This is a genomic window from Pseudomonas sp. UYEF17, from assembly GCF_040546125.1.
Lineage (GTDB): Bacteria > Pseudomonadota > Gammaproteobacteria > Pseudomonadales > Pseudomonadaceae > Aquipseudomonas > Aquipseudomonas putida_Z.
This window is the reverse complement of record NZ_JBEPNE010000029.1, coordinates 1-43732: the sequence shown is the minus strand read 5'-3', so window position 1 is coordinate 43732 and position 43732 is coordinate 1. Positions and strand designations below refer to the sequence as shown.

Sequence of the window (43732 nt, the reverse complement as noted above, 5' to 3'; positions counted from 1 at the left end):
CATGGCACCTGCGGCATTCAGCTTGTCATTCACCGCTCTCACTCCAGATTTTAATCCCTCATCAAGACACAAGCGGCCTTGTGTCGCGAAAGGGCCGCAACGCGGCCCCAGGATTGATGCGCAACAGTTGAAATTGCTGGGGCTGCTTTGCAGCCCTTTCGCGACACAAGGCCGCTCCCACAGGTACAGCGACAAACTCGAGAGCAACGCTGTACCTGTGGGAGCTGGCTTGCCGGCGATGAGGCCGGGCAGGCAAGAATTACTGATTGCTGACTGGCCAAAAAAAGGGCCCGCAAGGGCCCCGTAGAGGTAAGTGGCTAGCGCGTTCAGGCGCTCTCGATCTTGCGTGGCGCCATGAAGTACATCCACACAAGCGCCAGGAAGTACATCGCCGGGATCATGGTGAACAACACGGCATAGTTGTTATTGGTAGCGGTCAGCACGCTACCGACGATCTGCGTCATGAACATCCCGCCAATCGCAGCGCACATGCTGCCGAAACCGAACACGGTACTCACCAGGTGCTTGGGCGTGTAGTCCATCACCAGGCTCCAGATATTCGCCGTCCATGCCTGGTGTGCGCCCACCGCCAGCGAGATGGCCGCCACCGCGACCCACAGGCCACTGGCGTTGGCGGCAAAGATGACGCTGACCATCGTGCAGGCGAAGATCAGCATCGACACCAGCCGCGCCGTGGTAGCGCGCACGCCACGGCCGATCAGCCAGGAAGACAGGATGCCGCCGCCGATGCTGCCGAAGTCTGCCGTCAGCCAGATGATGATCAGCGGGATACCCATCTGGGTCACGTTGATGCCCAGGCTGTATTGCTGGTTGAGGAACGGTGGCAGCCAGTACAGGTAGAACCAGAACACCGGTGCGGTAATCGCGTAGGCCACCGCGAAGGCCCAGGTGCCACGCAGGCGCAGGATGCGGCTGAACGGCACGCGGGTTGGCTCGGGCTCGTCATCCTGCTGGATGTACTCCACCTCGCTCTGGCGCACGCGCGGGTGATCTTCAGGGTTGTAGTACTTCAGCACCCACAGCACCACCCACACCAGGCCCAGGCTGCCCATGGCGATGAATGCGGCCTGCCAGCCCCACACGGCCAGAATCAGCGGCAGCAGGGCCGGCGTGACCATGGCGCCGACGTTGGTGCCGGCGTTGAACAGGCCGGTGGCGATGGCCCGCTCGCCAGCCGGGAACCACAGGCGTACGGTCTTCACGCAGGCCGGGTAGTTGGCGGCCTCGGTCAGGCCGAGGATGAAGCGGCAGACCATGAAACCAGCGGCAGAGGTGGCCAGGCCGTGAGCGCCGGTAGCCAGGCTCCACAGCAGCACGGCGAAGAAGAACGCGCGTTTTACCCCGACCTTGTCGATCAGCCGGCCCTGCAGCAGGAAGCCGACCGCATAACCGACCTGGAACCAGAAGTTGATGTTGGCGTAGTCCATCGCCGTCCAGCTCATTTCCTTGGCCAGGACGGGCTGCATGATGCCGAGCGCAGCACGGTCGATGTAGTTCAGGGTGGTGGCGAAGAACACCAGGGCGAGCATGCCCCAACGGGTCTTGCCGACGCCGAAGGCGCCGCGAAGCTTGTCGCCGATCGAACCCTGGGGCATCCGGGGGGCGGCGGGGGTGATCTTGGAGTGGTTCATAAACTGCTCGATTCTTGAAATTGTATTCAGCTGCGGTGCTACGAGTACGTGACCGATTCCCAGGCAGGGGGACACGCAAGGCCGGTGCATGGTGAGCAGTGAAGGCAGCAGCGTCAATTCAAGGGAAGGGCTAGTGTTCGGTTACCGAACGGTTGCGTTGGGCCTGCGGGCGAGGCAAGGGGCAACGCATATTCAGGGTAGACGGCGTTGCCCTTCGTTGCTCGCTACCGCAGGCCGGTGAGGTGCTGGAGGGAAGGGTGGTGTTGCGCGCTGGGCATGAACTGTCTCTGGAGCAACCAGAATCATACAGTTGCCCAGCGTTCGACCTCCGCGCGGCAGCATTGCTGAATCCACATTGGAAGGGTTTTGTGCAGGTTGCTTTTCGCTTCTACCATCTCGCCGATGTACACGTTCATGTAGTTCTTGTTTTTGCGAACTGTGCACGTCCTGCCTTTGCAGCATTTGTTTGGCTTTCAGTGCATTTTGTAAGTCATGTCCTACGCGAAAGTTACATTGAAATAAACACCGAGTGTATTCATGCATTTTTTGTCGGCGGGATCGATGTCCCAAGGAGCAAAGAGCACCTGAATAATGTATCGAGTTGAAAGAACATGTAGGACGTTTCCTAGTTCTCGATGAGGGGTGGCGAAAGATAACGATGTGCGTCATTGTTGATGGGCACGCACGGAAAGGGCGCTCAGCTTAATGCATGTGTGCAGCCGGTTCCAACCTCCGGCAATGTGGGTCTACGTTACGGGGCGAGTATTGCTCGGTACTCTTGTTTCAGGAGGGATCATGGCGTCAAACAGTTTTCAGAATGAAGTGCCTAAGGCGAGGGTCAATATCAAGCTCGACTTGCATACAGGCGGTGCTCAACGCAAGGTGGAGCTTCCGCTCAAACTCATGTTGATGGGCGACTACAGCAATGGCAAGGAGCAGCGTCCACTATCAGAGCGGCCGAAGGTAAATATCAACAAGAATAATTTTGACAGTGTGTTGGCTGATCTCTCTCCGAGTATCAAGCTTATTGTTGAAGATACGCTGTCGGGCGAGGGTGGTGAGACGCCTGTCGAGCTGAGTATTCAGCGCATGAAGGACTTCGAGCCAGAACAAGTTGCACGGCAGATACCGCAACTGCGCGCTTTGCTGGCGATGCGAAATCTACTGCGTGAGTTGAAGGCCAATCTTTTGGATAACGCAACGTTCCGCGCTGAATTGGAGCGGATACTCAAAGACGAGGCTCTGAGTGACGAGTTGCGTAAGGAACTGGCGGCCCTTGCACCTCAACACGAGCGCTAGAAAACCATCTTCTCGACTTACAGGAAACTAACCAATGCCCGAAGAGCTATCTTCTGCGCAATCGCGTGGCGCCACCGTGCCGGTGGAAGAAAATCAAAGTGTCTACCACGCGCTATTTGAAAGAATTGACCTCGAGCCGCTTGACCGCATGGGAGGCATTGAGGCATTCCAAAGTGTGGATGCTTTGTCAGAAGCAACGGCTAATGAGCGTGTTACTGCGTCGGTGAGCGTTTTCCTGGACAGGCTCAAGCAAGTCTCCCCGAAGGTGGAGCGGCTGGACAGGGCGTTGCTGGATGAACACATTGCCTCGATTGACGCCCAGATCAGCAGTCAGTTGGACGCGGTAATGCATCATCCGGATTTTCAGCGGGTCGAGTCGATCTGGCGCGGCGCCAAATCGTTGATTGACCAGACGGATTTTCGTCAGAACGTCCGAATCGAACTGCTGGATATCAGTAAGGAGCATCTGGCGCAGGACTTTGAAGACGCACCGGAGATCTCTCAAAGCGGTATGTATCTGCATACCTATACCCAGGAGTACGACACGCCTGGCGGTGAGCCCATCGCGGCGGCGGTTTCGAATTACGAGTTTGGGCGAGGGCCGCAAGATATAGCGCTGTTGCGGAATATTTCGAAGGTGGCTGCCGCAGCCCATATGCCCTTCTTGTGCTCAGTGGGTCCTGCATTCTTCGGGAAGAACACCATGGAGGAAGTGGCTGCTATCAAGGATATCGGCAACTACATGGATCGTGCGGAGTACATCAAATGGCACGCTTTTGCTCAGAGCGATGACGCTCGTTACGTGGGCGCAACGACGCCCTGTACCCTGGGTCGTCTACCTTACGGGCCCGACACCAACCCGGTTCGGTTGTTTAATTATGTAGAGCGAGTCAAGGGGCCGGACCATAGCAAGTATTTGTGGGTAAGCTCGACATTCGCGTTCGCGGCGAACATGGTTAAAAGCTTTATCGCCAATGGCTGGTGTGTGCAAATTCGAGGCCCGCAGTCGGGAGGAGCTGTTACTAACCTGCCGATCCATTTGTACGACATGGGGACAGGTAGTCAAGTCAAAATTCCTTCGGAAGTGATGATTCCAGAAACTCGCGAATTTGAGTTCGCCAATTTGGGCTTGATTCCGCTCTCCTACTATAAGAATCGTGACTACGCTTGCTTCTTCTCGGCCAACTCGGCCCACAAGCCTGCTATTTATGATACAGCAGAGGCAACGGCGAATAGTCGCATCAACGCGCGGTTGCCCTATGTGTTCCTGCTTTCTCGCATTGCGCACTATTTGAAGCTGATCCAGCGGGAGAATATCGGTACAACCAAAGACCGTCGCCTGTTGGAGTTGGAGCTCAATAGGTGGATAAGCGGCCTGGTCACCGAAATGACCGATCCAGGAGATGACCTGCAGGCCTCTCATCCATTGAGGGAAGCAAAAGTGGTTGTCGAAGACATTGACGACAATCCAGGCTTCTTCAGGGTCAAATTGTTTGCTGTGCCTCATTTCCAGGTTGAGGGTATGGACATCAACTTGTCATTGGTTTCGCAGATGCCAAAAGCGAAATCTTAAGTGCGGTCACAGGAGTACATGACGTGAAAATCGACCGGCCTTTGTGGGCGCACGGCGTGGTGTTATCTGCTCAGCAGTTTCAGCAGCAGGCCCGCTTCGAGTCCTGGACTAATCAAAGTATCGCCTCTCGGGTCTTGGTCCATCCCTGGGGTATCCAGCATGTAGCGTTTGATGCGGATGCACTGCAGTTGGGCAAACTTGTGGCCACCCGGCTTCAGTTGTGCCTGCCCGATAGTACTTTGATTGACACAGATCGGTTGGATCGACTTCCTGGTGCTCTTGAGCTGTCTCGGGTATTGCCCGGTGATATCCAGACTGCCACGGTCGTGCTCGCTTTGCCGCTGGAACAGGCCAATGGTAACAACTGCCTGTTCGAAGACGGCAGAGCTGAGCGCCCCGTCAGGTACCGCCAAGTCTGGCGGGATACCCAAGATCTCTACTCAGACGAAATGCAGTCAATCAGCGTACTCGAACATGCGTTGAGCCTGCGTCTGGATGAAGACGATAACTCAGATTACCTCACGTGCCCGGTGGCTCGCTTGGTACGCGCCGGCGCAGATGGGTGGGAGATTGATGATAGCTACATCCCGCCGCTGCTGAGCTTTGATGCGCATGCAGGTTTATTGCTTCAACTCGACAACTTGCTGACTCAGCTGTCAGCCAAACGTGAGCGGTTGATGGGGATGCGCCGAGAGAGCAACCAGCGCATGGCAGACTTTGCTGTGGCAGATGTCACGTTGTTCTGGTTGCTCCATTCGTTGAATACCTATCAGCCTGTGTTGGCTGACCTTAAAGCTCATCCTGCGCGGCACCCCGAGCAGGTATATCAGCAGTTGGTGAAGCTCGCGGGTGGTCTACTCACCTTCTCGTTGGACCATGGCATCGAGGATATCCCTGCCTACCAGCATGAAGACCTGGAGGCCGTTTTCCCTCCGTTGATGCGCACCCTTTCCACGTTGCTGGAGGCAAGCCTGCCGTCGCGCGTTCTGGCGCTGGTGCTGGAGGCGCGTAGTGCCAACCGTTGGCAGGTTTCCCTAAGTGATCCACGCCTGCTCGAACCTGAAGGAGCTGATTTCTACCTTTCTGTTCGCTGCCGGCTTCCAGCAGTCCAGGTGCAAAGCCAGTTCCCGCGACTGTGCAAGATTGGTTCCCCCGACGATGTGGACCATCTTGTAAATGCGGCACTCGATGGCGTTCCTCTGAAGCCTCTGGGTCACGTCCCGGCAGCGATACCGCTACGCCTAGAGAATCAGTACTTTGCCCTCGACCTCAGTCATGAAAAGGGCCGTGCCATGTTGGCTGGCGGGGTCTGTGCGCTTTATGTCCCGAGTGTGTTTCAGGAGGTCAAGCTTGAACTATTCGCGGTGCTTCGCTCATGAGTCGTACGGCACAGAAGAGCGCCCCAGCCAAGGTGGATATCGATGCGTTGCTGCAGGACACCTATCTGCTGGTCGTCGAACTGCGACACGGTACCGAGGCGCACAGTAGTCCGGAACTCTGGTCACGTTGCGTTGCTGATGTCGAGCATGTACGCGCCACGCTTCATGAGGATGGTCTGGATGGTCGTAGCATCGACCTGATCAGTCATGCGCAATGTGCGTTGCTGGATGAAACGGTTCTCGCTTGCGCCGAAGGTCGGGCTCATGAGGACTGGGCGATGGAAACGCTGCAGGCAAAGTTTTTCAGCAGCCATCAAGCAGGTGAGTCGCTCTACGAAGATATGCGCACTGTGCTGCGTGAAGCTGCTGCGCACCCTTACGTGTTCACCGTCTTCCAGCGGGTGCTGATGCTTGGCTTCCTGGGGCGCTACCGAGAGGTCAATCACCCGGAGCGGCAGCAGTTGTTGGCTGCAATATCCGCACAGGTGGCGCCTCTCGATACAAGCCAGTCGCTGGTCATCCAGGTAGGCAATGGTCCACGGATACCGATGTGGGGTTGGTTGCAGTCGCCTTTGCTCCACGTCGTGATGGCGGCAGTCCTGTTGGGGGGTGCCTGGTGGTGGCTAGATCACGCGTTAGGTCAGGCAGTGGCCTCACTCTTGCCGGTGCAGGAGTGAGCGTCGTGCCGCAGATACAGAAGCAAGGGCTTTGGCTATGGGCCGGTGCTTTGTCCTTGCTGCTGATTGCCACGTTGCCGTTGGCTATCGAGGGGCAGGCAGTGGCTGTTCTGGTAGTTATTGCCGTGATGGTGATGCATTGGCGCCGCAGCCAGCATGCTGGCGATAAAAGTACAGAGATGCAGCGGGTTAGTGGCGTCACCCTCCCTGTCGCGTCCTACCGTCATCCCGTTGTTCTGGTGGTCGGCGATTGCCTGGCTGAGCTGTTTGACACCTCGCCTACTGAGCCATTGATGCTTCGGGTAACAGCGCAGGGGTGCTATGTACCAGTACCCGACCTTCTGAAGTTGCCCGCAACGGTCGCTGATCTGTTGTTGGAGCGTCCAGAGTGGGACGGGCAGCTTAGTGTGATGTGGGTTGTAAACCCGAGAGCCCATACTGATCGCGCAGTGCTTGCGAACCAGCTACACAGCGTATGCAACCAGATTGCGATGTTGGGAAGGCGAGGCACACCGCTGTCGCTGCTGATTGTGGGCTATTTCCAGAGCGCAACCGGAGCTTCCCCCTGGTTCAGTTGGGAGCCTGATGAGTCGGGTGTGCGAGTGCGAGATTCGGGGGAGTGCCTGGTTCTCTCCGAATGGCAGCGAAGGAACACAGATCAGGGGGAAGAAGCCGCGCGGATGCGAGCGACGGTGCAGTTGAATGCTGCTGTGGGTTGGCTGAATGAAGTGTGCTCGCCGGAAATGAGCGTACGCGTTCCCCGTCAGAGGATGGTAACGGCTGTCGCCGTTGCGGTTGCGCTCATACCTGAGGCAGGGCGATCTCGAGAAGGCAACCTGTGGCGCCGTTGGTTGCAGGAGCATACCGGGCTCTCCTTCATTTGTAGTGGGGCTGATCGTGCAAACGCGCCGTTACCGTTTCCGGACCCTTTGCTCAACTTGCTGCCCGGTAGGGCTCTGAACAGTCCGCGAAGCAGGGCAGTGCTGATTGGGATCTGGTTGTTTGCATTGACGGCCTCCATCGCCCTGATCAGCTCTGCCAGGCAGAACACACTGCTGATACGTCAGGTTACCGACGACTTGCGACGCTATAGCACTGCTTCGCTCAGTACTGAGGCACACAACATATCGCAGCGCGAGGAGGCATTGGTTGTGCTTCGCCAGGATGCGCAGCGTTTGGATTACTACTATCGCCAAGGTGAGCCGTGGTCGCTGGGTATCGGGCTGTATCAGGGCGAAAGACTACGACTGCCACTGTTGGCTGCGATCAACGGCCACCGCATCCCGACGATGCCCCGGGGTGTACCGGACAAGCCTCGCACGATTCGCCTGGACAGCCTGTCGCTCTTCAGCAGCGGCAGCGCGCAGTTGAAACCAGCGTCGACCAAGTTCCTGGTAAATGCGTTGGCGGGCATCAAGGCCCAGCCGGGCTGGTTGATCGTGATTACGGGCCATACGGATGCGACAGGTAGCGACGAACAGAACCTGCGCTTGTCGCGAGCGCGCGCTTCCGCGGTGCACGACTGGATTCGCCACATGGGTGACATCCCCGACAACTGCTTCGCAGTGCAGGGCTTGGGGGCAAGCCAGCCCATCGCGAGCAATGATACGGAACAAGGACGGTCGGCCAATCGCCGAGTTGAAATTCGCCTGGTACCGGAGGTGGGGGCTTGTCAGCCCTCGGCTACGGCCTCGGGTCTGCAACCCCTGTCGCACTCCGCGACGCCCAATACTTGAAATGAGGAACTTCTACATGGCTATTCCTGTTTATCTGTGGCTGAAAGACGATGGTGGTGCTGATATCAAAGGTTCGGTGGACGTGAAGGATCGTGAGGGCAGTATTGAAGTTGTCGGTCAGGACCACGATCTGTATATCCCTACCGATAACAATACTGGAAAGTTAACCGGCACGCGCATTCATACGCCTTTTGTTTTCACTAAGGAGATAGACGCTTCGTCCCCCTATCTCTACAAGGCCGTGACCACCGGGCAGACGCTTAAAGTGGCCGAGTTCAAATGGTACAAAATCAACGATGCCGGGCAGGAAGTTGAGTATTTCAACACAAAGTTGGAAAACGTCAAGGTCGTGAAAGTCGCACCAAAAATGCACGACGTCAAAGACCCAGCGAAAGAAAAACACAACCATCTGGAATTGGTCGAGCTGCGATACGAAAAGATTACTTGGGCATTCAAGGACGGAAACATCATTCATTCGGATTCCTGGAATGAACGACCTAGTGCTGCCGCCGCTGGATGAAATTTGGTTGTCAGCCTTGGTGGGTTGACGGCCTCCAGTGTCTTGGGTTGAGCGTCCGTGCGCGGGCGTTCAGCCAAATACACCTCATATATTCAGGTACGGTCGAATGCGTGGCGACACGTTGACCATTGACGACAAGGATGCCCTGTATGGCACACGATCCTACTCGCTTGCTTCGCCGCCTCAACTCATATTGCGCTCAGGCACTCACGGCGGCGGCATCTCTTTGCCAGGCACGTGGGCATAGTCATGTCACTATTGAACATTGGTTGTTGAAGCTTTTTGAGCAGGGACAAGGTGATCTGGCGGTTATCGCCCGCCGATACGATTGGGATATGGACGCCATATGGCAAGGGTTGCTTGAGCACTTCGATTTGTTGCCGCGCAGCGTAGTCAGCAAACCTCAGTTGAGCGGTGAGGTGCAACAGCTGATTACCAATGCCTGGTTGCTAGCGTCGCTGGATCGCGACTGTGAGCAATTGCGATCCCTTCACTTGCTGGGGGCGTTATTTGAAACGCCAAACTTGCTCAGGTGTTCAGCCGCTTGGCCTCTATCGAGCATCGGCCCAACGCAATTAAGGCAAATGGAAGCGCTGCTTGAATTCGATTCGGAAGAACGTCAACCGGAGCATTCATCACTGTTCAAGCCACAAGTGTCAGGAGAGGCCAAGGCAGCAGTCGCCTTGAGGGATGACGAAGCGTTGGTCGCTGTCTTGGACCAGTTTAGCCATGACGTTACCGCCAAGGCAGCAGCGGGGCAGATTGACCCGGTGTTCGGCCGTGACGATGAAATCCGCCAGGTGGTCGATGTACTGAGCCGTCGGCGCAAGAACAACCCTATTCTGGTGGGCGACCCAGGCGTTGGAAAAACAGCCTTGGTCGAAGGGCTTGCTCTGCGCATCGCCAACGGAGACGTCCCTGACAGTTTGAAACCGGTGAGCATCCGTACGCTGGATTTGGGGTTGCTGCAGGCGGGTGCAGGGGTCAAAGGCGAGTTCGAGCAACGGCTGAAAAACGTCATCGATGCCGTCCAGCGGTCAGAGACACCGGTGCTGTTGTTCATTGACGAAGCACATACCTTGATCGGCGCTGGCAACCAGGCAGGGGGGGCAGATGCCGCGAATCTGTTGAAGCCCGCCTTGGCGCGTGGGGAACTGCGCACCATCGCTGCCACTACCTGGAGTGAATACAAGCAGTACTTCGAGCGCGATGCGGCGCTCGAACGGCGCTTCCAGATGATCAAGGTCGATGAGCCGGATGATGCGACTGCATGCTTGATGCTCCGAGGGCTCAAGGCCCGCTATGCCAGCTACCACGGTGTTCACGTTCAGGACGCCGCAGTGCAGGCAGCCGTCAGCTTGTCCAGGCGGTTTCTGACCGGGCGCCGTTTGCCCGATAAAGCTGTAGATCTGATCGACACTGCCTGTGCGCGTGTTCGCATGAGTTTGGATTGCGAGCCTCATGCTCTGGTCCTTCTGAAGTCTCAGAAGGCGGCGCTGACCGCAGAGCGAACGGCGCTCGAAGAGGATGCCCAGCTTACCGGCGACGCGTGCGAGCCTCGCCTTGCGAAAATCAAGGCCCAACTGGTTCAACTTGAAAGTCAGCAGTCCGCGTTGGAGCTGCAGTACCAGCAAGAGCTCGACCTCACCCACCAGTTGCTCAATGCTCGTCAGGCCGAGCAGGTCGATACAGCCGCCTGCACTCAGCTTCAACAAGACCTCAGCTACGTGCAGGGGAGTCGACCACTGCTGTCGCTCGACGTATGTACCCGCAGTGTGGCCGAAGTGATCGCAGACTGGACGGGCGTGCCTCTCGGCAATTTGCTGAAGGACGAACATGCAAGCTTGTTGAACCTGGAGGACCAGTTGGCCGCGCGTGTTGTCGGGCAAGAGCCAGCCCTGCTTGCACTTGCCCAACGGCTACGTGCCGCTCGAACGGGCCTCACTGACGACAAGGCACCGATGGGCGTCTTCCTGTTGGTGGGCACCAGTGGCATCGGCAAGACGGAGACGGCGCATGCATTGGCCCACAGCCTGTTTGGTGGCGAAAAGTCGTTGATCACGCTCAACATGTCTGAGTACCAGGAGGCGCATACCGTCAGCCAACTCAAGGGCTCGCCGCCTGGCTATGTGGGTTACGGCCAGGGGGGTGTACTCACCGAGGCCGTGCGTCAACGCCCCTATAGCGTCGTGTTGCTGGATGAAGTCGAGAAGGCCCACTGTGATGTGGTCAACCTGTTTTATCAGGTGTTCGACCGCGGCTTCATGCGCGATGGCGAAGGCAGGGAGATCGATTTTCGCAACACCGTCATCCTGATGACTTCCAACCTGGGCAGTGACCTGCTGCAAGGTTGTATCGAGCAGCAGCCAGACGCTTCGGAAGCGACACTGCATGAACTATTGCGCCCGGTATTACGCGAGCATTTCCAGCCTGCGTTGCTGGCGCGTTTCCAGACATTGATCTTCCGGCCACTGGGAGCTGATGCGCTTAAGCGCATTGTTGCGATCAAGCTCGATCAAGTGGCCAGACGCCTGTTACGGCATTACGGCCTGCAATGTGAAATTGAGGACTCGCTTTATGACGCGCTGGTCGCCGCCTGCCTTCTGCCGGATACCGGTGCCCGCAACATCGATAGCTTGCTGAACCAGCAGATTCTGCCGGTGCTCAGCCAGCAGTTGCTGAAGCGTCAGGCCCTTTGCCAGCCGACTCAATCCGTGACGCTTGGGTATTGCGAAGATGCTGGGATCAGCTTGAGCTTTTCGGATGAACACGATCCAGCGCTGCTGGCTGTCGAGAGGGCCTGAGCATGGCATCTCCGATAGTTGGCTCCATCCACAATCATTACCAGCTTGAAGTCGAGGGGCTTGCCGTTGAACTCGACGTGCTTTCGTTCAAAGGCGAGGAGTGGCTGAGCCAGCCGTTCAAGTACACCGTTGCGTTTACCTCCACGGAGCAGGATATCGACGCTGCGCAGATCCTCGGGAAGGATGCCAGCTTCCATCTGGGCGCTTCACGACTGACTGCGCAGCTTCCGATCTCGGAGGGGGGAGCACGCACACTGCATGGCGTCATTACGGGGCTCAAGCGCGTGTCCGGCTCCAGGGATGAAGCCCGCTACGAGGTAACGCTCGAAGCGCGGCTGGCATTGCTCGGGCGTGGCAAGCAGTACCGGATCTACCAACATCAGTCGGTACCGGAAATCGTCGAAAGCATCTTGCGTAGTCGCCACCAGTTCGAAGGGCAGCACTTCTTGTTTGAACTGTTGCGCGAATACCCCAAGCGCGAGCAGGTCATGCAGTACGGTGAGAGCGATCTCGCCTTCATCAGCCGTCTGCTGGCGGAGGTCGGGATCTGGTATCGCTTCACCCACGATGATCGCCTTTCCCTTGATGTGGTCGAGTTTCATGACCATCAACGTCATTACCAGTTCGGCGTAAAGCTGCCGCATCGTCCCCTGTCGGGATTGACCAGTAACGGGCAGGAAGGCGTATGGGCATTGCAGGTTCAGCATCAAGTGGTGGAGCAACATATCAACGTGCGTGCCTACCACCACCGGGATGCGGCTGCCTTTCTGGATGGCGAGGTGGATCACAGCCGGGGGGCAACCACCACTTACGGCGAAGGCTATCACTACGGCGAACCCTATACCGCGCTGGGTGACGCAATTGACCAGGACGAGGAGCTGCTCAGCGAAAGTGGCTACTTTTATGCGCGCCTGAATCATGAACGCTTCCTCAATGATCAGACACGTTGCAACGGCATCAGCAGCAGCGTGACCCTGGCCCCGGGCCAAGTGTTGATGGTCTTCGATGGGGCGCCTCAGGTTTTCGAGCCTGGGGTCGTCATCACGCATCTGACCGTTGAGGCGGCACGCGACCGTAGTTTGGAAGTTGTGTTCGACGCGATTCCTTACTCGGAGTCGATATGCTTTCGACCGACATTGTTGGACAAGCCGCAGATCGCTGGCACGGTGCCGGCGCGGGTCACCAGTACGCAAAAGAACGATCCTTACGGCCATATCGACATGGAGGGGCGCTACCGGGTCAACTTCCTGTTCGACCGGGACACCTGGCGAGCAGGCGAGGAGAGCGTCTGGCTACGACTGGCACGGCCTTACGCGGGTGACACCCATGGCCTGCACCTGCCGTTGATCTGCGGTACTGAAGTGGCGGTGGCGTTCGAGCAAGGCGACCCGGATCGCCCCTACATCGCCCATGCCTTGCACGATAGTGAACATCCCGACCACGTGACGCTGCGCAACTACAAACGCAATGTGCTGCGGACTCCGGCCAACAACAAGTTGCGCATGGATGACACCCGCGGGCAGGAGCACGTCAAGCTCAGTACCGAGCACAGTGGCAAGAGTCAGCTCAATCTGGGTCATGTAGTCGATGCGGAGCGTAATCGCCGGGGAGAGGGGGCAGAGCTGCGAAGTGATGGACATGTCTCCATGCGCGGTGGCAGCGGCATCTTTATCAGCGCCGATGCGCAGCACGGGGCCAAGGGAAGCATGCTCGAAATGGCCGCGGCAGTGGAGCGGCTTGACCAAGCCAAGGAGCAATTGGAAGGGCTGTCGGATGATGCCCAGGCGTGCAAGGCGGATCCTGCGGATGTCCAGGCCCAACTGAACTTGCTTAAGCAAGACTTGGAACAGCTCAAATCCTCGGTACTGCTGCTCAGTGCGCCTCAAGGGATCTCGCTGACCAGTGGCAGTCATCTCCAGCTGGCTGCCGAGAAGAACCTAATGCTCAACGCTGGCGGGAAGGCGGATGTGAGCGTGGTCAAGCGTCTCTTTGTTGGCATAGGGCAGGGACTGAGCCTGTTCGTGCGCAAATTGGGTATCAAGCTTATAGCTAACCAAGGGCCAGTCAGTATCCAGGCGCAGAACGACAGTTTATCTTTAATCGCACGGCATGGTCTGGAGATTTCCAGTACTGAAGATGAGATCCGGATTACTGCGAACAAAAAGATCACGCTCAATGCGGGTGGCAGCTATATAGCGATAGATGCGTGCAGTATTGAATCTGGAACTGAGGGGGACTATGTCATTAAGTCTGCCTATTTTGAACGTATGGATGCAATTTCAAAAGGGGTGGATTCCTTGAGGTTACCTGAATTAGTCGGGCCTCTAAAAGAATTTGACGAGCAGTTCCAGATTTTTGAAGAGAATGGCCGGTCCGCAATGGTTGGTGTTCCGTATAAGGTTACAAGTGAATCTGGAACGGTTTGGCTGGGAAGAACCGACAGCCAGGGCCGTACCGAGCGCATAAAAACTCTCAAGGCGGAAAAGTTATCGTTGGTTTTTGGTCGTGAGCTCGAGGAAAGATCGGAAGCTGACAAGTAATATTATTGAATTAATGAATAAGGTCTCTGCTGAGTGGTGGGTGTGAGTCCGGTTAAGTAGTTTGCTAGTGAAATATTGGGCATGGATAGAATTGGTCTTTAATTGGCTCTGTCAACATTGTGTGCGGGGGTGGTATGCAAGAAATCAAGGGGGCGTTGAGTAGTAACTCAGATGCGGAAAGTCTTGTAAAAATTGTCTCGGCGGCGAGCGGGCTCTCATGGGTTAGCCCAAGTGAGAATGACGTTTTTTATATTTCAGATCAAGCGGAGTTTCCAGAAATTATATTTGAGGTGAGAGTGCAAGATGGCTTGCCTTTGAACTGGTCGTGGGAAATCGAATGGGATGCAAAAGTTAGTGGGCTAAAAGAGCGGGCGAGGAAAATCAATTCCTTGCAGGAATTTAAGAAATCAGGATTTTTTAATAGTAATAGTAAAACTTGGGTCGCGGAGTTGGAGGAGGTCTTAGGAGGGAGGTTGACGGTTGCGGTACTCTCTGCTGGGAAGAGTATTAAGCGATCTGTGATAATTAAGGGGGTGAACCCGTCCAAGGAAGTGGTTGCTGCATACGTGGGCGATTTGGATGATATGGATGGATTTGAGAAGCTCTTGGAACAGGAGACGGGAAGTAAGCACTTCATTAATCTTGATGGGGAGCCAATTGTCGCTTTTGATAAAGGTTATGGTATCACGCAAATGACAAATCCAGCTCCTACCTATGAGCAGGTTTGGAGTTGGAAAGAGAATATTCTAGGCGGGTCGGGCATATATAAGGATAAGGTCGTTGCAGCAAAAAAATATCTAGGACAGCAGGGGCGGACTTACACGGATGATCAATTGCAGCATGAGGTGTTTAGTCGTTGGAATGGTGGGTCCTATCATCAGTGGGATAGTGTTGCAGAGGTCTGGGTCAGAAAGAAAAGTATTCTCTGTGATTCAAATACAGGAAATATTGGCTGGTCTATGGATAAGGAAAAGAATAAGGGGAAAACTGAGAGTGAGCTTCGGGAAAGAGATAAGGATAAGTACAAGGACGGTGGGAAAGGCCAAACCAAGGATCATCCCTGGCAGTACAGTGGGGTGTGTTATGCGGATCACATTTTTGATAAGTAAACTAAGGCTAAGTCTGATTGGTTTTTTTCTCAATGTGTTTTGGGTTGTCGGAGTGTGCGCCAGCGAGGTCCGTTGGGTTGATGCCAAGGATGGGCAGGTGATGGTGAGAGCTCAAAATGGAAACGAATATGTCCTAAGCGTTCCTATGGGAATAAAAGGGGTCTATTTTGATGGGGATCTGCATCGTGTAGGTGAAAAAGAGTATCTATCCATATTCCAAGTGAGTGCCTCGAACCCCCTGCGGCCCGATGGTTTTTGTGGTTCTGGAGATGAGGTCTGGCTTCAGTTATATGAATCTTCGTCTAAGATAAGTAGCCGAATATTAGTAAGCAGTTGCCTGCACTCGATCTCGCTAGCGAGCCAGAATTCAGGTCAAGAGGGACAGGATAATGATTATTCATCAGTGAAATGGGATGAATATGGTTTTTCAATTGAGTGGTTCGGTCGGGTCGATAGCTTCGGTCGAGTCGTTTCGCTTACCAGCTATAGATTGTGCGGCGACTCCTTCTGCGGCTCGGACCTTTTTCAGAAGAAATCCGGAAATTGATGAGGTTCAAGTCATACGCTGTATGGAGAATATATCGTGATTGGGATTGTCAGGATTGGAGACAAAAATACGGCGGGTGGAACTGTTCTTTCAGGCTCGTCATCTATGTTGTTTTATGGTGTCGGAGTTGCGCGTCAGGGAGATCCAGTGAACTGTCCGGTCATCGGCCATGGAAGGACTGTTATCGCTGAGGGACACCCGGCCTTCATAGACAATGGCCTTGCTGTTGCCTTCGATGGGCACCGCTGCGGATGCGGTTGCGCATTGGTCTCATCCCTGCCTTGTTCAGGTGTCACGTGACAGTTGAAATTCAGAAAGTACAGGAGAAGGCGCGACGGCCGAGCTCACCAAGATGGTCGTTTTGGCTAGGAACGTTACTTCTGCTTCTGCTCTTGGGTTTGATGGGCGGCATATTGTTTGTCGGTCAAGCGCCACATGTAGATGCGGGGGGGATTTGGCAGGTAGCCCTAGGAACCCCTCTTCTGGTTTGGGTGATGGCAATTTTCACTAGGTTTATTATTTATGCGAGTTACGCTCGGGTTGCTGATGGGTGGGATGAAGCTAGGACGAAGGACCTGGAGCAGAAATATCAGGTTGGTCGCCGGTCGTTGCAGATATGGGGTGCAAGTATCTATACGGCTTTGAAGCGTCAAGGTGTAAGTTCAGAAGAGCAAGTCAGTAACCTTCTGTCGGGCGTTAGAGCTATTAAAAGCCAGTCGTTTAGGGTTGGAGGGAATGTAATACGCCATAGCTGCATAGACGGGTGTAGCAATGCCGATCCAGAGCAAGTATTGTTACAGGCGTTCGAGCAGGTGTTGACTGATCTCGCACAGATCTTAGATGGGTTGGCTGATGACATCCTACTGAAGGTGCTCGTAGAGGGTGACAGTCAAATAACAGAACGCACTTTACACCGTATATGGCGGAGCGTATGGCGCAAGTCAGGCATTCGTCAGTCTACGGAAATTATCAGCGATGACGGATTAATGGTCGTGGATCAATGGCTTGATCGAGGGGGCGAGGATAACTCCCTGCTCCTGGTTGTTGCTTATCAATTTGCACCGGAGCAACCGAGAGATACAGCTGAAGTAGTGGCGGGCCTGCTGTTGGGCAGCTGCAGTCCGGTACCGTCATTGCATCCAATAGCTTGTCTGCATCGGCCTGAGTTTTTGCGTGACTCTGATTCGGATGTAGATTTATCTGTGCAGCAGGCGCTGGAGTGGGTGCCTATAAGTGCGTGCTCGATTGAGCATGTTTGGCGATCGGGAGTTGATCGATACCACGATAGGTTGGTGACAATGGCGCTAACAAGCTTGAGCGAGGCTGGAGCCGTTAAAAAGGAGTTTCACGATTTAGATTCATTGCTTGGGTCAGCAGGTAGAGCAGCCCCTTGGTTGGCGATTTCACTCGCATCGGAAAGTATTAAATTGGGTGCGGGGGCGCAATTTGTTATTAGTGGTGGCTCTGATGAGTTGTTTTTCTGCCACTGCGCAGTGACACCTGCTTCGCCAAATTCGATTTAGCTTTTTATATATTCTCAATAGTGGTGTGGGTGCTTGCGATAATTGTTGTCATTGCTATGGTTGCGATATTTGCGTTGGTGGCGGTGTTCTGAGGTTGTCTTGGAGGGATAGACTTGTTATCTGATAGAGTGATTGAGCTAGTGTGGTTATTTTTTTTGGTTGTTACTGTGGTGGTATTGTCTGGGGGAGGTCTCCTGGTATTAGGCCGTCGCGTTGGTAGCACAACTTATCGCCGTCACTCTTCTGTAGATAAAACCCAGGCAGGCAGTAGGCCAGAAGTCAAGCGTACGTCACATGGCGTGTCGATAAACAATTTCAACGTAATACGAGATTGCCTTCGTCAGAAATATGGTTGGTCTTGGTCTTTCAAGGTGCGTCTGTTCTTGGTGGTTGGCGAAATTCCTCAAGTCAGTTCTGTTGCGCCAAGGTTAATCGATGAGCATTGGTTGGAAGGACGGTCAGTTGTTCTTCTTTATGGTGGCAGTCTTCTATCCAAACCAGACACAACACTGCTCGATAAATGGCAGCGGCAGTTTCGCTGGCGCGGCATTGATGGTGTCGTTTGGGCGCTGAGCGAGCGCCAGGTCGACGACGCTGCTTCAATGAGTGCGAGCATTCATCACCTGCAGGACGTGAACCGTTATCTAGGCAGGCAACTGCCTGTGCATGTGTGGCAAATCTGTGAAAGCCAATGGGGCCAGTCGGGGCGCGGCATCGAGGCGGTTGGCTGTTTGCTTCCCACTCGGGGAGCCGCAGTTCATTGGGAAGAGCATTTGGGCGCCCTGCAGCGCTCGTTGCGCGAACAAGGTTTGGCGCAAATGCAGAGCAGCATGGCCCATGATTTCTTGCTGCGGCTTGCTCGTAACCTGCAGGTTGATGGTGCTGCACGATGGTATCGCGTGCTTGAGTCCCTTTCAGGAAGGGCCACACGAGGCATCCAAGTTCGTGGCATGTGGTTCAGTTTGCCAGTTCAGAGGCCAGAACCGGCGAAGTCAATTGAACACCATTGGCCTGAAGACCCAGCCTGGTCAGGGATATTCAACGATCGCCCCGCCCGGGCCCGCCGACTGGGTTGGCACCCAGCCAAAGTCGCCTACGTTTCTGCGCTGGGCCTGGCTTCCATCTGGGGCATCGGCTTGTTGTTGTCCTTTGCCAGCAACCGTGCCGAGGTCGCTCAGATAGCGGCGGCGTACAGAGCTTTGCAGCAGCCTGTGGCAGACACCGAAACCAAGCAGGCACTGAGCGAGCTTGTACGCGAGCTCTCTCGCTTGGATTACCGCGGTGAACATGGGGCGCCGTGGTATCAGCGTTTTGGTCTGAACCGCTCGTGCGACCTTGGCGAGGCGGTGTGGCCACTCTACGAGCAGGCCAATAACCGGTTGCTTCGTGACCCGGCAGTGTTTGAGCTGGAAGAACGGCTTAATGCATTGGTCAAGTTGCCTCCAGCAAGCACTCAGCGTGCCGAGCAGGCGCGGGAAACTTACGGTTATCTCAAAGCGTATCTGATGCTGGCGCGGCCGGAAAAGGCGGATCCCGCTTTCTTGAGCGAGACTCTGGGCGAAACTGAGCCGGCATTGTGGACGTTTTTCGGCCAGCATCTGCCCGATCACCCTGACTGGGCGATTAAGCCCGACCTCAGGTTGATCGCCCAAACTCGCCAGGTGCTGCTGCGCGAACTGGGTCAGCGAACCGCGGAAAGCAGCCTGTACCAGCAGGTGCTCGACAACGCGGCGAACCACTACCCAGCGTTGGGTTTGCAAGAGATGGTCGGTGACACGGATGCGAGCGCCCTGTTCTCCACTGCTGAACAGGTCCCCGGTGTGTTCACCCGCCAAGCGTGGGAAGGGCAGGTCCAGGCAGCCATCGAAGACGCGGCGCAGGCGCGGCGCGAAGAGATCGACTGGGTACTCAGCGACAACCCCAACGACATTGCCAAGGAGTTGAGCCCCGACGAACTCAGGGACCGGTTGACCACACGTTACTTCCAGGATTACAGCAGTGCCTGGCTGGGCTTCCTCAATAGCCTGCGTTGGCGTCAGGGCCATGGCCTGAGCGATGTGATTGCACAGTTGACGCTAATGAGCGATGTGCGTCAGTCACCTCTGATCGCCTTGATGAACACGTTGAGTTACCAAGGCCAGGCCGGCGTCCGCGGCCAGGCCCTGGCCGATTCCCTGATCGAATCAGCACAGAAGTTGGTAGGGCAGAAAGCAGCGCCGATAGTCGATCAACTTCCCCAAACACCCAGCGGTCCGCTCGACAGTACCTTTGGCCCGTTGATGGCGTTGCTGGGAAAGGAGACTGAAGGCCGAACGGGTGATGACCGCCTGAGCCTGCAGACCTTCCTCACACGGGTCACTGCCGTGCGCTTGAAGCTTCAGCAAGTGGTCAGTGCACCTGATCCTGAGGCAATGATCCAGACGTTGGCCCAGACCGTATTCCAAGGTAAAGGAGCGGACCTGACCGATACCCAGGCCTATGGCAACTTGATCGCCGCCAGCCTGGGTGCCGACTGGGGCACAGCGGCCAACACACTGTTCGTGCAGCCGCTGGATCAGGCATGGCAACAGATTCTGCAGCCGTCGTCGGCGGGCCTCAACAGGGCGTGGCAGCGTTCGATCGTCGATGAGTGGCAGGGGGCATTCAGCGGCCGCTATCCCTTCGCCGCCACCAGCAGTGACGCCTCGTTGCCCATGTTGGGGCAGATGATTCGGGCCGACTCCGGGCGGATCGAGCAGTTTCTGGCACAGCAACTCACAGGGCTTCTGCGCAAGGAGGGCAGCCGCTGGGTGGCCGACTCGCGTCAGAGCCAGGGCCTACGTTTCAACCCGGATTTCTTGAAGGCGATCAATCAGCTCAGCCACCTGGCCGATGTGTTGTACACCGATGGCGGCATGGGTTTGAGCTTCGAGCTGCAAGGCAAGCCTGTGCGGGATGTGGTGCAGACCACCTTTGTGCTCAACGGCGAAAAGCATCACTACTTCAACCAACGGGAGAGTTGGCAACGCTTTCGATGGCCTGGGCAGGGCGACTATCCGGGTATCAGCCTGACCTGGAGCAGTGTCTACACCGGAGAACGCCTGTTTGCGGACTACCAGGGCACCTGGGGGCTGATTCGATTGCTTGAGCAAGCAACTGTCAGCGCTTTGGACGACGGCGACAGTCGCTTTCGGGTCGTGTTGAGCGCGCCGGATGGTCTAGGCCTGACCTGGCACTTGCGCACGGAGTTGGGTGAAGGCCCGCTTGCGCTGCTGAAGTTGCGAGATTTCAACTTGCCTCGGGAGATCTTTGTAGTGGATGACCGTGACTCGCAGCGCTATACCCAGAACGGGGGCTTCGAATGAGCCTGAAAAGTCTGATCGAATGCTGTTTGCCCGGTATCGAACCGCTGGCCTTGGCGCGCAAGCACAGTGATGGCTGGGAAGCCTGGCTGATACCCATCCGCGATGACCTGCCAGTCGGAGAGGATCCGGGGTATGACGACGATTTCCAGCGCATGCGCGAAGAGGTCAACAAGCTCTCCGGGGCGGATGTGGACCTGGTGGCGCAACTGGCGCAGAAGCTGCTAGAGCAGTCCTGCAAAGACCTTCGTGTTGCTACCTACTACCTATGGGCACGTTTGCACAGGGATGGTGAGGCAGGCTTGGCAGAGGGGTTGAACTTGCTGGCTGCGCTGATGGAGCGTTACGCCTGCGATATCCTGCCGGTGCGTGCCAATAGCCGCAAGATGGCCTTGGAGTGGCTTGCTGGCAGCAGAGTGTTGGCAAGCTTGTCGCTGTACCCTCAGGTGGTCAAGGCAGAAGCCGAGCGGACGGTAGCTGCCCTGGTATGGTTGGAGCACGGTTTCAGCAATTGGCCGGAAGACCAGCGCCCGCGACTGGAGGCCTTGTACAGTGCTCTCATTGCTCGCCTCGCTGTGTCGGGTGGCGTTGATGCAATCGTCCCGCAGGTCAGTACTGATGCACCCGTGGGCGGTAACGCCACAGGCCCGAGCCCATCGCCCATCAAGTCCGGACGAGATTTGCTGGACAGTGGCCGGGGGCTGGCAAGCTACCTGCGTAAACAACCAGAGGGGTGGCTGGCAGCGCATCGGCTGATGAAGAGCTTGCGTTGGGACACCGTGCATCAGGTGCCGCCGCACGATGCACAAGGGATTACCCGGCTGGCACCGCCTCGCGGCGAGTATCGCGCGCAGCTCAAACGCCTGCACCTGCAGCAAAACTGGACCGAGCTGATTGACCAGGTGGAGGGGATGTACGCCGAAGGCGTGAACCACTTCTGGTTGGATCTGCAATGGTATCTCCACCAGGCCCTGAGCAAATCAGCAGAGCCCCAGAACAGCTGGGCGAATGTCCTCAAACATGATCTGGGCATGCTTCTGCTGCGTCTGCCAGGGCTGGAAATGCTCCATTGGAATGACGGCTCGGCATTCGCCGATGAAGCCACGCGTGAGTGGATCAACCAGCAAGTCAGTGGTAACCGCCCGGAACAGTGGCTGCCCGCAGCTGCGCCTGCCACCTCGACGGGGGCATGCGAAATACTCGCCTTGGAGCCCGAAGCACTGGCGCAAGCGGATGCCGACGGCGTGGAGCAGGCGCTGGCCTGGTTGGCGAGCCGGCCGGATGTACAGACCGGGCGGCAGCGCTGGCTCCTGCGTTTGCTGATGGCGCGAGTGGCGGAGCAGTGCGGCAAGGCTGAGCTGGCCATCCATCTGTTCACGGAGCTGGATACTGCTGCGCAACGCCACACCTTTGCCGACTGGGAGCCGGACCTGCTCTTCGAAGTCAAGGCGCGTTTACTCAAATTGCTGCGTTTGAAAGCCCAGCGCAACGACGCCGACAGGCCCACCTTGGCGCGACAAATGGAACACCAGCTCGCTGCGCTCGTATCCATCGACCCAGTACGTGCTGCGGTGCTGTGCAGCTGACCCACTTTGATCAGGAATCTGTTTTGAGTACGGACAACCCAACCCTGCGTTACTTCGACGCTGAAATGCGCTATTTGCGAGAAGCGGGCAAAGAGTTTGCCCAGGCATTTCCAGACCGTGCGGCACAACTCAATCTGGACAAACCCGGCGCTGAAGACCCTTATGTGGAGCGCTTGTTCGAGGGCTTCGCATTCTTGATGGGGCGTTTACGCGAAAAACTGGACGACGACTTGCCTGAGCTGACAGAGGGGTTGGTGAGCCTGTTGTGGCCGCATTATTTACGCACCATACCCTCGCTGGCCATCGTTGAACTAATGCCTGATGTCAGCCAGATGAAAGGCAGTGAGGTGGTCGCAAGTGGCTTTCAGGTGCTGTCACAGCCGGTAGGGCAGCATCGCACCCGTTGCCGCTACTCCACCACGCAGGATTTGACCCTGCGGCCACTTCAGCTTGATACCGTGCGCCTTGATCATGAGCCTGACGGACGTGCGGTGCTACGCCTACGATTTGCGTGTGGAGCGTTGGTCGATGGGAGTCAGCTGGACCTTGCGCAGATACCGTTGTATCTGAATGCGGATGCAGCGCTTGCCAGTGTGTTGCACCAAGCACTGACATTGAACGTGCAATCGCTCTACATACGCGTGCCGGGCAGGGCGCAGCGCCAAGCATTTGTGGGGCATTTCAAGCCAAAGGGCTTTGCTGACGATGATCGGCTTTGGCCTAAGGGCGAGAGTGCCTTCAGCGGTTATCAATTGCTACTTGAGTACTTCACGTTCCGCGAAAAATTCATGTTCGTGACGCTCTGCGGCCTGGAAGAGGTAACGTTGCCTGCAGGCACGCCATGGTTCGAACTTGAAGTCGTGCTCGGCGAGTCCTGGTCGCATGCTGCTACGCCCACAGCCGAGCACATACGTTTGCATGCGGTCCCGGTGATCAACCTGTTTGCACTGGAAGCGGATCCCCTCACCTTGGACCCCCTGCAGAATGAGTACCTGCTCAGGCCAATGCGGTTGCAGGACGGTCATACCGAGATCTATTCGGTAGACAGGGTTTCAGGGGCGAAAGATAGCGTGCGTCAGGACTATGTGCCTTTCAGCAGCTTCCGCCACAAAGGGGGGATGCTTCGCGACGAGGCCCCCGAGCGCTACTTTCATACACGCCTGAGGCGTGGAGCCAATGGCCTTCATGACACCTGGCTGATTCTTGGCGGGGAGGGCTTTGACAAGGATGTGTTGCTCAAGCGCAAAAGTCTGTCGCTGCGCCTGACCGGTACCAATGGTCAGCTGCCGCGCAAAGCGCTGCGCAGTACGTTGCTCGATTCAGCGGCGCAGTCCACACAGGCAGGCTTGCGCGTACGCAATCTGACTGCGCCGACCCTGCCGTGTTATCCGCCAAACCGTGATCGTTTCCACTGGCGTGTGCTCAGTCACCTTGGATCGAATTTTCTGCCGATGCTCAACAGTGCTGAAGTACTGCGCGGCACCCTGGCCTTGTACGAGTGGACAGGTAGCGAAACGAATCGACGGCGCCTGGAGGCGATTGTCGACGTCAAGCATCACCTGATTCAGCGATTCGAAAAGGGCTTTTTGCTACGAGGCGTGGATATCGAGGTGACTGTCGATAGCAATGGTTTTTCAGGGGAGGGGGACATTTACCTGTTCGGTGAAATGCTCAGCCGGTTCTTCGCCCTGTATGCGGATATTCACTTGTGCACGCAACTGACCATGATTCTGCAACCAACGGGGAGGTGCCTGCGATGGAGCGAACATCACAGTCAGCGTATTCCCGGTTGAAGGCGGAGGGCATTCTGCACGTGCTGGCGGAGCAGGCGTCAACGGCGAACGTCTACCGCTTCTGCCAAGTACTGGAGCAGGTGCTGGACGAACAGCCACCGTTGGGGAGTACAGCGCATCCGGGCGATGACCGGGTTCGGTTCCGGCCGGACCCTGGAATGGGATTCCCGGCAGGTGAGTTGAAGGGCCTCGAAATCGATGAGGCGTTTCCTGACCAACCCTTGACGGTGCGTACTCGGCTGCTGGGTTTGTATGGGGTCGACTCCCCTTTGCCAACGGCCTATCTGGACGATATCGCCCAGCGGCGCGAAGGCCACGAGGCGTTGGAGCACTTCCTCGACATCTTCAACCATCGGATATTCACCCAGTTCTACCGAATCTGGCGCAAGTACTCCTACCCGGCAACGTTCGAGCCGGGCGGGCGCGATGTTACGTCACAGTGCTTGTTGGGTTTGATCGGGCTGGGAATTCCCGGTACGGCCGAGCGTATCGCCACGCCCATGTCACGTTTCCTGGCCTTGCTCAGTGTGATGCGGCTTCCCACGCGCAACGCGGAGGGGATTTGCGCACTGGTGAAGTTGCTGGCGCCGCAGACAGAAGTGCATGTAACTGGGCATTGGCCGCAGAGGGTACTGCTTGCGCAGCCTGCCAGCCTTTCACCCGAACGCCCGGTAACGCTGGGCCAAGGCATGCCGTTAGGTGCTGTCGGGCACGATGCGAACAGCCAGCTGCGCCTGCGGCTGTGTACCGCGGACCAGGACGAGGCGCGTGAGTGGCTTCCTGGTGGTCGGCTGATCGCCGATTTGCGCGTGTTGCTGGAGGTGTACTTGGGGTGGCGATGTACAGCACTGCTGCAACTCATTATTCCGCGAGAAATGGTGCCGGTTCCGGTATTGGGGCGTACCCAGTCGATGCTGGGAATGACCGCTGTATTGAAACGGGCAACGGGCCCTCACGCACTGGCTCAAGAAGACATGATCACGATCAATCTGGGCCGATACCAAGGCCTGCAACTACACCCTTGCAGCAGAGAGGTAGAGCATGTGGCGTACTGGTTTTAAGGCCTTCACCGCATCCACTCTGATCGGTGTATTGGGAGGGTGTGGCCTTGCACAGAAAGTGGCGGATGGCACGGCATCCACTGCACATGCAATTTTTTACAAGCAAGTCAGAACGCTGCATCTGGACCTCAATGGCCGGTCAGCGATGAACACCAATGTCGAAGAGATGAGCGGATTGTCGGTGCCAGTTCTGGTGCGGGTCTACCAGTTAAGGGGCAGCCAGGCACTGGAGAACGCCACCTATGACAATCTGGTGAGCCAAGGTGAGCGAGTGCTTCGCGATGATCTGCTTGATGAGCGCGTCGTGGTGATCAAGCCCGGTGAAGCGGCGCAGCTGAGTACACCACTGCAAGGCGAAGCCCAGTATGTCGGTGTAGTCGCTTTGTTCAGAAGTCCGGATGTTCTGCAAGATACGTGGCGGCTTGTGCTGGACCGTGACGACCTCGACCCGGATCAGGCTCGCGTGATTGAGTTGGGCGATAACCGATTGACGCTTCGACCGCGTGCGGAGGACTGAGAGCATGTTCCCGACCAGTCCCTCTCTCTACGAGATCCTGTTGCAGAACTTCAGCGGTGAGTTGGAGCTGGACCAGGTCAGTGAAGAAGACCAGTTGACCCTCTCGGTGCTGGACAATGTCCAGCGCATTCTCAACAGCCGTGCGGGTTCGCTCTCGCATCTGCCGGATTACGGCTTGCCGGACATGGGCACGGTACTGCAAGGGTTACCTGCCTCGGCCCATGGTTTGATGAATGACATCGCACGAACATTGCGTCGTCATGAGCCACGCCTGGCCGAGGTGAGCATCGCGCTGCTACCTCAGTCTCGCCCTGGGCATCTTGAGTACGCCCTTCAGGTAATCATCAAGGGCGGCGGCCGGGTGACCTTTGGAACCACACTTGGGGCTGAGGGCCGGGCTGTGGTGCGTCACCTCAAGCAGGAAGGCTACCTGCCCAAGTACTAGACAGACAACCGAGGGGGTCGGATGACGGCGCTTTTTGAAATGCGTGTTCGCCTGGGCGGGGATCCGGGCAATCTTGATGAGTTCAAGCTGCTGCACGGTGAGTTGGCGAAGCTCAATCACCCTGCCTGCCCAGACGTGGATTGGGCAAAGGTCGAGGGGTTGTCCTTGCGGCTTTTCGAGCTGAACGGGGTTGAGCTGCAGACGGCGGTGGCGTTCGTGCTTGCGCGTAGCTACCGCACGGGGCTGACGGGCTTGACGGAAGGGCTGGCACTGCTCTCTACGCTGACCGATGAGTGGCCGCGCTTGTGGCCGGTGCAGGCGTCAGCTCGCATCGATCTCATGGCATGGCTGTTTACTCAGTTAAATCCCTTGGTTCGCAGGGTGGAATGGGGCAGGTCAAGTGCGGCGGCGTTGAGCGACCTGATTGTTGAGTTGAACTGTCTGGAGCACCGTTTGGAACGCCTTGGTCATGCGCCATTGGTTTCGTTACAGGTCTTCCGAAACCAGATACTCAGCCTGCTGCAACGCATATCTGGAAGCATGGCGGCGCCGGTGCCGCTTCTGTCACAGCCATCGATATTGTTTGCTGAACCATCAGTCAGGCCCCATATCGCCTCCGTTGTGCCTGCGCCGTCGACCTACACATTTGTAGTCGAGCATCCTGCGCAGAAGCGCGCTGTACTGCCGTGGCTACTGACTTTGACGGTCACGTGCGCATTCGTGGGTTGGCTAGGCTGGCAGGAGTGGGTGTCCAGGCAAATCCAAGAACCCTCTACGCCCAAGCCAATCCAGCTCGACAGCTTGAACCTGTTCGACCCTGGCAGTTCCGAGCTCAAACCCGGCTCAACCAAGCTATTGATCAATGCACTGGTCGGCATCAAAGCCCAACCTGGGTGGTTGATCGTTATTTCCGGTCATGCGGATGCGCAAGGCGATGCTACCAAGAACCTTGATCTCTCTCGTGCCCGCGCCTCTGCTGTCCGCGACTGGATGCAGCGTATGGGAGATATCCCGGATGGTTGTTTTGCTGTTCAGGGGGTCGCGGCCGGTCAACCGATTGGCAGCAACCATACGCAGTCTGGTCGAGCAGCAAATCGGCGTGTGGACATTCGTTTAGTGCCGGAGTCTGGTGCATGCGGAGAACTGGAAGCAACAGGGCGTCTGGTTGGAAGCGGCGAGGGCGTGTAAGGAGCAAGGTGAACGCGTACTAATAGGCGGCGCTCACCTTATCCTCGGGAAAAACTAACCGCATTCTCCTAGAAGCTGCTCAATACCCTGGCGGCCAGATAACCGAATGTCATCCCCGGCCCCAGGGTAATGCCGCCACTCGGGTAATACCCGCCCATCACACTGTCCATATCGTTGCCCACCGCATACAACCCGGGGATCGGCCGCGCCTCTCGGTCCAGCACCCGGGCCGAGGCATCCGTGCCCAGGCCGGCGAAGGTACCCAGGCTGCCCGGCAACAGTTTCACAGCGTGGAACGGCCCGTGCAGCAGTGGCCGCAGCGACGGATTGGGGGCTTGCAACGGCTCGCCCTGCGCCCGGTTGTAGGCCGATACACCGCGCCGGAAAAGCGGATCCTCACCCTGGGCTGCATGTTGGTTGAAAGCGTCCACCGTGCGCTGCAACTGCGCGGCGTCGATCCCGCAGCGCTGTGCCAGTTGCGCCAGCGTGCGACCGCTGTGCAGGTAACCGCAGCGTTGATAGTGGCGAGTGGGGAAAGGGAAGGGCTTGGCCCAGCCGATGCCATAGCGCCGTTGCGCAGCATGGTCGCAGATCAGCCAGGCTTCCGGCGCTTCACCCTGCGGCGTGGCGGCGAACAGCGCGTTCATGAAATCGTGGTAGCAATCGGCCTCATTGACGAAGCGCCGGCCATCGCGGCGCACGGCGAGGAAACCGGGTTTGGCGCGATCGATCAAGTGCGGGAAATGGCCGAAACTGCCATCGCTGCGCGGCACCCGCGACACAGGTGCCCAGGCCCCCGCATGGGTCGCAGTCGTCTGGACCAGGCCACCGGCCTGTTCGCCCAAGCGCAGGCCGTCGCCGCTGTTTTCCCATGGCGCGGCGGAGTAGTGCTGGTCACCGTCCGGCGCATGCGGCATCAGTTGCGCGATGCGCTGGCGATCATGCGCAAAGCCACCGCAGGCCAAAACCACACCGCGGCGCGCGTGGATCAGCTGGCCGTCGGCAAACTGTGCGCCGCTGACCCGGCCTTCGCCCAGCAGGCGACTGGCCGGCTTGTCGGTCAGTAGCGTCACGCCAAGGTTCAGGGCGCTGCGCAGCAGCCGTGCCACCAGGGCATTGCCATTGACCAGCTGCAGGCCGCGCCGGTGCAGCAGCAGGTCGCGGCCATGGCGCAGCAGGCGCTTGCCCACATGCAGCGCGGCCGTGGGCGAGCGTGTGGCGTTGAAGAAGGCGGCCATGTCGGCACCGCCGGCAATGCCCATGCCGGCCAGGCTGACGATGTCCAGCGGTGGGCGCAGCTTGTGCAGCCAGGGCCCGAGCAGGCGCCCGTCGTATGGCAACGCGCACAGCGAACGGCCACCGCGTGTGCTGCCGTCGCCTTCGCGCATGTCGGGCATGCGGCTGCCGCACTGGAACTGTACGGCAGTGTGTTGCTGGAAGAACGCCACCATCTCCGGGCCATGGTGCAGGAAGGCGCGCTGGCGCGGGTCCAGTTCGCTGACATGGGTTTGCCCGCGCAGGTAGCGCTCCGGGGCATCGTCGGTTTCGACGATGCCTTCGGCAATGGCCAGCGGGTTGCGCGGTATCCACAGCCAGCCCCCCGACCAGGCGCTGGTGCCGCCCAGTTGGCTGGCTTTTTCCGCGACGATCACCTGCAGGCCGTGATGGGCGGCAGTAACGGCGGCAGCCAGGCCAGAGGCACCGGAGCCAATGACGAGTACGTCACATTCGAGGGGTTGCATCGTGGGGTTCCGCTCAGGCGTTGGAGGAAGGTTTTACTGCAGCGGCGAAAAACCGGTGGGCCGCAGCATTCGCGACTGCAAGTGCAGTACCGCGCCCAGCTCGCGGTTGCGCCGTGAGAACTCTGCCCAACGCGGGTCCGCTGCCATGGCTGCGCGGCGTGCCATGCGCTCGTCGAGGCTGGCATAACCCCAGATATGCACCACCTGGTTGACCTCGCCGAACTCGCTGGTGAAAAAGCCGACCAGGTTACCGAGATGCTCGCTTTGCACCTCCAGCGCGTGGCTTTGATACAGGCTCAGCCAGTCGGCCATTTTCAGTGGGTCGAGGGTGTAGGTTCTTAGTTCGTAGTACATGCTGGAGTCTCCATGTGGGTGGTTGGCGCCTGCAGGCGCGCGGCGATGTGGTTGGCAGCAAGCCAGCCGAAGGTGAGGGCAGGGCCCAGGGTGATACCGGGGCCGGGGTAGGTGCCTTTCATCAGCGAGTTCATGTCGTTGCCGACTGCATACAGCCCGGCAATCGGCTGGCCATCGCGGTTCAGCACGTTGGCCTGGGCGTCGGTCACCAGGCCGCGGGCCGAGCCGAGGTCGCCGGTGTGGATGCGGATGGCGTAGAACGGGCCGCTGGTCAGCGGCGCCAGGCATGGGTTGGGCGTGTGTTGCGGGTCGCCCATGTAGCGGTTGTAGCTGTTGCCGCCTTTGCCGAACGCGCGGTCGATGCCGTTACGGGCGTCGGCGTTGAACTGCTCCAGTGTCTGCATGAACACCTGTGGGTCGACGCCAATGGCCTTGGCCAGGGCCTGCGCTGTTGCGGCGCGGTGCAGGTAGCCGGCGTCGATCAATGCCTGGTTGTCCACCGGCTTTGGCCGCGCCAGGCCCAGGCCGTAGCGGTTCATCGCCTCGGCATCGCAGACCAGCCAGCAGCTGGCAATGCCTTTGGCGAACATGGTTTGCACGAAGTGGTGGTAGGAATCGGACTCGTTGACGAAGCGTCGCCCGTCCGGGCCCACCGCGATCACACCCGGTTTGGCGCGGTCGGTGACCAGGTGCGGGAAGCGCTCATGCTCGCCACTGGCATGGCGCAGTTCAGAAACCGGTGCCCAGAAGAAGTTGGCCACCAGGCCCTCACCCTGGGCTGCGGCCACGGCTTGGCCAAGGCGCAGGGCAGCGCCGTCATTGCTGGGCGGTGACATGGTCAGGTGCGGCGCTTGCCGGGTCGGCCGGTAGCTGTCGGCCAGCGCGCCTGCAGCGAACCCGCCCATGGCGCACACCACACCGCCCCGGGCCAGCACCCGTTCACGGCGCCCTTCGCGTTGCACCACCACGCCGGTGACCACGCCGCGTTCGACGATCAGCTCCAGGGCTTCGCTGCGTAACCACAGCTGCGTGCCATGGGCGAAGGCGCTGCTGGCCAGGCGGGCGATCAAGGCGTTGCCGGTGGTAAGCCGCGTGCCGCGCGGGTGATGCAGACGGTCCCGCGCATAACGCGCCATCAGCTTGAGGCAATGCCACAGCGACCGGGGCGAGCGGCGGATACTGAGGAAATGCTGGATATCCACGCGGTTGACCATCATGCCGCCGAACAGCAACATGCCGGGCGGCGGCATCTGCAGGTCCTTGAAGTACGGGCCGAGCTGCTTGCCATCGTACTCGACCATCTCCAGCGCCCGGCCAAACTGGGTGGCACCGGGGGCATCCGGGTAGTAGTCCGGCGAGTGCGGGCGCAGGGCGTAGCGCAGTTCGGTATTCTGCTCCAGCCAGCGCAGCGCCTGGTGGCCATGCTCGATGAAGGCGTCGACCAGGGCGGGGTCGTAGCCGTCGCCGATGACCTGCCTGAGGTAGGTACGGATGGCTTCGGGGGAGTCCACCGCACCAGCGGCGCGGGCTTGATCGGTACCGTAGAGCCACACCGCCCCGCCGGAAATCGCCGAGGTGCCGCCAAAGTGTTCGGCCTTTTCCACCACCAACACTTTCAACCCATGGCGCGCGGCCGTGGCGGCAGCGGTAAAACCACCGGCGCCGCTGCCCAGCACGACCAGGTCAAAGTTGTGTTGCGCGTGTTCATGCGTCGGCATGGCTTCAGATCTCCAGCGGCGTGACGCCCATGAAGGCGCCTAGGTGGCCGAGTTGGGCGAAGGCCATTTCCGGGCCGGTCTGGACCGCGCAGCCAACCTGGCGTGCCCGCTTCAGCAGCGGGGTGATCTCGGGCGAGGTGACCACGTCGGCGACCAGGGTTTCGGCTTGCAAGGTGGCGAGCAGGGCGGCAGGCAGCGGCAGTTCCGCGCTGCCGCCCATGCCGACAGGGGAGGCGTTGACCAGCAGGTCGAAGCCTTCCAGCCCGTCGACCCGGGTGGCGAGTTCGACCGCGGGGAAGGCATTGCCGAGCAACTCGCACACAGCGCCCATGCGCGCGGTGCTGGGGTCGCTGAGGGTGATGCTGGCGATGCCGGCCTCGCCCAGCGCATAGGCAATGGCACTGCCGACCCCGCCACAACCGATCACCAACGCACGCTTGCCCGCCGGCTCGAAGCCATGTTTGCGCGCAGCACCGAGGAAGCCGGCGCCGTCCACGTTGTCGCCCAGCAGGCGACCGTCTTGCTCACGGCGCACTACATTGACCGAGCCCAGCGCGGCTGCGCGCTCGCTCAGGCCGTCCAGGCGGCTGGCCAGGGCCTGCTTGTACGGCACGGTGACCACGCAACCGCGCAGGTTCTGCCAGCCGCGCAGGGTGCCGGCGAAGGTATCCAGTGCGGCCTCATGCAGGTCGATGGGCAGCATGGCGAGGTCGCAGTTGTTGTTGGCGAACCAGGTGTTGAAGTTTTCGGGGGACTTCACCTGGGCAATGGGCGAACCGACGATGGCGACCAGTTCAGTGGAACCACGAATCATGCTGACCTCCTTATTGGCGTTGTTATGCAGGCCAAGGGTGAGGCAAGGGGGCGTGGGTAACAATGCGCTGATCGGCCGTTTGATGCGATAATCGCATCACTGATCCGGTTATCGCGGTAATCGGCTGTATTTGCCCTGCTTGCGAGTCGAATAGATGAACACCCCCGCTATCCACCCCCGTGACCTGATTGCCGGCTTGCAGAAGGGCCTGGCGCTCATGCAGCTGTTCAGCGCCGAGCAGCCGCGCCTTAGTGTGCCGCAGGCGGCCAGGTTGTCCGGCCTTACCCCCAGTGCCGCGCGGCGGTTTCTGTTGACCTTGGTGCACGAAGGGTTTGCCGAAACCGACAGCCGTGAGTACTGGCTTACGCCCAAGGCGCTGCGCCTTGGCCAGGCGTATGTGGACTCGGCGCAACTGCCGCGCATGCTGCGGCCGATCGTCGAGCAGGTGGCGCGGCAGACCCAGGAACATGTGTCGGTAGGTACCCGTGATGGTGACGAGATCATCCACCTGGTACGTAGCCGCTACAGCCATGTGGCCTCATTGTCGATCCGGCCGGGTTCGCGGGTGCCGATGTATTGCACCGCCGGCGGGCGCGTCTGGCTGGCCTGGCTGGATGAGGGGGAGCGGGATGCCTACTTTGCGCGTAACCCGCTGCGAGGGTTGACGCCTTATACGCAGACGGACCGGTTACAGCTGGAGGCGGAGTTGCTGCGGGTGAAGGAGCAGGGGTTCTGTATCGTGGACCAAGAGTATGAAATCGGCATGCGCGTGCTGGGTGTGCCACTGCTGGACCGGGCTGGCCGGCTGAAAGCGACGTTGACCATCACCACCCATGCTTCGCGGTTGAGTGTGGATGAAATACGCTTGCGGTATCTGCCGACCCTGTACGAGGCCCAGGCGTTGTTGCGGCCGGTGCTGGATTGAAGCGGTATGGTCCGGGAATCGTGCTGCCGTCTTCGCGGGTAAACCCGCTCCCACAGGGATCGCGCCAGGGCAGTTGATTCTGCAGGAGTGCAGAAGTCCCTGCCCTGGCGCGATCCCTGTGGGAGCGGGCGTGCCCGCGAAAGCAGGCGACGCGGTACCTGATCCCACCTCCTGCCTACTCCATCGCCTCGGCCACGCCCTGGTCCTCACCCAGGAACCCGCCGCTCTGGTGCTGCCACAACCGCGCATAAGTACCATTCTTCGCCAGCAGTTGCGCATGGGTGCCTTGTTCGATGATGCGCCCTTCATCCATCACGATCAGCCGGTCCATGGCGGCAATCGTCGACAACCGGTGGGCGATGGCGATGACGGTCTTGCCTTTCATCATTTCATCCAGGCTTTCCTGAATGGCCACTTCCACTTCCGAGTCCAGCGCACTGGTGGCTTCGTCCAGCAGCAGGATCGGCGCGTTCTTCAGCATCACCCGGGCAATGGCGATGCGCTGGCGCTGGCCACCAGACAGCTTGATGCCGCGCTCTCCCACCAAAGTGTCGTAACCGGTGTTGCCCTGGCGGTCGCTGAGCTGGCTGATAAAACCATCGGCCTGGGCATTGGCCGCAGCGGCGCGGATCTGCGCTTCGGTCGCATCGGGGCGGCCATAGGCGATGTTGTCGCGAATCGAGCGGTGCAGCAGCGAGGTGTCCTGGGTGACCATGCCGATGGCGCTGCGCAGGCTGTCCTGGGTGACCTTGGCCACGTTCTGCCCGTCGATGCGGATTTCCCCACGGTCCACGTCGTAGAAGCGCAGCAGCAGGTTGATCAAGGTGGATTTGCCGGCGCCGGAGCGGCCGACCAAACCGACTTTTTCGCCCGGGCTGATGTGCAGGCTCAGGTCGTCGAGCACCTGACGCTCGCCGTTGTAGTTGAAGCCGACCTTGTCGAAACTCACCGCGCCCCCCTTGGTTACCAGCTCGGCAGCGCCGGGCGCATCCGTTACCTTGGGGCCGCGGGTGAGGGTGGCCATGCCGTCCTGCACGGTGCCGATGTTTTCGAACAGCGAGGTTATCTCCCACATGATCCAGTGCGACATGCCGTTGATACGCAAGGCCATGGCGGTGATCGCCGCCACCGCCCCGGTGCCGACCTGGCCCTGGTGCCACAGCCACAGCGCATAGCCACCGGCAGCCATGATCAAGCCCACCACCAGCGCCTGGTTGACGATTTCGAACTGGCTCACCAGACGCATCTGGCGAAAACCGGTCTGCTTGAAGTCCTCCATGGCTGCGCGCGCGAAGTGCGCTTCGCGGTTGGCGTGCGAGAACAGTTTCACCGTGGTGATGTTTGTGTAGGCGTCAGAAACCCGCCCGGTCATCGATGATCGGGCGTTGGCCTGCTCCTGGCCGACCTTGCCCAGGCGTGGCACGAAATACAGCATGGCCAGGCCGAACAGCACGACCCAGGCAATGAATGGCAGCATCAGTTTCAGGGCAAAGCCACCGGCCAGGGCAATGATCGCGATGAAGTACACGCCGATCCCGGGCAGGATCTCGATGAGGGTGAACAACACATCGCGTACCGCCAGCGCCGTCTGCATCACCTTGGTGGTGACCCGGCCGGAAAACTCGTCAGAAAAGAACGACAGGCTCTGGCGCAGCATCAGCCGGTGAAAGTCCCAACGAAGGCGCAGCGGCAAATTGATCGCCAGTACCTGGTGCTGAAGCATGGTGCGCAGCGCCACCAACCCGATGCTGACCAGCAGGACGATGCCGATGCCCCACAGCACCCGGGTTTCTTCGGGGCCGACGGCACCGCCGGCCTGCCAGTCCGAGAGCAGGTCCACGACCTGGCCGAGGAAGGCGAACAGCCAGGCTTCGTAGATCGATACCCCGGCACTGAACAGCGCAAGCGCCAGGATGTAGCCGCGCGCGCCCCGGGTGCAGGCCCACATGAAGCGCAACAGACCAACCGGTGGCGGTGGTATCTCGTCAGGGGGGAAGGGGTCGAGCCATCGTTCAAAAATACGCAGCATGCTTGTCTCCGAAAATCAGCTTTTGCCTGGCGCTAACCATACAGATCACTCAGGCCTGCGGGGGTTCGTGCAGTGTGCGGCATAACCTTTTCTCATCAAGTCGTCGCCCGAAATGTCGCTGTATGCACAGTGGATGAGACTTTAGCCTTTTGCATGGAGCCGCAGCACGCTCAATGCCTTGGCTGGACCGTCCAGCTGAAAACAATAAGGAGTTACCCCAATGTCCGCATTCAAGTTTTCCGGCGTAAACCTGGCCATCACCACCCCGTTCGATGCACAGGGCAAGATCGACTACGCGCGTTTCGAGAGCCTGATCGAGCGCTACATCGCTGCAGGTGTGCATGGTTTCGTACTCAGCTCCGGAACCGGGATGCACGTTTACCTGAGCAAGGATGAATCGAAGGAGCTGGTGGCCTTTGGTGCCAAGGTCATCAACGGCCGCGCCCGCGTCATCGCGCAGACTTCGGCGCTGCTGGTCGAGGAAGTGGTCGAGCGCACCCGCCACGCCAAGGACTGCGGTGCCGACGGTGTGATGGTGCTGCCGCCCTTCTTCGAAGGCCCCACCGACGACCAGGGCATTGTCGACTTCTACTCGAGCGTGTCCGAGGCCGGCCTGCCGATCATCGGCTACAACGTGCCACAGGCCGTCGGTGTCGAAGTGACACCGTCGCTGTTCAAGCAACTGAGCCAGATCCCCAACTTTGTCTCGGTCAAGGACAGCAGCGGCGATCTGGCAGCCCAGGCGTCGTTGTCGCGCACCGGCCTGCCGACCATGAACGGCGCGGACCCGCTGGTACCCTACGCGCTGTTCGCCGGCGCGGCAGGGCTGATCTGGGGTGGCGCGAACATGGCGCCGAAGACCTGCGTTGCCGTGGCCAATGCTGCCAGCGAAGGCAATTGGGCCCAGGTGCAGCAGATCTGGAAGAGCCTGGCCCCGGTGATGTCGCTGATCTGGCAGGGTGACTATGTGCAGTCGGTGTACGCCGGCGCGCAGATCATGGGGTATGACGCAGGCAACCCGCGCCGTCCGTTGGCCCGCCTGGCCGAAAGCAAGCTGGGTGCGTTGCGCGAGGCACTGGCTCCGTTGATCGAACGCGAAGCATCGGCTTCCTGATTTCGCAGGGGCGCTCACTATGTACACTGCTTCGAAATTGCCTAGCAACAATGGCAGCTCGGGTTGGGTGGAGATGCTGCCACGCCGCCAGGCGAAGGCCGTGCTCAACCGTGCGGTCACGGCGGATGTTGCCATCATCGGGGGTGGCTTTGCCGGTTTGTCGGCGGCCCGCCAACTGGTCCGGCGTGACCCAACGCTGAAGGTCGTGGTGCTCGAGGCCGGGCTGGTCGGCGAGGGTGCCTCCGGGCGCAACTCCGGCTTCATCATCGACCTGCCGCATGAAGTGTCCGCCGAGGGCTTGGGTGGTGGTTCGCTCGAGCGCGCCCGGCGTGACATCAAGCTGTACCGCACGGCCATCGACCTGGGCAGGGAGCTGGCCGACCTGCATGGCTGGGGCAAGGAAGTCTTCGACCCCTGTGGGCGCTTCAGCGTGGCCCGGGGCACCCAGGGGGACGAGCACATCCTGTCCTACGGCAAGCAACTCGACGCGCTGGGTGAGCGGTATGAGCTGCTGGACACCCGGCAGATTGGCGAGGTAACGGGCAGCCCGGCCTACACCTCGGGCATGTTCATGCCGGGCACGGTGATGATCCAGCCGGCGGCCTACGTCAGGCGTTTTGCCGATGCCCTGGCTGACCCGGTGCAGGTGTATGAACAGACGCCGGCCCTGTCCTTCAAGCAGGTGGGTGGCGCGTGGGTGATCAAAACACCAAACGGCATGGTCTCCGCGGGCAAGATCATCCTCGCCAACAACGGCCATGCGCAGAGCTTCGGCTTCTTCAAGGGCAAGCTGCTGCATGTGTTCACCTACGCTTCGCTGACCGAGCGCTTCGACCCCAGACTTCTACCGGGCCAGCGTACCTGGGCGGCCACCCCGGCGTTGCCCATGGGCACCACGGTGCGGCGGATCAGCGATGGTGACAGTGACCGGATTCTGGTGCGCTGGCGCTACAGCTACAACCCGAGCCTGACCATTGGCGATGGCCAGGTGAACAGTGCCGGCCGTGTACATGACGGCAAGTTCGCGACGCGTTTCCCCACGCTCAAGGGGTTGCGCATGGAGTACCGCTGGGGCGGCCCCATGGCACTGACCTGGAACAGCGTGCCAGCGTTCGGTGAAGTCGATACCGGAGTGATCGCTGCCTGTGGTTGCAACGGGCTGGGTGCTTCCAAGTCGAGTGCGGCAGGCATCGCTGCGGCGGACCTGGCAGTGGGCATCGACAGTGAACTGGTGCAGATACTCAGCGCCTATGACAAGCCCAAGCCGTTGCCGCCACAGCCGTTCCTGACCATCGGCGCCAAGGCCAACATGAAGTTCAAGGAGCTGCGTGCAGGCGATGAATAGCGCGCGCCAGTCGTGTCGATGAAGTACCGAAGGGCCTCGATCGAGGCCCTTTTTTTGTATGATGGGCCAGCGGCGACTGCCCCCCGTTTCCTGATAACTGGTAGAGGTCAATGGTCAAGCACACAGAGCCCGATCAGGCGCTTATACAAATGCCTTCGCTGCGCGCCGTAAAGGCGTTCGTCGCGGCGGCGAAGTACCTCAATTTCACCCGCGCGGCGGAGTCGCTGTGCGTCACCCAGGCGGCCATCAGCAAACAGATACGTGAGCTGGAAGGTTTCATGGGCGCCGAACTGTTCATCCGCAACGGGCGGGCGGTGGCGCTTACGCCCGAAGGCGCGATCTTTTTCGATGCCGTACAGCTGTCGCTCAGCAACATCGCCCAGGTCTCGAGCCGCATACGTCGGCAGAACAAGGGCAAGCGGGTGGTGACACTGTGCTGTACACCGGCGTTTTCCGGCTTGTGGTTGACGCCGCGGTTGCCGGAGTTTCTGGCAGCGAACCCGGACATCGACCTGAACCTGGTCATCACCCAGAATTTCGTGAACATGGAACCTGGGGTCCAGCCTGACATGTTCATCAACAAGCTGTCGAAGATCAGGGAAGGCTACAGCAGCCACCCTTTGGCCTATGACGTGATCTACCCGATCTGCAGCCCGGGCTACCTGGCACAGCACCCCGAAGTGGCAACGCTGGACGGTATCAGCCAGGGCTCACTGCTGAACCTCAGCCCTTACGGCCGCTCGCAGATTGCCGAGCACATCGACTGGTACATGTGGTTCGAGTACCACAATGTCGACTTGAGTGCACGGGTGGCGGCAGGTGCGCAATTGCTGCATTCCAACGATTACGGCTCGCTGGTTCAGTTGGCGATCAAGGGCCAGGGGGTCGCCTTGGGCTGGCATTACCTGATCGAGCCGCTGATCGAGGAGGGGGTGCTGGTACGGCCGGTGGCGCAGGAGTTGGTGCACAAGGACAGCCAGCACTTCCTGACCTTCAACGAGCAGAAGAAGGACGACAGCGCGTGTTGCCGCGTGCGGGACTGGATCTTGTCGAAGTTCTGAGCAGGCCCCGGCAATTCGTGTATCTGCATTAAAATCCTGGGGCTGCTTCGCAGCCCTTTCGCGACACAAGGCCGCTCCTACAGGTACTGCACAGGCCGTGAAGACTGTGGGGTCCCTGTGGGAGCTGGCTTGCCGGCGATAGGGCCAGCAAAGCCACCACAAAAGCGGCCAGGTGCCGAACTCCGTCAGAACAGCACCGGTCTTGCTCAGGTCACGAAGCGTTGATCCAGATGGTCTTCAGCTCCGTGTACTGGTCATGGGCCCAGATGGACTTGTCGCGCCCACCGAAGCCGGACTCCTTGTAACCACCGAACGGCGTGGTGACATCCCCTTCGCCGAAGCAGTTGACCGTAACCACGCCCGCGCGGATTTCACGCGAAAGGCGCAGCGCATTGCGCAGGCTGCCGGTGTAGGCCGAGGCCGCCAGGCCGTAGACGGTGTCGTTGGCCAGCTCGATCGCCTCGTCGATGGTCTCGAAGCTGGTCACGCTCAGCACCGGGCCGAAGATCTCCTCGACGAACAGCTTGTTGTCGCGGCCAACGTTGTCGACGATGGTCGGCTGCACGAACACGCCGTCCTCGGTCTCGCCACCCTGGACGATACTGAGCTTGTGCTCGGCGGCGTATTCCAGGTACGACTTGACCTTCTCGAAGTGCGACTTGCTGACCATGGCGCCCAGGCGGTTGTCCGGGTCCAGCGGATCGCCCAACTTCCAGTCCTTCAGGTGCTTGGCGATCAGGCCCAGCAGCTGGTCCTTCACGTCCTTGTGCACGATCAGGCGCGAGGAAGCGGAGCAGTTTTCGCCCATGTTCCAGAACGCACCGGCGGTGACGAACTGGGCCACTTCGTCCAGGTCCTCGCAGTCGTTCATGACCACGGCCGGGTTCTTGCCACCCAGCTCCAGGACGATGCGCTTGAGGTTGGACTCGGCGGCGTACTTCAGGAACAGGCGGCCGGTGTCGGTGGAGCCGGTGAAGCTGACCATCGGGATGTCCATGTGGCGGCCAATGGCCTCGCCCACTTCACGGCCACCGCCAGGCACCAGGTTGAACACGCCTGCAGGAATGCCCGCCTCATGGGCCAGTTCGGCCACGCGCAGGGCGCTGAGGGTGGTTTCCTTGGCCGGCTTGACCACGATCGAGCAACCGGCGGCCAGCGACGGGGCAATCTTCCAGGCCAGCATCAGCAGCGGGAAGTTCCACGGCAGCACCAGGCCGACCACGCCGATGGCCTCGCGCACCACCATGGTCACGGCGGCATTGCCGGTCGGCGCCGTGGCGTCGTAGATCTTGTCGATCAGCTCGGCGTGCCAGCGGATGGTGTGGATGGTTTCCGGCACGTCGACGTTCTGGCACTCGCTGACCGGCTTGCCGCTGTCCAGCGCTTCCAGCACGGCCAGCTCGTGGGCGTTGTCTTCCAGCAGCTGGGCGAACTTCAGCAGCACGTGCTTGCGGTCGTTCGGCTGCATCTTCGACCAGGTGCCCTGCTCGAACACGCGCTTGGCGGCGGCCACGGCCACGTTCACGTCGTTGACGTCGCAGGCGGCGACTTCGGCCAGCTGCTTGCCGGTGGCCGGGTTGGTGGTGACGAAGGTGTTGCCCGAGATGGCATCGCGGAACTCACCGTCGATGAACGCCTGGGTACGCAGTTGCAGTTCGGCGGCGAGGGCCGCGTATTGTTGCTTGCTCAGCAAATCAGCCATTGTGTGTTCCCTTTGACAGTGTTGTTTCAGATCAGCCCAGCGATGCCGCCTGCTGCAAGTTCAGCGAGCGTGTTTCCGGTGCCAGGGCCCAGGACATGAACAGGCCGACGAACGAGACCAGTGCGGCGATGTACATGGTTTGCGCGATCCCCAGCGAATCCAGCGACAGGGGCACAAGGTAGGTGCCGACTGCCGCACCGATGCGTGACACGGAGGTACCGACGCCCACGGCGAAAGTACGGATTTCGGTCGGGAAGATTTCGTTGGGGTAGACCAGCACCAGTACCTGGGCGCCGCCGATGAACAGCGCGTAGGCGGCAAACAGCATGAGAATGACCAGGCCTGGGCTCGCATGGAAAATGCCCAGGCACAGCAGGGCCAGGCCTGAGAGCAGGAAGCTGCAGTTGAGCATGGTGCGACGGTCGATCAGGTTGATGATGCGTGTGGCTATCATGCAGCCGAAGACGAAGAACAGGGTGATCAGTGCCGAGCCCAGGGAGGCGATATCACCTTTCAGGTTGAGTGCGCCGAGTACCTTGGGGGCGAACGAGTACACCGCAAAGACCGGAATGATGGAGCATGTCCAGAAGCTGACGATGAACAGCATCCGCTTGCCGTAGCCCGAGTGCAGCAGGTTGGCGAAGGTCAGGCTGCGGGTGTTTTGTTCCTCGGGCAGGTTGTGCAGGCCGAAATCGCTGCCATACACCGCCTTGATCACGGCCTCGGCTTCGGCATCGCGGCCTTTGCTCAGCAGCCAGCGAGGTGATTCCGGGGTGCCCAGGCGCACCACGAACAGGAACACCCCCACCAGCGCGGAGCTGGCCAGCACCAACGGCCAGGCATCGGCACCCAGAGTGCGCAGCAGCAACTCCCCGAACAGGTAGGCCGACGCAGCCCCGGCGAACCATAACAGGGTCAGCATGGCCAGGCGTGAGCCGCGGTACTTGCGCGGCATGAATTCGACGAGCATGGACGTGGCCACCGGGTACTCGATGCCTACGCCAATGCCGATCAGCAACCGCAGCAGGAACATGCCCATTGCCGTATCGACCCACAAGTGGGCGAGCGAGGCACCGATGAACAGCAGCGGACCGATGAAATACACCTTGCGCCGGCCCAGGTGGTTGGTAAGCCAGCCACCGAGAAACCCACCGAAGAACACGCCAATCAGGGACGCAGCGGCGATCAGGCCTTCCCAGAACGTACTCAACTGCAACGTCGCCGATATATGCGCCAGGGCGACGCCAATCACGCACAGCACATAACCGTCGGCAAAACCGCCACCGCCTGAACGGACAGTCAGCGACTTGTGAAACTTGTTGAGGGGTACATCTTCAACCGTGAGTACAGGACTTATCATTCTTGTCTCCTTTGAAATTCATGGCAGTTGCAATGTTCGGGGTGCCCGGGTTGCACGCGACAGATGTTGTGGTCTTGTTTCTGTCTTGCCCGGGGAAAAGGCTTGGCTCCCATACAGCGGGTCAAGTTGAAAAGTGGGGGCGAAGTGTGGGCAACGGCCGTTGCGCCATTACGGCGTCAAATTTCGTAGCCAACTTCTGAAATGGTTGGCGGCCAGTGCCGAGGGGATGCGCCAGGAAGCTACCGTCGATCCGGTAGACCGGCTGGGGCCGGCGGAGGGCAGCACCCTCCGCCGTGGGCGTCAGAGGATCCTGTTCGACGCCGCTTCGGTCAGCCGCCTGGTCATCAGGTCGCAGTACCAGTCGACGAACTGGCACACGCCACTTTCGATGATCGAAGAGAACGGGCCGGGGATGTAGGCGGGGGAGGTCACGCCCACCTGGGTACCTTCGACCAACCGCCGGTCCTGGTCGTTGGTCGCCATCCAGACCTTGGTCAACCGGTCAATGTCGTAGTCGACACCTTCCTGTGCGTCCTTCGGCACCAGCCATTTGGTGGTGACGACGGTTTCACCGGGGCCTACCGGCAGCACGCGGAAACTCAAGGCGTGGTCGCCGAGGAAGTGGTTCCAGGTAGAGGGGTAGTTGAAGTAGAGCAGGGCGCCAATGTTCTCCACGCCACTGCGGTCCAGGCGCCGGGCCACGGCCGGCTTGCCGTCCATGGTGTAGCTGCTGGCACCTGGGTTGAGCGGGATGCGGGTCATGCGGAACTGGCCATTGGGGTCCATGACCAGGCGGCTGGCGAGGCCGGCTGCCTCGAGCGTATTGCAGTACTCGGCAAATACCGGGTCTTCTGCATTGCCGTCGCCGCGTACGGAGGCCAGCTCCGTATAGCTGCACAGCAGTTCGGGGTGGGTGCCGTCGCAGTGATAACACTCGCGGTTGTTTTCGAAGACCAGCTTCCAGTTGCCCTTTTCCACCAGGTGGGATTCGAACGCGACCTTGCAGTCTTCAAGGTAGTGAGGGCCAATGAACGGTGAAACGGCACTGCGGAACTTTTCGAAGTCCGGTGCTTGCCTGGCGACGCAGACATAGATGTAACTGTGCACGATCTCGCAGTGCACAGGAGCAAGCTCATGCTCGGACGGGTCGAAGTCGGTACCCATGTTGCCGGCATACAGCAACTTGCCGTCCAGTTCGAATGTCCATTTATGGTACGGGCATACCAGCTTGGCCACTTTGCCCTTGGCTTCGGTACAGACTTTGGAGCCCCGGTGGCGGCAGGCGTTATGGAAGGCACGTATTACGCCGTCCTTGCCGCGCACTACGACAACCGGGTATTCACCGATTTGCAGCGTCAGGTATTCGCCCGGTTTTTCCATTTCGAAAGTGTGGCCGGCGAAGATCCATTCCTTGTACCAGATGTGCTCGAGGTCCTGCTGATAGAGCACCGGGTCCATATAGGCGGCGCCCGGCAAACCGTGTTGCGGCTTGCGTTGTTTGATCAAGTCTAATCCAGCGGTGTGATTGTGCATTTTTATATGTACTCCTTAAACAACAACGCTTTGCAACAAGCCTTATCCACGACGCGCACGAGCACGCCAGCGAATGAACTACCGGGGCGGTTGAACATGCGCTGAAAACGTTGAGTTTTATCGTTGCCTTTATTCAGTCTAGAGAGCAGGTCATGACAGCGAAATCAATTTTTAGTGGGGCGCTTTGATAACCAAATCTCATGGTGCCTGTGAGATTGAGCACCGCGTCGCCTGCTTCGCGGGCATGCCCGCTCCCACAGGTACGGCGCAGGCTTCGGGCTCGCGCTGTACCTGTAGGAGCGGCTTTAGCCGCGAACACCGGCAAAGCCGGTGCCATCCACCGCGTCGCCTGCTTCGCGGGTGAACCCGCTCCCACAGGTACGGCGCAGGCGTCGGGCTCGCGCTGTACCTGTGGGAGCGGCCGTGGCCGCGAACACCGGCGCAGCCGGTGCCATCCACCGCGTCGCCTGCTTCGCGGGTGAACCCGCTCCCACAGGTCCGGCGCAGGCTTCGGGCTCACGTTGTACCTGTAGGAGCGGCCGTGGCCGCGAACACCGGCGCAGCCGGTGCCATCCACCGCGTCGCCTGCTTCGCGGGTGAACCCGCTCCCACAGGTCCGGCGCAGGCTTCGGGCTCGCGCTGTACCTGTGGGAGCGGCCGTGGCCGCGAACACCGGCGCAGCCGGTGCCATCCACCGCGTCGCCTGCTTCGCGGGTGAACCCGCTCCCACAGGTCCGGCGCAGGC

General features: G+C 59.3%; 32 protein-coding genes. 23 read left to right on the top strand and 9 right to left on the bottom strand.

What is annotated here, in order from left to right; all coding sequences use genetic code 11:
- Positions 1-326: 326 nt before the first annotated feature.
- Positions 327-1652 (bottom strand): MFS transporter, encoded by a 1326-nt coding sequence (locus tag ABIB24_RS25805; protein ID WP_137164316.1) that lies wholly within the window; start codon positions 1650-1652, stop codon positions 327-329.
- Positions 1653-2447: 795 nt separating this feature from the next.
- Between ABIB24_RS25805 and tssB the strand changes: the two genes are divergently transcribed.
- The 19 genes from tssB to ABIB24_RS25710 all read left to right on the top strand — a co-directional run bounded on the left by tssB (position 2448) and on the right by ABIB24_RS25710 (position 27290).
- Positions 2448-2951, top strand: a complete 504-nt coding sequence (gene tssB / locus ABIB24_RS25800) for a type VI secretion system contractile sheath small subunit (protein WP_137164315.1) — start codon at positions 2448-2450, stop codon at positions 2949-2951.
- Positions 2952-2985: 34 nt separating this feature from the next.
- Positions 2986-4524 carry a type VI secretion system contractile sheath large subunit gene (tssC, locus tag ABIB24_RS25795; RefSeq protein WP_137164314.1) on the top strand — a complete coding sequence of 513 codons (1539 nt, stop codon included), beginning with the start codon at positions 2986-2988 and terminating at the stop codon, positions 4522-4524.
- Positions 4525-4547: 23 nt separating this feature from the next.
- Positions 4548-5903 carry a type VI secretion system baseplate subunit TssK gene (tssK, locus tag ABIB24_RS25790; RefSeq protein ID WP_274079773.1) on the top strand — a complete coding sequence of 452 codons (1356 nt, stop codon included), beginning with the start codon at positions 4548-4550 and terminating at the stop codon, positions 5901-5903.
- Positions 5900-6580 carry a type VI secretion system protein TssL, short form gene (gene tssL, locus ABIB24_RS25785; RefSeq protein WP_274079772.1) on the top strand — a complete coding sequence of 227 codons (681 nt, stop codon included), beginning with the start codon at positions 5900-5902 and terminating at the stop codon, positions 6578-6580. The genes tssK and tssL overlap by 4 nt, the downstream gene beginning before the upstream one ends.
- Before the next feature lie 5 nt (positions 6581-6585).
- Positions 6586-8316, top strand: coding sequence for an OmpA family protein (locus ABIB24_RS25780; protein ID WP_274079771.1), 1731 nt, complete (start codon positions 6586-6588; stop codon positions 8314-8316).
- Between the two features lie 16 nt (positions 8317-8332).
- Positions 8333-8836, top strand: a complete 504-nt coding sequence (locus ABIB24_RS25775) for an Hcp family type VI secretion system effector (protein ID WP_274079770.1) — start codon at positions 8333-8335, stop codon at positions 8834-8836.
- A gap of 149 nt (positions 8837-8985) precedes the next feature.
- Positions 8986-11640, top strand: coding sequence for a type VI secretion system ATPase TssH (tssH, locus tag ABIB24_RS25770; protein WP_274120995.1), 2655 nt, complete (start codon positions 8986-8988; stop codon positions 11638-11640).
- A 2-nt stretch (positions 11641-11642) separates the two neighbouring features.
- Complete coding sequence (locus ABIB24_RS25765; RefSeq protein WP_274079768.1) at positions 11643-14180, top strand: type VI secretion system Vgr family protein; 2538 nt, start codon at positions 11643-11645, stop codon at positions 14178-14180.
- Between the two features lie 134 nt (positions 14181-14314).
- Positions 14315-15289, top strand: a complete 975-nt coding sequence (locus tag ABIB24_RS25760; RefSeq protein WP_274079767.1) for a hypothetical protein — start codon at positions 14315-14317, stop codon at positions 15287-15289.
- Positions 15279-15836 (top strand): hypothetical protein, encoded by a 558-nt coding sequence (locus tag ABIB24_RS25755; RefSeq protein ID WP_274079766.1) that lies wholly within the window; start codon positions 15279-15281, stop codon positions 15834-15836. Before ABIB24_RS25760 ends, ABIB24_RS25755 begins: the two co-directional genes overlap by 11 nt.
- A gap of 36 nt (positions 15837-15872) precedes the next feature.
- Positions 15873-16136: a PAAR domain-containing protein gene (locus ABIB24_RS25750; protein ID WP_274079765.1), complete on the top strand. Its 264-nt coding sequence runs from the start codon at positions 15873-15875 to the stop codon at positions 16134-16136.
- Positions 16133-17359, top strand: a complete 1227-nt coding sequence (locus tag ABIB24_RS25745; RefSeq protein WP_274079764.1) for a KPHS_23130 family T6SS system protein — start codon at positions 16133-16135, stop codon at positions 17357-17359. The genes ABIB24_RS25750 and ABIB24_RS25745 overlap by 4 nt, the downstream gene beginning before the upstream one ends.
- Positions 17360-17658: 299 nt before the next feature.
- Entirely contained in the window at positions 17659-20703 is a 3045-nt protein-coding gene (locus tag ABIB24_RS25740) for an ImcF-related family protein (protein WP_354317562.1), read from the top strand.
- Positions 20700-22286, top strand: coding sequence for a type VI secretion system protein TssA (tssA, locus tag ABIB24_RS25735; protein WP_354317560.1), 1587 nt, complete (start codon positions 20700-20702; stop codon positions 22284-22286). The genes ABIB24_RS25740 and tssA overlap by 4 nt, the downstream gene beginning before the upstream one ends.
- A gap of 23 nt (positions 22287-22309) precedes the next feature.
- The gene (gene tssF / locus ABIB24_RS25730) at positions 22310-24079 is read left to right on the top strand and encodes a type VI secretion system baseplate subunit TssF (protein WP_274079761.1); all 1770 of its coding nucleotides are present in this window, start codon (positions 22310-22312) and stop codon (positions 24077-24079) included.
- On the top strand, positions 24043-25140 hold the full coding sequence (gene tssG / locus ABIB24_RS25725; RefSeq protein WP_137164311.1) for a type VI secretion system baseplate subunit TssG: 1098 nt from the start codon (positions 24043-24045) through the stop codon (positions 25138-25140). The genes tssF and tssG overlap by 37 nt, the downstream gene beginning before the upstream one ends.
- Positions 25121-25657: a type VI secretion system lipoprotein TssJ gene (gene tssJ, locus ABIB24_RS25720; protein ID WP_274121008.1), complete on the top strand. Its 537-nt coding sequence runs from the start codon at positions 25121-25123 to the stop codon at positions 25655-25657. Before tssG ends, tssJ begins: the two co-directional genes overlap by 20 nt.
- Positions 25658-25661: 4 nt before the next feature.
- Positions 25662-26102, top strand: coding sequence for a type VI secretion system baseplate subunit TssE (gene tssE / locus ABIB24_RS25715; protein ID WP_137164309.1), 441 nt, complete (start codon positions 25662-25664; stop codon positions 26100-26102).
- 21 nt (positions 26103-26123) lie between these two features.
- On the top strand, positions 26124-27290 hold the full coding sequence (locus ABIB24_RS25710; protein ID WP_137164308.1) for an OmpA family protein: 1167 nt from the start codon (positions 26124-26126) through the stop codon (positions 27288-27290).
- Between the two features lie 68 nt (positions 27291-27358).
- Here the strand turns inward: ABIB24_RS25710 and ABIB24_RS25705 are convergent, their stop codons facing one another.
- Genes ABIB24_RS25705 through ABIB24_RS25690 form a run of 4 tightly spaced genes read right to left on the bottom strand, consistent with a single transcriptional unit; the run spans position 27359 to position 31918 of the window.
- Positions 27359-29032: an FAD-dependent oxidoreductase gene (locus ABIB24_RS25705; protein WP_354317556.1), complete on the bottom strand. Its 1674-nt coding sequence runs from the start codon at positions 29030-29032 to the stop codon at positions 27359-27361.
- A 33-nt stretch (positions 29033-29065) separates the two neighbouring features.
- A complete protein-coding gene (locus ABIB24_RS25700; protein ID WP_025339629.1) occupies positions 29066-29386 on the bottom strand; it encodes an NIPSNAP family protein in 321 nt (106 codons plus the stop codon).
- Positions 29371-31104 carry an FAD-dependent oxidoreductase gene (locus ABIB24_RS25695; protein WP_274079756.1) on the bottom strand — a complete coding sequence of 578 codons (1734 nt, stop codon included), beginning with the start codon at positions 31102-31104 and terminating at the stop codon, positions 29371-29373. The genes ABIB24_RS25700 and ABIB24_RS25695 overlap by 16 nt, the downstream gene beginning before the upstream one ends.
- 4 nt (positions 31105-31108) lie before the next feature.
- Entirely contained in the window at positions 31109-31918 is an 810-nt protein-coding gene (locus ABIB24_RS25690; protein WP_085706405.1) for a shikimate dehydrogenase family protein, read from the bottom strand.
- Between the two features lie 154 nt (positions 31919-32072).
- Between ABIB24_RS25690 and ABIB24_RS25685 the strand changes: the two genes are divergently transcribed.
- A complete protein-coding gene (locus ABIB24_RS25685) occupies positions 32073-32843 on the top strand; it encodes an IclR family transcriptional regulator (protein WP_025339626.1) in 771 nt (256 codons plus the stop codon).
- 175 nt (positions 32844-33018) lie between these two features.
- On the opposite strand, the gene ABIB24_RS25680 is transcribed toward ABIB24_RS25685, so the two are convergent.
- Complete coding sequence (locus ABIB24_RS25680) at positions 33019-34872, bottom strand: ABC transporter ATP-binding protein (protein WP_137164305.1); 1854 nt, start codon at positions 34870-34872, stop codon at positions 33019-33021.
- A 220-nt stretch (positions 34873-35092) separates the two neighbouring features.
- Between ABIB24_RS25680 and ABIB24_RS25675 the strand changes: the two genes are divergently transcribed.
- From ABIB24_RS25675 to ABIB24_RS25665, 3 genes are all read left to right on the top strand, one after another.
- On the top strand, positions 35093-35986 hold the full coding sequence (locus ABIB24_RS25675; protein ID WP_025339617.1) for a dihydrodipicolinate synthase family protein: 894 nt from the start codon (positions 35093-35095) through the stop codon (positions 35984-35986).
- A 19-nt stretch (positions 35987-36005) separates the two neighbouring features.
- Complete coding sequence (locus ABIB24_RS25670) at positions 36006-37331, top strand: NAD(P)/FAD-dependent oxidoreductase (protein WP_025339616.1); 1326 nt, start codon at positions 36006-36008, stop codon at positions 37329-37331.
- A gap of 110 nt (positions 37332-37441) precedes the next feature.
- Entirely contained in the window at positions 37442-38392 is a 951-nt protein-coding gene (locus ABIB24_RS25665; protein ID WP_137164303.1) for a LysR family transcriptional regulator, read from the top strand.
- A gap of 211 nt (positions 38393-38603) precedes the next feature.
- Here ABIB24_RS25665 and ABIB24_RS25660 read toward each other — a convergent pair whose 3' ends face one another.
- The 3 genes from ABIB24_RS25660 to ABIB24_RS25650 form a co-directional block, all read right to left on the bottom strand.
- Positions 38604-40094: an aldehyde dehydrogenase gene (locus ABIB24_RS25660; protein ID WP_025339614.1), complete on the bottom strand. Its 1491-nt coding sequence runs from the start codon at positions 40092-40094 to the stop codon at positions 38604-38606.
- Positions 40095-40125: 31 nt separating this feature from the next.
- Positions 40126-41454: an MFS transporter gene (locus tag ABIB24_RS25655; RefSeq protein ID WP_025339613.1), complete on the bottom strand. Its 1329-nt coding sequence runs from the start codon at positions 41452-41454 to the stop codon at positions 40126-40128.
- A gap of 300 nt (positions 41455-41754) precedes the next feature.
- Complete coding sequence (locus ABIB24_RS25650; RefSeq protein WP_085587991.1) at positions 41755-42987, bottom strand: aromatic ring-hydroxylating oxygenase subunit alpha; 1233 nt, start codon at positions 42985-42987, stop codon at positions 41755-41757.
- Between the last annotated feature and the right edge of the window lie 745 nt (positions 42988-43732).

What these genes read in the sequence shown, in the direction of transcription:
- ABIB24_RS25805 (WP_137164316.1), bottom strand. Translation starts at nt 1,652, where the DNA reads ATGAACCACTCCAAGATCACCCCCGCCGCCCCCCGGATGCCCCAGGGT.
- tssB (WP_137164315.1), top strand. Translation starts at nt 2,448, where the DNA reads ATGGCGTCAAACAGTTTTCAGAATGAAGTGCCTAAGGCGAGGGTCAAT.
- tssC (WP_137164314.1), top strand. Translation starts at nt 2,986, where the DNA reads ATGCCCGAAGAGCTATCTTCTGCGCAATCGCGTGGCGCCACCGTGCCG.
- tssL (WP_274079772.1), top strand. Translation starts at nt 5,900, where the DNA reads ATGAGTCGTACGGCACAGAAGAGCGCCCCAGCCAAGGTGGATATCGAT.
- ABIB24_RS25775 (WP_274079770.1), top strand. Translation starts at nt 8,333, where the DNA reads ATGGCTATTCCTGTTTATCTGTGGCTGAAAGACGATGGTGGTGCTGAT.
- tssH (WP_274120995.1), top strand. Translation starts at nt 8,986, where the DNA reads ATGGCACACGATCCTACTCGCTTGCTTCGCCGCCTCAACTCATATTGC.
- ABIB24_RS25765 (WP_274079768.1), top strand. Translation starts at nt 11,643, where the DNA reads ATGGCATCTCCGATAGTTGGCTCCATCCACAATCATTACCAGCTTGAA.
- ABIB24_RS25760 (WP_274079767.1), top strand. Translation starts at nt 14,315, where the DNA reads ATGCAAGAAATCAAGGGGGCGTTGAGTAGTAACTCAGATGCGGAAAGT.
- tssA (WP_354317560.1), top strand. Translation starts at nt 20,700, where the DNA reads ATGAGCCTGAAAAGTCTGATCGAATGCTGTTTGCCCGGTATCGAACCG.
- tssG (WP_137164311.1), top strand. Translation starts at nt 24,043, where the DNA reads ATGGAGCGAACATCACAGTCAGCGTATTCCCGGTTGAAGGCGGAGGGC.
- tssJ (WP_274121008.1), top strand. Translation starts at nt 25,121, where the DNA reads ATGTGGCGTACTGGTTTTAAGGCCTTCACCGCATCCACTCTGATCGGT.
- tssE (WP_137164309.1), top strand. Translation starts at nt 25,662, where the DNA reads ATGTTCCCGACCAGTCCCTCTCTCTACGAGATCCTGTTGCAGAACTTC.
- ABIB24_RS25710 (WP_137164308.1), top strand. Translation starts at nt 26,124, where the DNA reads ATGACGGCGCTTTTTGAAATGCGTGTTCGCCTGGGCGGGGATCCGGGC.
- ABIB24_RS25705 (WP_354317556.1), bottom strand. Translation starts at nt 29,032, where the DNA reads ATGCAACCCCTCGAATGTGACGTACTCGTCATTGGCTCCGGTGCCTCT.
- ABIB24_RS25700 (WP_025339629.1), bottom strand. Translation starts at nt 29,386, where the DNA reads ATGTACTACGAACTAAGAACCTACACCCTCGACCCACTGAAAATGGCC.
- ABIB24_RS25695 (WP_274079756.1), bottom strand. Translation starts at nt 31,104, where the DNA reads ATGCCGACGCATGAACACGCGCAACACAACTTTGACCTGGTCGTGCTG.
- ABIB24_RS25690 (WP_085706405.1), bottom strand. Translation starts at nt 31,918, where the DNA reads ATGATTCGTGGTTCCACTGAACTGGTCGCCATCGTCGGTTCGCCCATT.
- ABIB24_RS25685 (WP_025339626.1), top strand. Translation starts at nt 32,073, where the DNA reads ATGAACACCCCCGCTATCCACCCCCGTGACCTGATTGCCGGCTTGCAG.
- ABIB24_RS25680 (WP_137164305.1), bottom strand. Translation starts at nt 34,872, where the DNA reads ATGCTGCGTATTTTTGAACGATGGCTCGACCCCTTCCCCCCTGACGAG.
- ABIB24_RS25675 (WP_025339617.1), top strand. Translation starts at nt 35,093, where the DNA reads ATGTCCGCATTCAAGTTTTCCGGCGTAAACCTGGCCATCACCACCCCG.
- ABIB24_RS25670 (WP_025339616.1), top strand. Translation starts at nt 36,006, where the DNA reads ATGTACACTGCTTCGAAATTGCCTAGCAACAATGGCAGCTCGGGTTGG.
- ABIB24_RS25665 (WP_137164303.1), top strand. Translation starts at nt 37,442, where the DNA reads ATGGTCAAGCACACAGAGCCCGATCAGGCGCTTATACAAATGCCTTCG.
- ABIB24_RS25660 (WP_025339614.1), bottom strand. Translation starts at nt 40,094, where the DNA reads ATGGCTGATTTGCTGAGCAAGCAACAATACGCGGCCCTCGCCGCCGAA.
- ABIB24_RS25655 (WP_025339613.1), bottom strand. Translation starts at nt 41,454, where the DNA reads ATGATAAGTCCTGTACTCACGGTTGAAGATGTACCCCTCAACAAGTTT.
- ABIB24_RS25650 (WP_085587991.1), bottom strand. Translation starts at nt 42,987, where the DNA reads ATGCACAATCACACCGCTGGATTAGACTTGATCAAACAACGCAAGCCG.